At 33.7% G+C, this 55,357-nt stretch carries 56 protein-coding genes and 1 tRNA gene; 28 read left to right on the top strand and 29 right to left on the bottom strand.

All coding sequences use genetic code 11. The features are described from left to right. The first annotated feature begins 310 nt into the window (after positions 1 to 310). The 16 genes from FOF46_RS06820 to FOF46_RS06745 all read left to right on the top strand — a co-directional run bounded on the left by FOF46_RS06820 (position 311) and on the right by FOF46_RS06745 (position 10,892). A complete protein-coding gene (locus tag FOF46_RS06820; RefSeq protein WP_143915930.1) occupies positions 311 to 1,123 on the top strand; it encodes a hypothetical protein in 813 nt (270 codons plus the stop codon). A 130-nt stretch (positions 1,124 to 1,253) separates the two neighbouring features. Beyond that, on the top strand, positions 1,254 to 1,703 hold the full coding sequence (locus FOF46_RS06815) for a hypothetical protein (RefSeq protein ID WP_143915929.1): 450 nt from the start codon (positions 1,254 to 1,256) through the stop codon (positions 1,701 to 1,703). A 2-nt stretch (positions 1,704 to 1,705) separates the two neighbouring features. Beyond that, complete coding sequence (locus FOF46_RS06810) at positions 1,706 to 1,996, top strand: hypothetical protein (RefSeq protein WP_143915928.1); 291 nt, start codon at positions 1,706 to 1,708, stop codon at positions 1,994 to 1,996. An 11-nt stretch (positions 1,997 to 2,007) separates the two neighbouring features. Continuing rightward, a complete protein-coding gene (locus FOF46_RS06805) occupies positions 2,008 to 5,145 on the top strand; it encodes an LPD1 domain-containing protein (RefSeq protein ID WP_167571760.1) in 3,138 nt (1,045 codons plus the stop codon). Positions 5,146 to 5,182: 37 nt separating this feature from the next. After that, complete coding sequence (locus FOF46_RS06800; protein ID WP_143915926.1) at positions 5,183 to 5,836, top strand: hypothetical protein; 654 nt, start codon at positions 5,183 to 5,185, stop codon at positions 5,834 to 5,836. A gap of 73 nt (positions 5,837 to 5,909) precedes the next feature. Next, positions 5,910 to 6,302 carry a hypothetical protein gene (locus tag FOF46_RS06795; RefSeq protein WP_143915925.1) on the top strand — a complete coding sequence of 131 codons (393 nt, stop codon included), beginning with the start codon at positions 5,910 to 5,912 and terminating at the stop codon, positions 6,300 to 6,302. 14 nt (positions 6,303 to 6,316) lie between these two features. Beyond that, positions 6,317 to 6,676 carry a hypothetical protein gene (locus tag FOF46_RS06790; RefSeq protein ID WP_143915924.1) on the top strand — a complete coding sequence of 120 codons (360 nt, stop codon included), beginning with the start codon at positions 6,317 to 6,319 and terminating at the stop codon, positions 6,674 to 6,676. A 19-nt stretch (positions 6,677 to 6,695) separates the two neighbouring features. After that, a complete protein-coding gene (locus tag FOF46_RS06785) occupies positions 6,696 to 7,019 on the top strand; it encodes a hypothetical protein (protein WP_143915923.1) in 324 nt (107 codons plus the stop codon). Beyond that, the gene (locus tag FOF46_RS06780) at positions 7,009 to 7,329 is read left to right on the top strand and encodes a hypothetical protein (RefSeq protein WP_143915922.1); all 321 of its coding nucleotides are present in this window, start codon (positions 7,009 to 7,011) and stop codon (positions 7,327 to 7,329) included. Before FOF46_RS06785 ends, FOF46_RS06780 begins: the two co-directional genes overlap by 11 nt. Beyond that, positions 7,329 to 8,315 (top strand): hypothetical protein, encoded by a 987-nt coding sequence (locus tag FOF46_RS06775; protein ID WP_143915921.1) that lies wholly within the window; start codon positions 7,329 to 7,331, stop codon positions 8,313 to 8,315. The genes FOF46_RS06780 and FOF46_RS06775 overlap by 1 nt, the downstream gene beginning before the upstream one ends. After that, complete coding sequence (locus FOF46_RS06770) at positions 8,305 to 8,577, top strand: hypothetical protein (RefSeq protein WP_143915920.1); 273 nt, start codon at positions 8,305 to 8,307, stop codon at positions 8,575 to 8,577. Before FOF46_RS06775 ends, FOF46_RS06770 begins: the two co-directional genes overlap by 11 nt. Before the next feature lie 45 nt (positions 8,578 to 8,622). Then, entirely contained in the window at positions 8,623 to 9,033 is a 411-nt protein-coding gene (locus FOF46_RS06765) for a hypothetical protein (protein ID WP_143915919.1), read from the top strand. A gap of 33 nt (positions 9,034 to 9,066) precedes the next feature. Next, the gene (locus FOF46_RS06760; RefSeq protein ID WP_143915918.1) at positions 9,067 to 9,681 is read left to right on the top strand and encodes a M15 family metallopeptidase; all 615 of its coding nucleotides are present in this window, start codon (positions 9,067 to 9,069) and stop codon (positions 9,679 to 9,681) included. A gap of 366 nt (positions 9,682 to 10,047) precedes the next feature. Further along, on the top strand, positions 10,048 to 10,254 hold the full coding sequence (locus FOF46_RS06755) for a hypothetical protein (RefSeq protein ID WP_143915917.1): 207 nt from the start codon (positions 10,048 to 10,050) through the stop codon (positions 10,252 to 10,254). Between the two features lie 70 nt (positions 10,255 to 10,324). Next, on the top strand, positions 10,325 to 10,720 hold the full coding sequence (locus FOF46_RS06750; protein WP_143915916.1) for a hypothetical protein: 396 nt from the start codon (positions 10,325 to 10,327) through the stop codon (positions 10,718 to 10,720). Continuing rightward, positions 10,710 to 10,892, top strand: coding sequence for a hypothetical protein (locus FOF46_RS06745; RefSeq protein ID WP_143915915.1), 183 nt, complete (start codon positions 10,710 to 10,712; stop codon positions 10,890 to 10,892). The genes FOF46_RS06750 and FOF46_RS06745 overlap by 11 nt, the downstream gene beginning before the upstream one ends. Here the strand turns inward: FOF46_RS06745 and FOF46_RS06740 are convergent. Beyond that, on the bottom strand, positions 10,889 to 11,326 hold the full coding sequence (locus FOF46_RS06740; RefSeq protein ID WP_143915914.1) for a hypothetical protein: 438 nt from the start codon (positions 11,324 to 11,326) through the stop codon (positions 10,889 to 10,891). The two genes, FOF46_RS06745 and FOF46_RS06740, sit on opposite strands and share 4 nt — an antisense overlap. Before the next feature lie 169 nt (positions 11,327 to 11,495). Here FOF46_RS06740 and FOF46_RS06735 point away from each other — a divergent pair, with 169 nt between their 5' ends. The 8 genes from FOF46_RS06735 (at position 11,496) to FOF46_RS06705 (ending at position 20,328) form a co-directional block, all read left to right on the top strand. Beyond that, positions 11,496 to 11,726, top strand: a complete 231-nt coding sequence (locus FOF46_RS06735; RefSeq protein WP_143915913.1) for a hypothetical protein — start codon at positions 11,496 to 11,498, stop codon at positions 11,724 to 11,726. 201 nt (positions 11,727 to 11,927) lie between these two features. Further along, positions 11,928 to 12,158 (top strand): hypothetical protein, encoded by a 231-nt coding sequence (locus FOF46_RS06730; RefSeq protein WP_143915912.1) that lies wholly within the window; start codon positions 11,928 to 11,930, stop codon positions 12,156 to 12,158. Between the two features lie 117 nt (positions 12,159 to 12,275). Next, the gene (locus FOF46_RS31405) at positions 12,276 to 12,437 is read left to right on the top strand and encodes a hypothetical protein (protein ID WP_167571758.1); all 162 of its coding nucleotides are present in this window, start codon (positions 12,276 to 12,278) and stop codon (positions 12,435 to 12,437) included. Between the two features lie 578 nt (positions 12,438 to 13,015). Continuing rightward, entirely contained in the window at positions 13,016 to 14,455 is a 1,440-nt protein-coding gene (locus FOF46_RS06725) for a tetratricopeptide repeat protein (RefSeq protein WP_143915911.1), read from the top strand. 18 nt (positions 14,456 to 14,473) lie between these two features. Beyond that, positions 14,474 to 17,179, top strand: a complete 2,706-nt coding sequence (locus tag FOF46_RS06720) for an AHH domain-containing protein (protein WP_143915910.1) — start codon at positions 14,474 to 14,476, stop codon at positions 17,177 to 17,179. Between the two features lie 49 nt (positions 17,180 to 17,228). Then, entirely contained in the window at positions 17,229 to 17,972 is a 744-nt protein-coding gene (locus FOF46_RS06715; RefSeq protein ID WP_143915909.1) for an imm11 family protein, read from the top strand. 597 nt (positions 17,973 to 18,569) lie between these two features. Further along, positions 18,570 to 18,770: a hypothetical protein gene (locus FOF46_RS06710; protein ID WP_143915908.1), complete on the top strand. Its 201-nt coding sequence runs from the start codon at positions 18,570 to 18,572 to the stop codon at positions 18,768 to 18,770. Next, complete coding sequence (locus FOF46_RS06705) at positions 18,727 to 20,328, top strand: recombinase family protein (protein WP_143915933.1); 1,602 nt, start codon at positions 18,727 to 18,729, stop codon at positions 20,326 to 20,328. The genes FOF46_RS06710 and FOF46_RS06705 overlap by 44 nt, the downstream gene beginning before the upstream one ends. Here FOF46_RS06705 and FOF46_RS06700 read toward each other — a convergent pair. From FOF46_RS06700 to mraZ, 15 genes are all read right to left on the bottom strand, one after another. Then, positions 20,282 to 20,355 (bottom strand) — tRNA-Arg (locus tag FOF46_RS06700). The two genes, FOF46_RS06705 and FOF46_RS06700, sit on opposite strands and share 47 nt — an antisense overlap. A gap of 18 nt (positions 20,356 to 20,373) precedes the next feature. Next, entirely contained in the window at positions 20,374 to 20,823 is a 450-nt protein-coding gene (locus FOF46_RS06695) for a GatB/YqeY domain-containing protein (RefSeq protein ID WP_109438779.1), read from the bottom strand. A gap of 126 nt (positions 20,824 to 20,949) precedes the next feature. After that, entirely contained in the window at positions 20,950 to 22,932 is a 1,983-nt protein-coding gene (gene ftsZ, locus FOF46_RS06690; protein WP_109438780.1) for a cell division protein FtsZ, read from the bottom strand. A gap of 199 nt (positions 22,933 to 23,131) precedes the next feature. Further along, on the bottom strand, positions 23,132 to 24,487 hold the full coding sequence (gene ftsA / locus FOF46_RS06685; protein ID WP_109438781.1) for a cell division protein FtsA: 1,356 nt from the start codon (positions 24,485 to 24,487) through the stop codon (positions 23,132 to 23,134). A gap of 7 nt (positions 24,488 to 24,494) precedes the next feature. Next, the gene (locus FOF46_RS06680; RefSeq protein ID WP_143915907.1) at positions 24,495 to 25,214 is read right to left on the bottom strand and encodes a cell division protein FtsQ/DivIB; all 720 of its coding nucleotides are present in this window, start codon (positions 25,212 to 25,214) and stop codon (positions 24,495 to 24,497) included. Beyond that, complete coding sequence (gene murC / locus FOF46_RS06675) at positions 25,211 to 26,557, bottom strand: UDP-N-acetylmuramate--L-alanine ligase (RefSeq protein WP_109438783.1); 1,347 nt, start codon at positions 26,555 to 26,557, stop codon at positions 25,211 to 25,213. The genes FOF46_RS06680 and murC overlap by 4 nt, the downstream gene beginning before the upstream one ends. Before the next feature lie 8 nt (positions 26,558 to 26,565). Further along, a complete protein-coding gene (gene murG / locus FOF46_RS06670; RefSeq protein WP_143915906.1) occupies positions 26,566 to 27,678 on the bottom strand; it encodes an undecaprenyldiphospho-muramoylpentapeptide beta-N-acetylglucosaminyltransferase in 1,113 nt (370 codons plus the stop codon). Further along, positions 27,675 to 28,880 carry an FtsW/RodA/SpoVE family cell cycle protein gene (locus tag FOF46_RS06665; RefSeq protein WP_109438785.1) on the bottom strand — a complete coding sequence of 402 codons (1,206 nt, stop codon included), beginning with the start codon at positions 28,878 to 28,880 and terminating at the stop codon, positions 27,675 to 27,677. Before FOF46_RS06665 ends, murG begins: the two co-directional genes overlap by 4 nt. A 59-nt stretch (positions 28,881 to 28,939) precedes the next feature. Beyond that, positions 28,940 to 30,274 carry a UDP-N-acetylmuramoyl-L-alanine--D-glutamate ligase gene (gene murD, locus FOF46_RS06660; RefSeq protein ID WP_143915905.1) on the bottom strand — a complete coding sequence of 445 codons (1,335 nt, stop codon included), beginning with the start codon at positions 30,272 to 30,274 and terminating at the stop codon, positions 28,940 to 28,942. A 1-nt stretch (position 30,275) separates the two neighbouring features. Beyond that, positions 30,276 to 31,505: a phospho-N-acetylmuramoyl-pentapeptide-transferase gene (mraY, locus tag FOF46_RS06655; protein ID WP_109438787.1), complete on the bottom strand. Its 1,230-nt coding sequence runs from the start codon at positions 31,503 to 31,505 to the stop codon at positions 30,276 to 30,278. A 43-nt stretch (positions 31,506 to 31,548) separates the two neighbouring features. Continuing rightward, positions 31,549 to 33,012: a UDP-N-acetylmuramoyl-L-alanyl-D-glutamate--2,6-diaminopimelate ligase gene (locus FOF46_RS06650; RefSeq protein WP_143915904.1), complete on the bottom strand. Its 1,464-nt coding sequence runs from the start codon at positions 33,010 to 33,012 to the stop codon at positions 31,549 to 31,551. Next, positions 33,009 to 35,003 (bottom strand): penicillin-binding protein, encoded by a 1,995-nt coding sequence (locus FOF46_RS06645; RefSeq protein WP_167571757.1) that lies wholly within the window; start codon positions 35,001 to 35,003, stop codon positions 33,009 to 33,011. The genes FOF46_RS06650 and FOF46_RS06645 overlap by 4 nt, the downstream gene beginning before the upstream one ends. A 6-nt stretch (positions 35,004 to 35,009) precedes the next feature. After that, a complete protein-coding gene (locus FOF46_RS06640) occupies positions 35,010 to 35,321 on the bottom strand; it encodes an FtsL-like putative cell division protein (protein ID WP_109438790.1) in 312 nt (103 codons plus the stop codon). Next, positions 35,318 to 36,214, bottom strand: coding sequence for a 16S rRNA (cytosine(1402)-N(4))-methyltransferase RsmH (gene rsmH, locus FOF46_RS06635; protein ID WP_109438866.1), 897 nt, complete (start codon positions 36,212 to 36,214; stop codon positions 35,318 to 35,320). The genes FOF46_RS06640 and rsmH overlap by 4 nt, the downstream gene beginning before the upstream one ends. 90 nt (positions 36,215 to 36,304) lie before the next feature. Beyond that, positions 36,305 to 36,772: a division/cell wall cluster transcriptional repressor MraZ gene (gene mraZ, locus FOF46_RS06630; RefSeq protein WP_109438791.1), complete on the bottom strand. Its 468-nt coding sequence runs from the start codon at positions 36,770 to 36,772 to the stop codon at positions 36,305 to 36,307. 301 nt (positions 36,773 to 37,073) lie between these two features. Here mraZ and FOF46_RS06625 point away from each other — a divergent pair, with 301 nt between their 5' ends. Then, positions 37,074 to 37,844, top strand: a complete 771-nt coding sequence (locus FOF46_RS06625; RefSeq protein ID WP_109438792.1) for an alpha/beta fold hydrolase — start codon at positions 37,074 to 37,076, stop codon at positions 37,842 to 37,844. A gap of 13 nt (positions 37,845 to 37,857) precedes the next feature. Further along, a complete protein-coding gene (gene yihA / locus FOF46_RS06620; RefSeq protein WP_109438793.1) occupies positions 37,858 to 38,463 on the top strand; it encodes a ribosome biogenesis GTP-binding protein YihA/YsxC in 606 nt (201 codons plus the stop codon). Between the two features lie 11 nt (positions 38,464 to 38,474). Here the strand turns inward: yihA and FOF46_RS06615 are convergent, their stop codons facing one another. The 3 genes from FOF46_RS06615 to gldB form a co-directional block, all read right to left on the bottom strand. After that, positions 38,475 to 38,783, bottom strand: a complete 309-nt coding sequence (locus FOF46_RS06615) for a GTPase (RefSeq protein WP_143915903.1) — start codon at positions 38,781 to 38,783, stop codon at positions 38,475 to 38,477. Positions 38,784 to 38,881: 98 nt separating this feature from the next. After that, the gene (gldC, locus tag FOF46_RS06610; RefSeq protein WP_109438795.1) at positions 38,882 to 39,220 is read right to left on the bottom strand and encodes a gliding motility protein GldC; all 339 of its coding nucleotides are present in this window, start codon (positions 39,218 to 39,220) and stop codon (positions 38,882 to 38,884) included. Then, entirely contained in the window at positions 39,217 to 40,188 is a 972-nt protein-coding gene (gene gldB / locus FOF46_RS06605) for a gliding motility lipoprotein GldB (protein ID WP_143915902.1), read from the bottom strand. The genes gldC and gldB overlap by 4 nt, the downstream gene beginning before the upstream one ends. Positions 40,189 to 40,363: 175 nt before the next feature. Between gldB and nadE the strand changes: the two genes are divergently transcribed. Together nadE and FOF46_RS06595 are read left to right on the top strand one after the other, a co-directional pair. Beyond that, positions 40,364 to 41,152, top strand: a complete 789-nt coding sequence (gene nadE, locus FOF46_RS06600; RefSeq protein ID WP_109438797.1) for an NAD(+) synthase — start codon at positions 40,364 to 40,366, stop codon at positions 41,150 to 41,152. A gap of 144 nt (positions 41,153 to 41,296) precedes the next feature. After that, positions 41,297 to 41,929: a response regulator gene (locus tag FOF46_RS06595; protein ID WP_109438798.1), complete on the top strand. Its 633-nt coding sequence runs from the start codon at positions 41,297 to 41,299 to the stop codon at positions 41,927 to 41,929. On the opposite strand, the gene dnaG is transcribed toward FOF46_RS06595, so the two are convergent. From dnaG to queA, 10 genes are all read right to left on the bottom strand, one after another. Further along, positions 41,926 to 43,890: a DNA primase gene (gene dnaG / locus FOF46_RS06590; protein WP_109438799.1), complete on the bottom strand. Its 1,965-nt coding sequence runs from the start codon at positions 43,888 to 43,890 to the stop codon at positions 41,926 to 41,928. The two genes, FOF46_RS06595 and dnaG, sit on opposite strands and share 4 nt — an antisense overlap. Positions 43,891 to 44,022: 132 nt before the next feature. Continuing rightward, on the bottom strand, positions 44,023 to 46,932 hold the full coding sequence (locus FOF46_RS06585) for a T9SS type A sorting domain-containing protein (RefSeq protein WP_208746758.1): 2,910 nt from the start codon (positions 46,930 to 46,932) through the stop codon (positions 44,023 to 44,025). A gap of 616 nt (positions 46,933 to 47,548) precedes the next feature. Next, positions 47,549 to 48,616, bottom strand: coding sequence for a coiled-coil domain-containing protein (locus tag FOF46_RS06580; protein WP_143915900.1), 1,068 nt, complete (start codon positions 48,614 to 48,616; stop codon positions 47,549 to 47,551). An 82-nt stretch (positions 48,617 to 48,698) separates the two neighbouring features. Beyond that, on the bottom strand, positions 48,699 to 49,535 hold the full coding sequence (locus tag FOF46_RS06575; RefSeq protein ID WP_143915899.1) for a hypothetical protein: 837 nt from the start codon (positions 49,533 to 49,535) through the stop codon (positions 48,699 to 48,701). Next, positions 49,516 to 50,085 (bottom strand): RNA polymerase sigma factor, encoded by a 570-nt coding sequence (locus FOF46_RS06570; protein WP_109438803.1) that lies wholly within the window; start codon positions 50,083 to 50,085, stop codon positions 49,516 to 49,518. Before FOF46_RS06570 ends, FOF46_RS06575 begins: the two co-directional genes overlap by 20 nt. A 115-nt stretch (positions 50,086 to 50,200) precedes the next feature. Then, the gene (locus FOF46_RS06565; protein ID WP_109438804.1) at positions 50,201 to 51,178 is read right to left on the bottom strand and encodes a polyprenyl synthetase family protein; all 978 of its coding nucleotides are present in this window, start codon (positions 51,176 to 51,178) and stop codon (positions 50,201 to 50,203) included. A 120-nt stretch (positions 51,179 to 51,298) separates the two neighbouring features. Next, on the bottom strand, positions 51,299 to 51,832 hold the full coding sequence (locus FOF46_RS06560) for an alpha/beta hydrolase (RefSeq protein ID WP_143915898.1): 534 nt from the start codon (positions 51,830 to 51,832) through the stop codon (positions 51,299 to 51,301). A 54-nt stretch (positions 51,833 to 51,886) separates the two neighbouring features. Continuing rightward, positions 51,887 to 52,927 (bottom strand): dual-specificity RNA methyltransferase RlmN, encoded by a 1,041-nt coding sequence (gene rlmN / locus FOF46_RS06555; RefSeq protein ID WP_109438806.1) that lies wholly within the window; start codon positions 52,925 to 52,927, stop codon positions 51,887 to 51,889. Positions 52,928 to 53,052: 125 nt separating this feature from the next. Next, positions 53,053 to 53,976, bottom strand: coding sequence for a chalcone isomerase family protein (locus tag FOF46_RS06550; protein WP_160114365.1), 924 nt, complete (start codon positions 53,974 to 53,976; stop codon positions 53,053 to 53,055). 291 nt (positions 53,977 to 54,267) lie between these two features. After that, positions 54,268 to 55,317 carry a tRNA preQ1(34) S-adenosylmethionine ribosyltransferase-isomerase QueA gene (gene queA / locus FOF46_RS06545; protein WP_109438808.1) on the bottom strand — a complete coding sequence of 350 codons (1,050 nt, stop codon included), beginning with the start codon at positions 55,315 to 55,317 and terminating at the stop codon, positions 54,268 to 54,270. Between the last annotated feature and the right edge of the window lie 40 nt (positions 55,318 to 55,357).

Below are 55,357 nucleotides of genomic sequence, written 5' to 3'. Positions count from 1 at the left end.
CATACAAGTTATTTAATACACACACTTTTGGGGGTGGGTCAATTTAAACAAGAATAGGTGGGTCAGTTTAAATAGGATTTACTGGGTCAATATAATAGGAATAGGTGGGTCAGTTTGGCAAGAATTTCCATTTTACTTTTTAATTTCTTTTTAGATTTTCCTCGTGGAATTATTGACTGTAAGTAGTCTAGATACAGTCAATACTATCTTAGATAAATACTAAATTTTAACATTTTACAATCTAAAGCACACTAAATATCACTGGATTTTGTTAAAATTGAGGAGTTTCAATTATTAACCAACGAATAATATGAGTATTGTAAAAGAATTTCCGTCTGAAAAAATATTAAAATTTCTACCTTTAATAATAATTATCCCGAGTTTCATAGGAGGCTTTCCCCAAATAATCTTACTTGGTCTTTTGTCCCCATTTTATATTCGCTTTTTTTCAGTTTCCCAAGCTTTTTCAGATGGCTTATTATCCTTGATTTTTATTATAGCTCTTGCATTAGTTTTGATAATTGCGATGACAATCATTAATAAAATAGAGGATATAGGGATTCGTTTAAAAGAATCAACCAAAAAGAAATTCTTTAAAAAGACTATCAACTACTTTATGGAAGTAATTGCCATAAATGTAATCTCGATACCAATGACAGGCATTTTTATACTTTTTATTCCTGTTGAAGAAAGTAGGTTACTTTTATTTATAGGGATTACTCTTATATTTTTTTTCTCTTCTTTAGCTTTAGCATTTTTTGTCAAATGGAAAAATCCTTTTAGGAGAGAAAGAAAGGAAAAAGAAAAAAAGAAATTAAATAGCAATCAACAGAAGTATAACTTTTATGCCTTGGTAGCTTATTTATCATTAGTGTTACTGTTATGTTTTACTTTAGTTAATCTTCTAAATGGTAAAATGGAAAACACAAGAAATGCAAAAAATGCAATTTGTTTTATTAAAAAAAAGTATACCCTTACCGAGTGCCCCGTAATTAGGTATTTTAACGACAAATATATTTTTGCAGAAATAATTAATAAAGATGGAAAACGAGAAAAAGTTTATGAAGAATTTAAAATAGTTTTTGATAACCAAATCTGTGATTGCCCAAAAACAAAACCCTAGTTTTCAATTTCTTCCCTTTTTAATTCCTTTTAATTCCGACTTTACCCTGTAATGCTCGAAGCATATTTTTTCATGGTGGCATCTTAGCCTTATGAAAAAACTCGCTATTGTTTTCCTACTTTTATTTGTTGTGTTAGCCAGTACGCAAGGATGGCGTATCTATACCAAGATACGCCATGCCAAGCGTTTAAAAATAGGGGTGCAAAAATTCAAATTATTAAGCTTATCCCTTACCCCTGTAAGTAATATCGTCTTATCGTTAGGAAATTTTAGCAGTTCTACTTTTATCATCTCACAAATCAAAGTAGATGCCTACACTCGCGACGGACAACTACTAGCGGAACAAACTACTCCTTTAGCACAACCATTTACTTTAAACCCAAATCAAAATAGTGCCTTGCCACTATCCTTTGCCATTAATGCTACAACGGTTATTAGTGCTTTAAAAGCTATTGGTGGTTTATCTACCGTTGCTGCTAACTTTTTGACCTCCGGAACCTATGGACTACCTATTGTCTTAAAAGGCTTTGTAGAAGCCGAAAACATACAAATTCCCATTGAAGAATCTTTAACTATATAAAAATGAAAGAAATCTATCTCCTTATCATATCCGTACTCTTAAGTGGTGTTATTGCCGTTCTAGGCTATTTCTTAAAATCAGTACATGCCGAAGTTAAAACCTTACTCAAGGAACTTATCGAATACACCCAAGAACTGCGCAATCTCATTAGTGGTATTCAGGTGCAAATTGACAAAAGCATTGAAACTGATATCACAGAGATGAAAGCCGATGTAAAAGGGTTGTACCGAAAAACGGAATACAACACTAAAGAAATCCTAAAACTGCAACATCAACCTTCTAAAGATGCCTGATCATGGAACTTATGAATGACGACTTAGGTAAAATAGAAGATGCAGGGGCTATTGTGCGTGGGGGTGGTATCGATCGCCACTGGCAAAGCATTACTCCTGACAAGAAGTTTTTAGCCATGTTTGGTAAAAAAAGACAGGATGCTTGGCTATTTGACAGTAATACGGCACTGGTACATTTTAACCTTCGAAGTATAGAATTTGGCAATTGGATGACCCAACAAGACCGCTCCAATTTTCTATATGCAGCTTCGCTATCCTTGCACCATTTAGCTAAAGTATTGCAAATCCAAGATGCAGATATCGGGATGAATGGTCGTTTATCTCTGGCACTAGGTGCTAGAGGTCATGGCAATGCAAAGGCGCATTATGAACCTACTCCTTATGGGGTCATTAACCTGACCAAAACACAGGGTTTTGGTTCTCTAGCCCATGAATACGCCCATGCCTTGGATAATGTCATTAGTTTTCTGACCAATGGTCGGGAGGCTTATGTATCCGGAGGTCGCGAAACCCGAAAAGGATATAATCCCACCAAAGCCAAAAAAGGAAACTTCTTCGAACAACAATTCGAAGAGTTTTTTAACCTGTTGTATTTTGATAAAAAAGGGGAAGAAACCCAGTTTTCTAAAGATATATCCAATTTTAACGCAGGAGATTATTACGAGCGTAGAAATGAAGTGTTTGCCCGTTCCTTTGAGGTGTATATTTTCAATTTGCTAAAGGACGCCAAGATCAAAAATATCTTTTTAGTGGATTCAAGCTACCAAGCAGTTGTTTACCCTAATCCTACACTTTCTAAACTTATCAAACCCATAATTGACCGTATCGTAAAAAAAGGATTTAGTGAGATTAGAAAAAATAAGCAAGATACATTGCAGGGGATTACTACTCCTACAGGCTATAAGGGCTTTAGAAAAACACTCAAAGCACATGCTAATCTTGATGATACGCTATTAGCCATGAAACGTATTGCTTTGCGGGATTTTAAACAGGTTGAAGAATTAGCCCACGAACTACAGGACAATACTGTTGCAGAAACCAGTGAGAATATTTGGAACTACTTGCGTGAGCATACCCGTTACAAACTCGATAGTGAAGGCATAGAAGAGCTAAGAACCCCTGCCCGAAGTATGGTAGATGGACAAAAGGGGGTTGAGGATACCAATTTTGGTATTGATTGCGATGATTATACCATACTGGTCAGTGCCTTGTTATTGAATCTCGGTATTGACCATGAGTACCGTGTCACTGCCTATGAAGAAGTCGGTAAGTTTCAACATATCTATCCTGTTGCTTTTGATACCGACGGGACTCCTTATGTCATCGATATAGTCCCAGAAATCCCCCACTTTAATTACGAAGAACAACCCATAATAGACTTAAAAACAATTCCTATGGAACTACAAGAATTATCTGGTGTTCAGCCAGAACTACTAGAGGAAAATGAATTTCCGATTACAGATGAAGAAATCTTAAACGATTTTGCCGAAGAAATAGATGAGGCCAACCAGTTAGAAGGTATCGAAGACGATTACGAAGATGCTATACTGGACAATACCTTTTTGTCTGGTTTTGAAGAAGTGATGGATGAGGCTGATGCCGATATCATCCTCAATGGCACATCGGATACTATAGCCCTTTTAGAGCGTGGCATCTTAGCCGAGGTTAATAAAGCACGACAAGTTCTAGCTAATGAACAAAGAGAACCTACCGTCTTAAGCCAACTGGTAGATGTGGATATGGAGCTGCGTATTATTGATCATGTGATGCAGTCATGGGAAGATGAGGATTTACGAGATAGTGCGCTGATGGCAGCCATACAATCCAGTAGCCAATATACTAATTTCTTCAGGGCGATTAAAGCCAGTCTGGACGGGCTGAATGAAGAGCAACTAAACGGGTTGGACAATGAAGAGTTGGACGAACCGCTATATCTAGCCCGTATCCCAAATAATGAGGATTTACTGCTCGATGTTTTGGAAGATGAGGATGATGAGGATTTAGAAGGATTAGGGATGGTTGACGATGAATTGGAATACTATGATAATTTTGAGGACTTCGAGGATGAGGACATTCCTAATCTTAGTGGTTTTTTTAGAAAAGTATTCCGTAAGATCAGGAAAGGTGTTAAAAAAGTAGTCAAAGCTGTGGTACGGTTTAACCCTGCGACTTTGGTTATGCGTGGAGCAATTATTCTGGTATTAAAAATCAATCTTTTCAAATTTGCCGAAAAGTTAATCTACGGCTATTTAAGTGAAGCCCAAGCCAGACAACAAGGCTTAGATATCAACGAATGGCGCAGACGAGTGAAAAAACTGCGTAGAGCTGAACGTTTCTTTACTAAAATTGGCGGACGTGCCAGTAAATTTCGTAAAGCCATTGTAAGAGGTAAAGGAGGCAGACGAGCCAGATTACCATTAAGAGGATTAGGCGCGGTAGCTACCACAAGTACGGCTGCTGCAAGTGGATTTATTGTGTTTATGAAAAAACTACTGGCTAAGATCAATCCCATTAAATTGATCAAAAAGGTAGCCAATAAAATAAGGAACAAACGAAGACCTCCGGTCCCTAATCGTTCAATACCACGTACTGTGACTAATCGTCCAACTTTTATCCCAAGATCAAAACCCTATAGAACAAATACTTCTGTACCCATGCAACGCTTTACCCCAAATGTCCCAAGTGTAACCACTACTGTAAACCCCAATATTCCGAAACAACGGTTTTTAGACAAAGTAAAACAAGTGTTCAGCCGACATAAAAAGAAATGGGTCATTGGTATTATCATTTTTGTATTTACCCTAGTGGGGTACAAATACTATCAAAAAAGCCAGAAGAAAAAGAAACGTTCCCTTGCAGGAATAAAAGCAGCGCGAACCAGAGCCAGAAATCAAAAGAGAATAGCTGCTACTCCTAAAAGAAGAAGAACCACCGCAAAACGCAGAACAGCGGTAAAACGAAGTACGCCAAGACTCAAAAGGAGAACACCACGCGCTTTGCCTGCAAGAGCTGTAAGTGGGGTAAGAAAACGTAAAACCTCTAACGGTTCACGCTTAAAAGCCATGCACCGTAAGGCAAAACAACTACAAAAAACACATCCAAAAACCAAGTATAGTACCCTTTTAAAAAGGGCAGCAAAACAGCTATAATAAAACCAAATATTAATTTTTTAAACCATAGATACACATGGACGATTTAACAAACGATGAGATCATACTCGCAGGATTGGGCGAAGTAGACGGAAGACGTGGAAGAAGTAGCAGAATGAGCCGAGTACGCAATGCTGTAAAATCAGAGATCGGAGCATCTCGATTCAGAAGACACTTTTTAGACCGAGTACATAAATTACCTCGAAGCCTGCAACAGGATTTGATTCGCGGAAAAGCCCAGATTTCTGATGCCCCTTATTATGCCACCGCAGAACTGAAAGGAACACGCTCAGAGCTTATCAAACTCTCTACTTCAGAAAAATTAGGAGAAACCAATATCGATAACGGAAAACTAAACAAAGACCGTTACCTGACCTTATCGGGGATTCGATTACTCTTTGATAAGGACAGTATGGAAGGATGTTTTACTGATCCGTTTCCTGCGGACTTATTAAACGGAGAATGGGAACTGGAACTTAACGGACAAAAGGTGTTTGAAAAACAACCCATTCGTAAGTTTTTTGATGGGTTCTATGGATATAATACCATAAAACCTTTTGGACTGTATATTCTGAATAACCCCAAAATCATACATCCACAAACCCCGATTGAATTTAATGTCAACCTTCCCAGTGAAGTGCAGGGATACTTAAAAGTATTCTTAGAAGGTACAAGCGTATATAGTTTTTAATTCCCCTTAACCTTAAAGCTACTGCACATGATCTTCCCAAAGTCGGTTGCAGTAGCTTTTTAAAATATAAAAAATGGAAAACCTAGATTACAATACCCTAACAAAAGAAGAACTCATCACCCTTTTAGGAAAAAGAGATACTGAGATCACCAATTTAAAAGATATAAATACTACCCAAGCTACCGATATTGCAAAGCAAGTAGCCACTATAGGAAAACTACAAAAGGAACTTTTTCAATGTCAAAACGAAGTAAGAATTGATACTGCTGTAAAGCTTATTGATGCAATACTGGATTTACCGGAAGAAGAAGTACAGGAATTACCCGTATTGATACGTACTACTGGTGATGGTATAGAGGCATATACCGCATTTGTATATGGTTCATTATCCTGTCTTGGAGCTGATAGTGGTTCTGACAGTGAGCATCCAGATAGTGAAGTACCGCTAGAAAACCAGAATATGTAAACAAATCCAATATGATGAAAACAAAAATCCAATTGATAGAAACCACCATTACCAAAGCAAAAGATATTGTACATATATCAGAGGATTTTGATATTGGATACAGGTATCTGGAAGGGGTAGCAGTACTGAGTAGTATTGGTAAAGGACATCTATTTAGATCATTCACCATAGCAGGAGCTGAACTGTTCCCTAAAAATTTTGAAGTTGAGTTTTTACAGTCCAGTACTCATGTGTCTCCTAATGAACGGTTTTTTAGTGTCAGGGAAATTGCAGATGGTAAAAAAGTGGAGATAGACTATATCGATGGTGGAAATGCCATTCAATATCCTTATAGCTTTAAACTATATATGTACCTGACCGATGGTAATTCGTAAACTACATATCATCCAAATTGTGAGGGCTGAACTTGAATCCAATGAACGTACAACCTTTCGGTATGTTCTGGATAGAGATACTAAGGATATGGCAGGGATATTATGCACCAATAGCACACAACTATCCATGAGTTTTTTGAACGGAAGTGACCTTGAAATTAATAGTTTGGAAACCCTGCTTACAGACACTCTAGAATTACCCCCTAATAAACGTATCCTTTCGTGGCAGCAGGACTTGACCAGTAGCCGTGTATTGGTTGGGAATATCAGGAACATGCATTCAAAAAAACAAAGGGTAAGCCTATACCTGTTAACCTATAAAACAACATCAGATGAAAAGTAATGATATGCTATTATGCCAAATGATACAAGCTCACAATCCGAAGTTAATTACAATGATTACAGATCAAAATATCGTCAATCCTAAAAAGATTAAGGTGCATCCTAACGAAGTGGTGTATCTACATTTTTTTTATTCTCATATGCCGGACTTTAAAGTTGAAATTCAAACAGCTACCGAAACCTTGCTATTAGATGATAAAAACACAATACACCAGAGTAGCAATACCATCTTAAAAGCGGTATCTGATATTCATTTTAAAACTGATAATACCCAAGACTTTTTTGTACAACTGTTAAGAACACAATATTAATGATGAAAAAGGTGAAGAACTACATAGCTCCAGACCTCGCTAAAAAGAAGATAGCTCGTTACAAGTACTGGAACATCAAAGATGAAAGCGGTATAAGTATTACTTCTTCTGAAGATAGTACCGATGGGCGAAGCTTTGGGGAAGTGCTGGATAACATTATAGCCGATAACGTAGATGCAGAAGTACAGGTTAAGTTTGGAACTAACGAACAATCTTCCAGACAAAATGCACCTATTTTTATTCGTGTGAATGAGACTATCGAATGGGTAGAGCCAGAAGAAGAGGAAACCATAAAGATTAATGGTGTACCTCACAAAATGGATAAGAACGGTAACGTCAATATTAATCTAAGTACACCGAATGTAGAAACACCCATTATAGAATCCCCTAATGATATGATGCGTCAGGAAATGGAAATACAATTAGAAGGCTTACGTAAAGAGAGTGAACTCAAAGAACAACGCTACCAAGCAGATTTGCATAATAAGTTGGCAGAACAAACTTTAAAGTTTAAAGAAATGATGCTTTCTGACCGTGAAGCTAGAATAGCAGAACGCGAACATGATTTAGCTGCTAAAGAAGCAATACTGGATGAAAAAGAAGCAGAAATGAGTGACGGACTTAAAGGGTATGTGAAATTGATTCCCTCGACACTGGGAGGTGTGGTCACAGAATGGTTAAAAGGTAATCCTTTTGGTAATAAAGCCACCGGATTAGGAACGACGGAGAATAAGTCAAAACGAAAATCTAAGCCTCGAAATCCCGTACAATTTTCTATTGAGAAGGACACAACCCCAGAACCAGAAGCATTAGAAGATATCGATATTTCTGATAGCAAGCTATTTAATAACAAAAAACTCTTTGAGTTTGAGAAAGTTGATGAAGTACTACCAGAGCCAGAAATCGAAGAAAAACAACCACAAGAAGCTAACAATACAACCCTCGATGAGGGAGAAATAAATGATAAATCCCTCAATGAGGACTAAATATAAAGATCGTATGAAAAATTTTAATATATCCCTTACTGTACCTGCATTAGATGAAGAACAATTGAAAGAGAAACTGCAAGCCTTTCAGGACTTACAAGACCATTTAGAACATGATGATTTTATTGCATCTACTACCATTATCGTAGAGCACCCAGATATCGTTGACTTTATCAAAGAAGTGATCCCCGAAGAAGGAGAAGAGCTGACCATGACTGATTATATCAAAATCGCTAAAAAAGCTTTTGAACGTTTCGCATAGGGTCGCAAGGCGACAGCTTTAAAATAGTAACCTAAAAAATATACCATGAACCCAATAGTTATAGCACAGGCTGCGCAATCTGCAAAATCATTTTTTTCGAATAGAAAAGTACAAATAGCCCTTCTTATTATTGTGCTGTACTTCATCTTCAAAAAAAAAATTAAGCGACTGCTCCATAACATGAGACAACGAAGGTTTGATAGAAATGAAGCACAGGATGTAAACCAGATTGCACAACAATATCGATCTGCTGCAAATCCTTCCGGAATTTCTTGGATGATTAATATCGATGGAACAGACGAAGAAGAAATAGAACGGTTAGGATATCAAACCAAAAGACAATTACAACCCATTGCAGATGCATACCGATTAAAGTTTGAAGAATCATTAAGCGATAGATTGCGAAAAGAATTGAGTCCAAGAGAGTTTCAGAATTGGCGCAATATTGTGGATTAAGAGGGGCATTAGCTCCCTTTTAACTTTTATACTATGACCATTACATATACCCCAAATAAAACTGCTAAAATCATACTGTCAATTGTGCTTGTTATCCTTATTGTGATTGCCTACAAAAAACGTAAATCCTTAAGCTCATTAGTTATGCAAAGTATCAACTTTCTCAAAGAAAAAACATGGGATATCATAACAGATCGTAGAATAGATACACTTCACCCGCTTATAAGAGCTAAAGTCAAAGAATTCATTATTCGAGCGCAAAAGGATTTAGGTATTAAATTACGGGTGACATCTGCTCTTAGAACATGGGAAGAACAAACCAGATTATATAACAAAGGTAGATCTGCTCCTGGTAAAAGAGTAACAAACGCCAAAGCAGGGGAAAGTTACCATAACTATGGATTAGCATTTGATGTAGTAGAAATCAAAAATGGCAGGGCTATCTGGAATAACCCGAATTGGCAAAAGATAGGAGCTTTAGGCAAATCTTTGGGTTTTGAATGGGGTGGTGATTGGACTAGGTTAGTCGATAAACCACATTTTCAAATGCGGTTTGGAAAACATCACCGTGAATTGTCAATAATGTATACATCTGGACAACGACAAGGAAGATTTGTAAACCTACCTAAATATAAGGAGGTAAATTGAAATGTTTATTGGTTTCAGCATTGAAAATCAAGAAAGTAAAATCTTTTTGTTAAAAACTACGGTAAAACCACATGGATAATATGTGTTTTTTGCAATATAAATACCTAAAAAACAATGTTTTAACTGTTGGTTTTTTAAACAAAAAAAATCAAAACAGTCTAATCTGACGTTTTGCTTCTTAATTATTTGTTAAAAAAGTGGAAAAAAGCACTGATTTTGAATGAAAAATCGGCAAAACTACACCTAAAATAGCAGAAATACCATAGCACTCTTGTAGAAAGATTTCTATATTTTTGACTGTAAATCAGCGCTTTGTACAAAAAAGTTGAGCCAAATAATAATTGTAACCCTTTAAAATTTAACATTATGAGAAATGTATCATTTTTTTCTAAAGCTATTTTTCTATTTTTATTCACTATGATTTTAACAAATTGTAGTTCTACAGATCTTAACGAGGAAGTCGGAATTAAAACTGTAGAATCTACAAAAGAGAATATTGAGATTGTAAATGAAGAAGAAGTACCAACACAAAAAATTGACAAAGGAGATATTAAACCACCGACACAAGGTTAATTATGGTTTAATAATCTTTCTGATTATATATCCTATACTTTTTTATTTATATCGTTTAGTACCCAATGATTTGAAAGAAATTCATTTCATTGGGTTTACTTATACTTCACAATACTACGAATCCATTTATATTTTAACATGGACATTAGTAGGCAAACTTCTTCCCTTAATAGCCTTTTCATATATTTTCATTAAAGCCAAAACGATTTGGTCGTATGCATTGTTCTCCCCTATAATTATGTATATATTCCAAATAATCGCAGTTATAAATGAGGATATAGGCTCTGTAGACAAAATTGAATTTTTTTACTGCCTTCCGGTTTTTATTATGTATTGCTTTTTACTTTACAGATATAAACGTTTTCTGATTGATCTGAAAGCAAAGCAAGATTATGAAAGAGAATTAGTTAAAACTGGTTTGGAAGGTTTACTAAATCAAGAACTGGACAGAGGGGATGAAGAATAAGAAGGATATAGAAATAAAACGCCAGTATTTACGTGACCTTAAGAAACAAGTAGAAAAAGGTGATTTAACTAGTGAAGAACTATACAATTATGTACTAAATGAGTTAAAAACATTTGAACCAGAAGAAGATTTTGAAAGTGTCATTAAACGTTTCTTTTTTCGTAAAGATTAGTTTGAAGCAGGTTTTGTTTTCTCATTTAGTTGCTGACGTAAAAACTGTATTTCCTTCTCCATTTCCAATAATTTCTGTGTTTCTTTCAATTCGTCTTTGTAATCTCTTAAAGAATCATCAATAATATCTTTTAAATACTTTTTCTGGGAAAGATTAAACCCTCCTGAGGTATTTTCTTCTTTTAAACCAGACATGATGATCTCCTGCTCTTCAACAGACAAAATCATGCTTCCTTTCTCTTTAATAACCCAAATCGGATTTAATTCTTCATACCGTGAAAAGAACTTTTCTAATGTGTCCGTTGTAATCCCTTTACCTGCTTTAAAAGGTTTTGACAAAGTACCATTAGATACTCCAATCTCTATTTCAATTTGTCGTATTGATTTCTGTAAGGTCTCAACAAATATTTTTAACTGCTTTACAATAGTTCCCATATTATGATTTAGAAAAAAATCTAAATAAATCTTTATTATTTAGAAAGTTTTCTATATTTTTGTTCTTAAGATGTTCAAATATATCGAAAAATACCATAAAAATAACTGTTATTATGCATTGAGTATCTTAAAAATAGAAAGTTTTCTAAATTAACTTAAAACCATTACAATGAATACCATCAATAATGTAAAATCCTTCTTTTTGTTTGAGAGAAAAGTTTGTGACCTACTTCGTATAGAACAATGTCATTTTGCTACTTATGTTAATCAAAACAGAGGGTATGCCCTTTTATTAAGGAATTGGATAAAAGAATCCCATCAAAAAGGAGATACGGCAAATGAAGTTGCGCAAACTATAAAAAGATCAAAGCTACTAGTTGATAATATAAACTTCCTTTAGTCACTGCTCTTTTACCAAAATCATATTTACCCCACCCAAGACCTTATTTACAAAAACATACCTCGTCATATTGTCAGCATGTAGATTAAGGAATATAAAAAAGGAATGTACTCAAATAAAGTAGTTTACTCCTAACAAGTTTTATAATATATATAAGTTTTTAACTTATTTCTATTCCTGTATTCTTATTAAAATAATAATATGAGAAGATTAACAGTACGGCAAAGGGTCGAAATCTGGTTACAAACCTATGGACATTTATTCAATAAAAACGCTATAGAACGAGAAATACACATATCTCGTGGAACATTACAAAAATATTTTAAATATGATAAAAGAATAAGAGATCAAGACATTAAAGAACTTCATAGATTGATTAAAGAGTTCCATAAATTCATTAAAAAAAATGAAGGAATTCAAAATAGCAAATAACCTTATTGTTATAAATATAAAAGGAAAACAGGAGTAATTATGTATGTACATAAATTTGAGTTTATGCACATAGCCCCTTTTAATTTACTTCTGTCTCCTTTTTAATATTGTTCTTTTATGCTCCCAGATCAAATAAATAGTATACCTCCAGAAATACTTTTCGATATGCTTCGTGAATTAGATATAGACATTGGAGAATTTATGTATCAACTTTTAAACGATAACCCAAAAGCAATAATGATCTATGCTAGAATATACATAGAATACAATACTAGTTAAGTTTTCCCCATAACCTTAACTCAAACTCTAAATCAAACAAACCTACTTATGCTTTTTTACCAACAATGTAATCTTACCTAATCCCGAAGAACGAAACTAATATGCATTTACTATGATAATAAACAAGGAAATTTCTGGTAGTACTATAAAATAATTAAAAAAACCATGTAACAAATTGAACTTTTGAGACATTAAGGTATATATCAATTTCTCAAAACCTAATCTTATGATAAAAAGCTCTATAAAGTCACTCCTGATTTTAACTATTAATTAACACAGTCGTTTTACAGAATCCCGAAAAACGATACTCGCATGCTTTATTATTGCAAAGAATAACAACACAAAATATTAACAAATAAAAATCCAACTTATGAAAGCAATACCATATTACACTAACTAGAAGAACTACATAATAAATCATAATATAGAACCAAAAAAATGATGAGATTATAGCGCTGTAATTAAATTGTTTTGATTTTCTAGACCACAAAGGAGTTTCTCCTTTAACAGACCTTATGATGACTTTAGGTCTGATGTTACCCCAATAAAATAAATAATAACTAATAAAATTATTACAAATGAACAAATCACTTGTATGGGGCTTGCTATGCCTTGCCTTAACCTTTGTACAACCTATGTTTGCACAACACAATTGTGACGAAAACATTAAAATCGCAAAGATTTATTTAGACCACTTAGACAAAGTAACAGAAAAATTAAGAACAAACATTCAGCAAAGTGTTGCACATTGTGCTTCTACAGGTAACCCAGAGGCTCAATACATTGATGCTATTGTGTCCTTACAAGGCAATCCTTCTGAACATCAAAAACAAATTGCATTTACTAAAACCAAACAGCTTGCAGAGAACAATGACCTACAAGCGCAGAGAAATCTAGCTATTATGTATAAAGTTGGTTGTGGTACAGAGGTAAACCTAGCAAAATCACTAGAATGGTTTGAAAAAGCTTGCGATGAGGGCGACTCTTTTACTAAATACGCTATAGGATATTTTCAGATGAAAGGAATTGGTCGTTATCCTGCAGCACAAGACTATTCTGGAGCACAAGATTTTTTTATGTCTGGGACAGAACCTATGGCAGAACACTGGTTTTCCGTAATGCAATATTTTGGATATGGTATAACCGCTAACCAATCTCAGGCGTTAAGCAGATTAGATGCTAACCCGACCACAGAAAGTAAAACTTTAGCTAATTTTTTACGTACAGAATACACTTCTCCTCCTCCTATCTCAACAGACGAAAATTTTGTAGTGCATAATATAGGTAATCATATTTATAATAATCCTTATGGAACATTTTATACTCCTCGAACGGATATAAAACCAAAATATACAGGTAAAATTATTGAATTTGATTGGAAAGATGAGCAGGTGACTAGAGTACTTGAAGAATTCGAATTAGAAGTTTTAGACAAAGGTACAGACAATCCTACTTATAAAATGACTATAGGCAATACAACTAAAACAGGAGCATTAAAATTTAGTTCCAGTGGTATAGGGTTTGAAAAACCTTCTTTTCCTATAAGTGAATTATATAAAAGTAATCCTAATAGAGATAGTGTACACTATAAAATTGATGGGATAAATCTAATACGATATGTAGAAACAAAAAACTCTCCTAATTATATTAAAGAAGTAGGGAAGTTATATGGTTCGATTGAAGAATATAATAATGAACCTTTCCCACCGCTTTATGTTATTTTAGAACCAGTTGTAGACCCTACAGCAGAACCACAGGTGCTTAATTACAGGCTCGCTCCTAATCCAACAACAGGAACATTTAAAGCCTATTATACGCTTACCAAACCAGAAAACAGTATAATAATGGAAGTTTGGGATCATAGAGGATGGATTTTTGATGAAACTGGCACTTTACAACAAGGCGCAGGAGATCATGAATATACCTTGAATATTCCCGAAAGAGCCGATCCCGGAGTTATGCAAGTATACTTATGGGTAAATGGAGAACAGTTTGTTCAACAAATAGTTAAGCAATAACCATCCTAATTAAATATTATGAAATCTATATATAAAATGCTGATTTTAGGTATGGTATACCTATTATCACAAACAACTTTTGCTCAATTTCAAACAGAACCAGACCCTACACAAGTAAATAACCCTAAAAGAACAGGGAAAAATATTTTTGATTGTTCCTGTACTTTCGCAGAAGACATGCAACGCTTCTTAGATCATTTAGCAAGAGTAGAAGCCGCAGAAAAAGCTACATTTTTAGCAGAGCAACAAGACATTCAGAAAGAAGAAATAGAAAGGCGTTTGAGCAAAACAACCCCTTATCCTGATTTTCGATCAGCACAAAGAGATCTTTTTGAAAATCACGTTTTTAAAGAGGTTAGTGATTTTCATTTGAATGAAGCTAAAAAGCGATATAATAAAATTGCAAATGAGACAAAAAGTAAAGTAGAGCAAAAAAGAATCGAAATAAATACTCTAAAGCATCGAAGAAATACCCCAGATGCATTAGCTCAACTTACTTTTGGAGATTTAAAAAGTAATGGTTTGCTTATTAGAGATATGAATAGCGCAACAGCTCTTCATAATCAAAACGTAATAGCTGGACAGTTAAATAACACCTATAAACCTGCAGCAATTGAGGCTACTAGGATCAGTGACGGGCTAATTAGGGTTGGAAATAACGGGAATTTAATAGATAGAATTGTTGATTTGGCACTTGCTAGGTTTGACTCTTTTAATGTTGAAGATAAGGTAACAGTAATGACTAAGTATCTTATTGCAACAAGTCCGAGAGTTGATGATTATGGATTTTTAAATCTTACAGAGCCAAAAATGTATAATGCAGAGGAACACAACCCTCAACAAATAGCTATTGACCATGCAAACAGTATAGGGAATCCAGATCCATTAACCCCTCCTACAGAACATGGATTAGATGCTGTTTTACAACATGCCATTGCTAGTATAAGCGAACATACATATCGTTACAATAGAAAGAAGGAAAAACTTAACCAAGAGTTAAAAGAGTATTTCAATTTTCACAATTTTAGCGAGCGAGCATTAAATATGTTGAGGAGGGTCATACCTCCTTTTCTTAACAATGAAAACATGAGTGCTTCGCCCTCCGAACTTTCTTCTGCTACAACCCCTCCAACGTATCAAGATGAAAATACAAAGGAACTAGCGTTGTCTTGGAGAGCAGATGGATATGAAATACACGAAACGCCTAACGCATTTAGCGGACTTGGGAATGTAATGGCAGAGTTATATAACAACCAAGACGATAATTTTGTTTTAGAAGGGAATACCATAAGACAAATGTTTCAGGCAAATGGTATGAGTGTTCCTAACGCTTATCCATATACTGATGAGAATTTAGGACGTGTTTTTGATTTTAATAAAACGCCACAAGCAGGTAAGCCGGGAGATAATTTTTATTATCGATATGAAATCATATTTAAGCCTACTATAGGAAGAATACTTTGGAGTTCAAATGTAAGAATGAGTACCATATTTACAAATCCACTATACATGAATCATGCAGTAGCAGCTTCTAATGGTGCTACTTCTGACCTTAGTTTTGAAATAATACTCCTAGAATTAACAGATAAATTAGGCTTAACTCGTGGTCAGGTAGATTACCTAAGAACAAGAAGAGAGTTTACTAAAAAAATTCAAGAGTTTCTTTGGTATTCGAGAAGTGACGAAGTAAAACCTATTGTTGTAGACTTGATTAACACCTCAATGGGAGGATTTTTAGAAGAGGTACAGGAAAGTACATTGCTTGGTCTTATAAGAGAAAACCTATCTACAGAGGATAGTTTTGATGCCACGCAAATGACCTTAGCTTTGATAAGAGCAAATAGGTTTTCAGGCCCATATGATAGGTCGTATTACGAATCTATAAACCCTTTTACCGATTTAGACTTTTTAAATGTTATTCCACAAGCTAACTTATGGTTTACTCAAGAAGTAGTAAAACAAAAGTATCAACTTTTTATGGAAAGAGGTGCTGGAGACTTTAATAAGGGGGTAGAATGGTGTAATGGCAATTCTACTCAATGTAACACAACTACTTTATGGCGATCTTCCAAAGAGATGATACATATCACTTTAGATGGTCTTGGACTTATACCCGGTGGAGGAATACTTGCTGACCTTTTCAATGGGGCTTTATATTCAATTGACGGAGAAGGGTTAAATGCTTCACTTTCTTTTATTAGCGCAATTCCTCTTATTGGATATTTCTCTACTGGGACAAAATATGGGGTGAAATTCCACAATGCATTAGGGGAATACACAACATTAAAATGGGTCTTTGATGCTGACGGAAATTTAATTAATTTTGGTCGATCTAGTCAATTAAGAAAAGTCATGAATGGTATATTACAAATTGGACATCATGCTCACCATATTATACCATTCTCAAAACGTTTTGCGGAACTCGTAGAAAAAGCAGCAAAAGCAAAAAAAGCGTTTCATATTAATAGTCTTGAAAATGGCATATCAATAGCCGCTGCAAGAAATACAGCACATCCTGCATATAATACAGCAGTTGAAAAAGTAATGAAATTTATTACTGATGAATTGCCTGATCTTAAGTTTGATGAAGCATACGATTTAATAATTGACCTGAAAAAACGAATTGAAGTAATTATTGATGCTAATCCAAATGCTAAAATGCAAGACCTCGCGGATGAGATACTGAAATTGATTGATGTATACAGAGATATTTTAACACCATAACAACAAACAGCCCCCTATGCAGGGGGCTGTTGATAAAAATGTAAAGCAAATGAAATATTATAGCCTTGAAATCGGAATAGCTAAAAAAGTAATTGGGAAACACCCTCAATGTAATGATACTCCTAGATTTAATGATCCTAGTGGTGGTATATCTTTAAACAAACTTCGTTTAAAAAAAGCAGGTAATTTAAAAGTTATAACCGATAATGCTATCATCAACAAAAAAGCTAAACTAACAGATTTAATAAATCCTAGCAGTAATTTTCGAAATCTTTTATTAATAAGTACTAAATTAAAAAAGGTCTTAGAAAAATTTGGAGCAGAAGATTTTGAGTTTTTTAAATCTCCTGTGATTTTTGAAGGTAAAGAAATTGATGATTATTGGTTGATGAACCCTGTAAATGATGATTTGAGTATAATAGATTTTGAAAAAAGCACATTTGCTTTACGTAGAAATGAAAATGACAAAAGGGAAATATTAAAGTTTAAAACAAAAGAAGAGTACTTAGCTTTAAAAAATCAAACTCCAGATCAAATAAAAAAAGATGAAAATGGAATATTATATAGACTTGGTTTAGCTAAAAATGAAATTATTTTAAAAACTAAATTTACAAAGCATATATTTTATTCTACATCTCACCCTAATTGGGAAGGAAGCTCCTACTATGTTTCGGAAAAAGTAAAACAAGCAATTGAAGAAATAGGTTGTACAAACGTTGAATTTAGACCTATGGACTTGCCTAAAGGAGATTGGAAAGCATACAGACATACTATCTATGGGGAAGCTTACTAATGACTCAAAAGAGGTTTATTATAATATACCACATAAAGTATTATAGTATCAAAAAGAAAGCAGATCTATTCAAAGTATATCGAAGCAGATGCTGTTATGTCATTTATGGAGAATATAAACCATAATCACAAAATGAAAACATGAACAAATTATTTTTTATTAAAATATGAAAAAGTATATACATTAACATAAATAGATTTGAAATAATAAAATATATTAAATCTTATCCTTAAAAATTTGTATTTTGATAAAGTTAAAAGTAAAACCACAGCGTATGTTGTGGTTTTAATGTATACAATTTTCTCTTAATTAATTTTCCTTTACTTAATCCCAGACTGTCAATTTATAAATCATCATTCGCATTATATAAATAATTAATTTTTCTATTATTATACAAGTGAAAATATTGTCTTGGTGTAGATAATTATGTATTTAAAAAGAAGAAAAGTATATTTTACAGACATTCAAAAATCACATTTTTTGTCTTGGTTGAGACTAAAAAAATGTTTGTTAGACAATATTTTCAATTCCTTTAGTAACGGGAAACTAGCCTTATATATTCGTAATAAGAAAACGAATACAAGCAAACTGTTATTAATGGGATCATCAAAGGACAATACAGAATTAAGAGTACTAACCATTGAAGAATTAAAAGCCTTTGATGGACTTAGTGATTTGTCTGATAAACAAGCAAAAGAAATGATTGCCATTTTGAAAGATTTTTCATTAATGGCACATAAAATCATAAGTAAGAATGAATACGTTAGAACAATTCCAAGACTTCGCAAAGAAGAATAAGCAAAAGATCATAAGTAATAACAAAGCTGTTATCTACACAAGGGTTTCTGATGTAAAACAAAAGGATAATACTAGCCTAGAAAGTCAAAAAGAAATTTGTACAGAATTCGCATTAAGAAATGGTTTTGAAATATGTGCCTACTTTGGAGGAACTCATGAAAGTGCAAAAACAGATGAAAGGAAAGCATATAAAGAAATGCTAACCTATGTAAAACGAAAAAAAATTACCAATATTATTGTTCATAGTCTTGACCGTTATTCCAGGACTGGCGGTTTAGCAATTGCAACTGTTGAGGAACTAAAAAAGAAAGGTATAAAAGTAATTTCTATTTCTCAAAATGTGGATAGCGATACTCCTACGGGTACATTTATGCAAAGCTTCCATTTACTGTACAGTAGATATGATAATGATATAAGGCGAGATAAAACCATAACAGGAATGCGCCACCGTCTTATGCAGGGGTATTATATGGGGCTTGCTCCATTAGGGTATAAAAACGCTCGTAATGATAAGAATGTACCTATCATTATACCAGATGAAAATGCAAAACTAGTGCGTAAAGCATTCTTATGGAAGGTAGATGAGAACATATCGAATGCCGATATTGTTGAACGTTTGCAAATGCAGGGTTTAAAAATATATAGACAACGTTTGACAGATATATTTAGAAATCCTATCTATTGTGGATTAATTTCGCATGGCTTACTAGAAGGAAAAGTGGTACAAGGAAATCATGAACCTATAATCTCTAAAAACATTTTTCTAAAAGTAAATGGGATACAAGCCAAAAACAATCAGAACTATAAACATAATCGAGAAAATGAAAATCTACCTTTAAAGGGGTTTACTAAGTGCAAATCATGTGGAAGTCCTTTAACAGGGTTTATAGTAAAGAAAAAAGGGATATACTATTACAAATGTAAAACAACAGGTTGTTCCTGTACAAAAAACACAAAATCTCTACATGAACAATTCGAAAAAATACTTAGCCATTTTGAGATTGATAAAAAATGGATAGCTCCTTTAAAAAAACAATTACAATTTACTTTTGAGTATTATTTTAAGTCTAAAAAAGACGATACAACAGCTTTAAAGAATACTTTGAAAGGATTATTAGAAAAGATCGAGAAAATCGAGGAGCGTTATGTTATTGGAGAAATCGACACTCAATTATACCAGAAATTCATAAAGAAATTCAATATAGAAAAAGAACAAATAGAAGAAGAAATAAAAACGAACAGTTTAAAAAGTTCAAACCTTGATTTTTATATTGATAATTGTATAAAATTGTTTTCTAATCTAAACAGGTTGTGGAAGTTGGGTAATTACAATGAGAAACAAAGGTTACAAAAATTACTATTCCCAAAGGGGATTTTGTATAGTAAAGAAAAAGACGAAGTTCAAACTTTACAATTAAATCCTGTGATGGAATTAGTAAATTGTTTATCAATGAATTACAATAAAAATAAAAGCGGACAAAACTTAGCTTTAGCTAGTTTGTCCGCTGTAGTGACCCAGGAGGGATTCAAACCCCCAACCCTCAGAGCCGAAATCTGATGCGCTATTCAGTTGCGCCACTGGGCCTGTTTAATTTTTAATTTCTTATGATAATTTACTTTTTACTATGGTAGATATTGTTTTTCCGTCTGCTTTTCCTGTAAGTTCTGCATTAGCCATCCCCATTACTTTACCCATATCCTTCATACCTTCTGCGCCAGTCTTCGCAATAATATCAACGACTACTTTTTCAATCTCTTCTTCTCCTAATTGCTCAGGTAAGAATTGCTCTATTACCGCTGCCTGTGCCAATTCTGGTTCTGCCAAATCAGTTCTACCTTGTTCTGTAAAGATTCCTGCACTATCTTTACGTTGTTTCACTTGCTTTTGCAATAATTTCAATTCTTGTTCTTCAGAAAGCTCTTCTTGTACTCCACTTTCTGTCTTAGCTAACAAAATAGCAGATTTTATAGCACGTAATGATGTTAATGCATTGGTATCTTTAGCTTTCATAGCTTCTTTCATTGCGGTCATTACTTTTTGCTCTAAACTCATCTTATTTGATTTTGATCTTTTGGATTGCGAAGATAAAAAATAAACCGATAATCAAAGAGTAGATTATCGGTTATCTATAACTTTTTATGGATTCTAGCTTGCACCAGATATCAATTAAAACATCTTTTAATCTACATTATCATGTAGAAAAGAATTGTTTTTGCGCAATTGTATATCGTCATTACTATCAGTACCCAATGAGGTTCTGGATAATCCAGCATCATCAGGCTTAGCATCTACATCAATTCCAGCTCTTTTATAAGCGGGTTCCTTCTCAATATCATCTATATTAGAGCTATTTCTGAATTTATAATTAAACTCTTTCATTTTTGCTCTACGTTCTGCGGCTCTAGCTTTTAAGGTTTCAGAAATAGGTTGATCAACAGGGTCTACATTTTCCTGTATTTCTGTTTCTGGAGAAGGAGCTACAGTTTTCTTTTCTAAAACGATTTCCTCTTCCTCTATTACCCCTGCAGGTTTTGCTTCTGATAGTCGTTTTTCCTCTTCCATATATTCTTCTAGACTATATCTACGGCCTCCACCAGATATTGCCTCTCCCGTCGGAACAACCTCTATTGGATCTTTAACTTCTAAATCTAGAATATCATCACTCAAATCAAAAATTATTGGTTGTTCTTCCTCTTCATTTTTCTTTTCTTCATGAACCTCTATCGGAGCAATTGGTTCTTGCTCGCGTTCTTCTTTGTTTCCTCCAACAGGCATATCAAATGCTAAAGCAAACTGATCTTCTTTATCTTCTGCTGCACTTATTTCCTCTTCATCATTAACTTCTATTTGCTTAATAATATCCTGTGCATTAATGATCACAAAATCATTTTCTGAAGAGAACGCATCAACAACCTCATACGACACATCTATATTTTTCAACAAATCTGAAGTCGGTATTAATGGATTATCTTCATCTACTTCTTCATCTTCTATCAATTCGTGCTTAATGATCAAAGGTTCTTTTTTTTCTTCTTCTTTCTTTGGCACAGGAGATCTCAAAGGAGTAACAGCGCTACTTGTTGATTTTGGGGACAAGTTTTGTGTTGCTGCTCTTTGTTCGTCTTCTAACGTATGGATTATTTTCTTAGTTTCAGTATTCACAATTTCATCCTGCTGCTCTACATCAAATCCAGTAGCAATAATAGTTACCGAAATTGCTTCTTCTAAAGATTCATCTTCTCCAACTCCCATAATAATATTGGCTCCATGACCAGCTTCCTGTTGGATATGATCATTGATCTCTCCAATTTCATCAATTGTAATTTCTTCTTTACCGGATACGATTAACAGTAACACATTTTTAGCCCCGGTAATTTTATTATCGTTAAGTAATGGTGAATCTAATGCTTTTACAATAGCATCATGAGCGCGTTTATTACCAGAGGCACTAGCAGACCCCATAATTGCTGTACCACTATTACTTAGAACCGTTTTAGCATCACGTAAATCTATATTTTGTGTATAGTGATGTGTAATTACTTCGGCTATACCTCGAGATGCAGTAGCAAGAACTTCATCGGCTTTGGAGAAACCAGCTTTAAATCCTAAGTTACCATATACTTCTCGCAATTTATTGTTATTAATCACGATTAAAGAATCCACATGTGCACGAAGTCGCTCTACTCCCAACTGAGCTTGTTCATTACGCATACGTCCTTCAAATTGAAAAGGAATCGTTACAATACCTACTGTTAGAATATCTAACTCCTTAGCCATTTTGGCAATAATAGGAGCAGCACCTGTACCAGTTCCACCACCCATACCTGCGGTGATAAAAATCATCTTGGTATTCGTGTCCAACATTGTTTTTATCTCTTCATAACTCTCAACAGCAGATTGTTCTCCTACCTCTGGATTGGCACCAGCACCTAATCCTTCTGTAAGCGAAACTCCTAACTGTATCTTATTAGGGATCGAGCTATTTTCTAACGCCTGTGCATCTGTATTACAAATCACAAAGTCAACTCCTTTTATCCCTTGTAAGAACATATGATTGATGGCATTACTACCACCTCCTCCTACTCCAATCACTTTAATTACATTTGATTGATTTTTGGGCAAATCAAACGAAATATTTTCAAACTCCTCATTTTTACTCATAATTGCTAATTTTCTGGTTCTCCTACTTATTCTTTATATATTTTTATTCTTTATTCTATGAGGAACTTCATTTACCCCTGTTCCTCTGCGCTGGCACCTCACTAAAATTTTCCTCAGAACAATTTCTTTACGTGCCCTTGCCCCTCAATGCTGGCACCTCACTAAAATTGTCCTCAGGACAATTTCTTTACGCTCGGTCCTATTCTGCATTATCAAGGAATTCCTTGAATTTTTCTGTCCACTTCTCTAAAATATTCTTTCTTGGTTTTAAATCAACCCTATGATTTTCTTCCTCAACTACTGTTTTTTCATTTACTGCTGCTTCAGGTTGCGATGCAGTTTCTGCACTTGCCAAGGTTTCTTTTTTAACTGTTTTTTTGTGTTTTTTAATATGAATCAGCCCATCCATTACTAACCCTACGGCAGTTGCATACATAGGGCTTGTAGTTTCAGAATCACTATTCCCGGCTAAATGTTCATTAGGATATCCAATTCGTGTATCCATACCTGTAATATACTCTACAAGCTGTTTTAAATGCTTAAGTTGCGACCCTCCTCCTGTCAATACAATTCCTGCAATTAATTTTTTCTTAGGAGATTCATGTCCATAGTTCTTGATTTCTAAAAAAACCTGTTCTATAATTTCCACTACTCTGGCATGAATAATTTTGGACAAGTTCTTTAACGTTATCTCTTTTGGCTCTCTACCTCTTAACCCAGGAATTGATACAATCTCATTATCTTTATTTTCTCCTGGCCATGCAGATCCAAATTTTATTTTTAATAACTCTGCTTGTTTTTCGATGATAGAACATCCTTCTTTGATATCCTCTGTAATTACATTTCCTCCAAAAGGAATTACTGCTGTATGACGAATAATTCCATCTTTAAAAATGGCTAAATCTGTTGTTCCTCCTCCAATATCAATAAGAGCAACACCAGCTTCTTTCTCTTCCTGACTTAATACAGCATTTGCTGAAGCTAAAGGCTCTAAAGTAACATCAGACAATTCTAACCCTGAACTTTTAACACATCTACCTATATTGCGAATAGAAGTCACTTGCCCTACTACCACATGAAAATTGGCTTCGAGTCTTCCCCCATACATCCCCACTGGTTCTTTTATCTCTGCTTGACCATCTACTTTATACTCCTGAGGTAATACATGTAAGATTTCCTCTCCTGGCAGCATTACTAACTTGTGCACTTGATTACACAATTTTTCTATATCATCTTCATCAATTACAGCATCTGCATTAGGTCTGGTGATATAATCACTATGTTGTAAACTACGAATATGCTGACCAGCAATTCCAACAGTTACATCATTAATTTTTAATCCCGAAACACTTTCTGCTTCCTGAATTGCTTGTTGAATAGATTGAATTGTTTGTGTTATATTATTTACAACACCTCGGTGCACTCCTAAACTTTTGGATTTACCAACTCCCAATACCTCCATCTTCCCGTATTCATTATACCGTCCTACCATGGCAACAATCTTAGTTGTTCCTATATCTAGTCCTACCGCTATTTCATTCACTTCTCGTTCCATATTGGTATCATTTTATTGTACACACCACTTGATTACTAAACTGTAAACTGACTTTTTTATATGACTCAAGGCTTTTATCTCGCAATGCTTTTTGATAAAACGCCTTAAAATTTTTAATCTTATTATTTAAATTCTCTATTTTCCCAACGATCAACTTAAACCTGTACACACGTAACTCTAACTCATAATTTCCATCAGCACCAAGATAAACACCTACAACATGCTTTTTTAAAAACTCATCTTCCTGAATTTTTCTTAGTAAAGGAAAAATCTGAGCGACTTCTCTCTCTGATACATTATGTATAATCGGCACATGAGCCGAATAACTATCAGATAAAGGCATCGTATTTCCCGTAACATCAACATAAAAAGGAGTAACCGCGTTAACCCTAGCAATTGGGGTGCGTTGCTTGATTCTTGCCCTAAGTTCTCCATTTACAGTAAGATACACATCAGAATGCTCAATCATTTCATGTGCATCAAGTTCTTGCTCTACAGTATTCAAAACTAAAATTTCTTTACCCACGCTCGTAACTCTTTCCTGATTTTGTATTAACAATTTATTAACCGTCAATTCATTTATGTATGGATCCTGTTCTTCTATAAATTCTATAAGCACTTCTTTAATCTTTCTGCGCTCATTTCGCTTACTTGCAAATGCAAAAAGAACGGTAATCAAAATCAACAGACCTCCAAATTTTAAATATGTCAAAATTTTATTCCTCATACCAACAAAGCTTCTTTTATGCCATTCACTTCTTCTCCTATATCTCCTGCTCCTATTGTTAACACAACTTCGGCATTACTTCCTGTTATTTCTTTTATTAGATGTTCTTTTTTTATTATTTTTTTATTCTCAATATTTATCATATCCAATAACCAATCAGAGGTTACTCCTGCTATAGGCAATTCTCTGGCTGGATATATATCTAAAAGCAACAATTGATCAAACTGACTTAGGCTTGTTGCAAAATCTGCTGCAAAATCTCTTGTTCTACTATATAAATGTGGTTGAAAAACCGCTAATACCTTTTTATCAGGATGCATTTCTCGTACCGCCTGATGCAAGGCATTAATTTCTGTTGGATGATGTGCATAATCATCTACATACACCAAATTATCTGTTTTAATTTGATAACTAAACCTTCTTTGAACCCCCTTAAAGGAAAATAAAGCCTTTGCCAAAGGCCCGGTCGGGGAGCCGTAAAGCGTTGCTATAGCAAAGGCCGTAATAGCATTTAACAAGTTGTGTCTACCTGGCAGGTTTAAATGCAAATCCCTAATGAGTTCGTGAGGAGTTTTTAAATCAAAAATATATGTTCCATTATCTATTTTTATATCCTGAGCACAATAATCTGAGTCATCTTCGATTCCGAAAGTAATTCCCGAAAGTGGCAATCCATTGCACACTAAAAGATGATCCTTTGCTTTGGATGAAAATTCTATAAATGATTCTTCTAATGCATTTTCTTCCTCATAAATATCCAAATGATCTGCATCCATCGAAGTGATTGCTGCAATATCAGGGTATAATTGCAAAAATGATCTATCAAATTCATCTGCCTCTACCACCACAACTTCATTTCCTTCTAATACCAGATTAGAATTGTAGTTTTCGCTTATACCTCCTAAAAATGCAGTCACCTTAGCTCCACTTTCTTTAAGCAAATGAGCAAGAATTGCAGTAGTGGTTGTCTTACCGTGAGTACCAGCTACCGCAAGTGTATACACATCTTTGGTAATTATCCCCAGAACCTCTGCTCTCTTCTGAATCAGAAATCCATTATCCTGCACATAAACAAATTCTTTATGATCCTTGGGAATAGCCGGAGTATACACAATCAATGTATTTTCTTTATTTAAAAATACTTTAGGAATAAGATCAATATTATCTTCGAAATGAATATCAACACCTAGTTTCTGTAAATCAACAGTAATCTGAGTAGGCGTTTTATCATATCCTCCTACATTTTTACCAAGGAATTTAAAATATCGAGCAAGTGCACTCATACCAATACCGCCAATACCGATAAAATATATATTTTGTATGTTGTCTAAACTAGTATTCATTTACACTTTTAATTCCTAGTAATTTTATCTTCAATTAATTTTTCAATCTCATCCACTATACTAGACGTTGCTTTAGGCAACGCTAACTCTTTTATAGCTTTAGAAAGCTTTATCTGCTTATCTTTTGATGTTAACAATTCTGAAATTTCAGACTCAAAATTTACATCCAACTCACTCTCTTTTAGCATTATTGCACCATTTTGATCTACAATAGCTTGTGCATTTTTAGTCTGATGATCCTCGGCTACATTAGGAGATGGGATAAACACTGTTGGTTTTGCTACAATACATAATTCTGAAACCGAGCTCGCTCCCGCTCTTGATATAATAATATCAGCTGCAGCATATGCCAAATCCATAGTATCTAAAAACTGATGTACTTGCACATCCTTATGATCATTATATGTTTTATATTCTGAATAATATAACTTCCCACATTGCCAAAGCACCTGTACTTCTTTCTCACCAAAAAAATCAAGTTCTTTCTCGATTAACTGATTAATTCTTCTTGCACCCAAACTGCCTCCCAAGACTAAAATGGTTTTCTTATCATTGCTTAGATCATACTTTTTGATTGCTTCTTCTCTTTTACCCTCTATCTGCAACAAATCCTGACGTACTGGATTACCAGTTTTTATTATTTTCTCTTTCGGAAAAAAACGTTCCATATCATCATAAGCAACGCAAATTTTATTCGCTCCTTTTGACAACCATTTATTCGTTATTCCAGGAAAAGAATTTTGTTCCTGAAGCACAGTAGGAATTTTTCTCGAATTCGACATTTTCAACAATGGTCCGCTTGCAAATCCTCCTGTACCAATAACGATATCAGGGTTAAATTTTTTAATTATTCTTTTAGATTTCCAAAGACTACTTATCAATTTAATAGGAAACAAAAGATTACTTAATGTTAACCTTCTTTGAATACCACTAATCCATAGCCCTACAATTTCATAACCTGCCTGAGGTATTTTTTGCATTTCCATGCGGTCTTTAGCTCCTACAAACAAAACAGAAGTATCAGGATATCTATTGCGTATTTCATTTGCAATAGCAATTGCAGGATAGATATGCCCTCCTGTTCCTCCTCCAGATAATATAACCTTCAATCCTTTACTCATAAAACTTCACTCAATACTTCTAATGGATTTTCTTCCTTTTCTTTTATTTGCTCTTCTTTTATAATTGCTTCTCTTTTACTACTTACACTTAGTACAATACCAATAGCTAGGCACGTCATCCAAATTGATGTCCCTCCACTACTAATAAGTGGAAGCGTTTGCCCAGTAACCGGAAATAATTCTACAGCGACTCCCATATTTATTAGTGCCTGAAAGACAATGGGAAGTCCAACTCCGATAACCAATAATTTCCCAAAAACATCTACACTTTTATGAGCTACAATGACCAACCTAAGTAATAACAATATATATAACAGCATTAAAAAAACACCTCCTACAAATCCCCATTCCTCAACTATTATGGCATAAATAAAATCTGATGATGACTGTGGTAAAAAGTTTCTCTGTACACTTTTACCAGGCCCTGTTCCTATCACTCCTCCTCTGGCGATAGCTATTTTTGCACGCTCGATTTGATAATCCTCCTGTGTATCTTTATCATCAGTAAAATTTTCTATTCTACTTACCCAAGTATCAACTCTATTTGGAAAAACACCTGGAAATGCCTTTGCAAAAAGAATAAAAAAAGTAAGTATCAAAAGCCCCGATCCTAAAATGACCGAAATGTATTTTAATGGATATCCTCCCAAAAACACCAACATAATAACCATAGAAAATATAATCGCTGCAGTAGAAAAGTTTGCTGGTAAAATCAACATAAGCACCAGAAAAACTGGCATCCAAAGTGGCAATAATGTTTCCTTAAAAGAAACGTATTCATTTTTAATTTTTGAAAGATATCTAGCTACATAAGACATCAAAACTACTGCTGCCAGAGTAGAAGGCTGAAAACCAACTCCTACAAAAGGTAAACGAATCCATCTACTTGCATTTGTCCCCCCTCCTGAAGTATTCTGTGCTAATGTAACCAACAACAACACGATTACCATTGGTATCATGATTATAGAAAGTCCTTTAAAATAATGATATGGTATTTTATGTACTCCATATATAATCAAAAACCCTAAAACGAGATGAACAAAGTGTTTTACCAAAAAACTAAAGGTATCTCCATCTCCACCATACAAGTATGCCAAATTACTACTAGCGCTATACACAGGTAGAAACGAAAACAATGCCAGCAAAGCAGCGATTGCCCATATCATTTTATCTCCTTTTATATTTGCTAATACTTTAGTCATTATTATGTATTATTTCATTCTTCAATTTTAAATCTATACTTCATCGTATTTTTACCGGACTATAATTCTCTAACAGCTTCTTTAAACTGTCGACCTCTTTCTTCATAATTTTTAAACAGGTCAAAACTTGCACACGCAGGAGATAATAGAACATTTTCATTTCTCTCAGCTATTTTATATGCCATTTTTACCGCTTCTTTCATTGATTGTGTTTCTACGATATCATCAACACAATTGCCAAACGCATTTATGATTTTAGAATTATCCACTCCTAAACAAATAATTGCTTTCACTTTCTCATTAACCAAAGAAAACAACTCTGTATAATCATTACCTTTATCTACTCCTCCTACAATCCATACTGTTGCAGATTTCATAGCATCTAATGCATAGAAAGTTGCATTTACATTGGTTGCTTTTGAATCATTAATATATTGTACATTATTAATTTTCAATACATTTTCCAACCTATGTTCTACTCCATGAAAGTTCTCTAAACACTCTCGAATGGTAGTCTTTCTAATTTTCAACAATTGTGATACCGTAGCGGCGGCCATGGCATTTTTCACATTGTGATTTCCTTTTAATGCTAAGTTTTCTGTTGGCATGATGATTTTGTTGTTGTCTATTGTTATTGTTATATTATTTTTTTCTAAATAAGCTCCGTTTTCCACTCTTTTTGTCAAAGAAAATGGTAGTAATTTTGAGCGAATGGGATACTTCTCTAAATACTCTACAATTACCTTATCATCTGCATCATAAATAAAGTAATCATCTTCTTTTTGATTCATTGCAATTCTAAATTTTGAAGCGATATAATTTTCAAATTTATAGTCATATCGATCCAAATGATCTGGAGTGATATTGGTAAGAATCGCAATATGAGGCGCAAACTCTTTAATACCATCCAGCTGAAAGCTACTTAATTCTAACACATAAAAAGGAGCATCTTTCTCTGTCACTTGTTTTGCGAAACTATCTCCAATATTGCCTGCCATATTTACATCCAACCCTCCCTGCTGGAGTATATAATGAGTAAGCATAGTTGTTGTTGTCTTTCCATTGCTTCCTGTAATACCCACAATCTGCGCAGCAGTAAATCCAAAAGCAAACTCTATTTCAGATACTACGTGAATTCCTTTTTCAAGTAGTTGCTGTACCAGTGCTACTTTATCAGGAATCCCCGGACTCTTCATAACCACATCTGCATTTATAATCCTAGATACTGTATGTTGTTGTTCCTCCCATTCGATTTCAAAATTTCTAAGAACTTCTTTATAATAATCTGTAATTGTTCCCTTATCAGAAACAAAAACATCGAATCCTTTCTTTTTACCCAAAATTGCGGTTCCAACTCCACTCTCTCCTGCACCTAATACCACTAACCTTTTCATACTATCTCACCTTAAGCGTAATCACAGCAATAATTGCCAGAAAAATCCCAACAATCCAAAACCTGGAAACAATCTTACTTTCATGTATTCCTTTCTTCTGATAGTGATGATGTAAAGGAGACATCAAAAATATTCTCCTTCCTTCTCCATGCTTTTTTTTAGTATACTTAAACCAGCTTACCTGCATCATTACTGATAAGGTTTCTATAAAAAAGATTCCGCATATGATAGGGATCAAAAATTCTTTACGTATTGCAATTGCAATAACTGCTATAATTCCTCCTATAGTCAAACTTCCTGTATCCCCCATAAAAACCTGCGCAGGATACGTATTGTACCATAAAAAGCCTACCAAAGCCCCTGCAAATGCTGCTATAAATATGGTCATCTCTCCAGAATTAGGTATATACATTACATTGAGATAATCTGAAAATATGATATTACCCGAAACCCATGCAAACAGTGCTAATGTCAATACCATTATTGCTGATGAACCTGCAGCCAATCCATCAATCCCATCAGTAAGGTTGGCTCCGTTTGAAACCGCAGTGACAATAAAAATCACAATAGGTATAAATATTAACCAAGCATATTTAACGAGATCTGGACTGATCCAGGTAATCAAACTGGAATATTCGAATTCATTATTTTTGAGGAATGGTATTGTTGTTTTTGTAGACTTAATAGCTGGATTAAAATCTGAGCTCTCTTCAGAACTAGCAACCTGCTCTACATCAGAATTAGCTTTTTCTTCTTTAATGGTAATATCACTATGAAAATACATAGTACACCCTACGATAAGTCCTAATCCTACTTGACCAATAACCTTAAATTTCCCAGCAAGCCCTTCCTTATCTTTTCTTTTAATTTTTAAATAATCATCTGTAAAACCAATCACTCCCATCCATAATGTGGTAACAATTAACAGTATGACATATATATTATCCAGTTTAGCAAATAACAATACAGGAACAAGAGTTGCCAAAATAATAATGATACCTCCCATAGTTGGAGTTCCTGCCTTTTCTGCCTGACCATCTAATCCCAACTCACGAATACTTTCTCCCATTTGTTTTCTTTGAAGAAAACCTATAATGCGCTTACCATAAATTGTAGAGATTAATAACGACAGTATAATCGCCATTGCAGCTCTAAAAGTTATAAACTGAAACAGCGTTGCCCCGGGGAACTGGTATTCGCTTTCCAAATATTCAAATAAATAGTATAGCATAAGTCATTACCTTTTTATATTCTCTCTACAAACACAAAAGGATTTATTTGTTTAGTTTTTTTAGTTCTTCTCTAACAATTTCAAAATCATTAAAATCATTTCGTTCTCCATTAATTTCCTGATATGTTTCATGCCCTTTTCCTGCAATAAGAATTATATCATCTTTTTCTGCCAATTGACAGGCGGTTTTAATCGCTTGTTTTCTATCTGTAATAGAAAGTGTTTTTTTATAATCTTGTGGTTCTACTCCTTTTTCTATATCTGCAATAATTTGCTCTGGATTTTCTGTTCTGGGATTATCACTAGTAAAAATCGCTTTGTTACTAAGTCTCGCAGCAATGTTACCCATCACAGGGCGTTTCATCTTATCTCTATCCCCTCCACATCCAACAACCGTAATCAGAGTTTCATTATTTGTTCGAATATCATTAATGGTTTCCAGTACATTTTTTAATGCATCCGGAGTATGTGCATAATCCACTATTGCTGTAATCTTCTGCTCTGAAATCAAATATTGAAATCTACCGCTCACACTTTGTAATTCACTTAATAATTGAAGTGTTTCTAACGTCTCGAGTCCTAGCAACTCTGCCGCTCCAAAAATTGCCAATAAGTTATACGCATTAAAACTACCTATAAGCTTTGCCCAAACCTCATTATCATTAAGCTTAAGCAACAATCCCTCTAGACTATTTTCTAAGATTTGACCTCTATAATCGGCATATGATTTTAAAGCATAGGTGTATTGTTTTGCATGGGTATTCTGAAGCATAAAAGCTCCATTTTTATCATCTTTATTTACTAAAGCAAAAGCTTTTGCAGATAAACCATCAAAGAATACTTTTTTCACATCGCGATATTCTTTGAATGTATTGTGATAATCCAAATGATCGTGAGACAAATTCGTAAAAATTCCTCCAGCAAACTCAAGTCCTTCAGTACGTTTTTGATGAATCCCATGAGAACTTACTTCCATAAAGCAATATTCAACACCTGCTTCATTCATCTCCTTTAGATAATAATTGATAGCCAAAGAATCAGGAGTAGTATGTGTTGCCTTATATTCTTCTACATCAACCATAACTTTTACCGTTGATAACAATCCTACTTTAAAACCGGCTTTCTTAAAAAGTTGATATAACAATGTTGCAATCGTTGTTTTTCCATTAGTTCCTGTTACTCCAACTAATTTTAGGTTTTCTGAAGGAGTGTCAAAATAATTAGAAGCCATTATTGCTAATGCAGACTGTGTATCTTCTACTTCTACATAAGTAACTCCATTAACCGTAACATCCGGTATTTTTTCACAAATCACCGCTAATGCTCCCTGATTAATAGCTTTTTCAATAAAGTCATGCCCATCTGAGACCAATCCTCTAATAGCCACAAACACATCATCCCGCCCTATTTTTCTAGAATCGAATTCGATTTTATTAACGCTAGTTTTTGTATCACCTACAACAGCATTAATCGCTACTTTATATAGAATATCTTTTAACTCTGTCACGATAGCTCTAATCTTATTTTTTGATTTATTTTCACTTTGGTTCCCGGCTCTATAGACTGCTTCTTTACAGTTCCTGATCCTTTTAGCTCCACTTTAAGCCCCATATTTTCTAAAAGTGAAATAACATCCATTGCGGGCATCCCTTTTACATTAGGCATTATGGTTTTATATTTTCGAGCATTCTCATAATATTTCTCATAACTATTCACAACTGAATTACTCTCAATCGCTGCATATGATACCTCGTCAATCACTGGTATATCATTATATATTTTTGTTGCTATAGTCTTAAAAACAGGAGCTGCCACTTCACTTCCGTAATATCCTTTTTTCTTATTCGGTTTATGAATTACAACAATGCAAGAATAAATAGGGTCATCTGCTGGAAAATATCCTGCAAAAGATGAGATATATTCTCGTTCTTTATCTCTACCATAATTACCCCAACATGTACCTGTTTTACCGGCTATTCCAAAATTATCTGTAAGAATATTGTCTGCCGTACCTCTCTTCACAACATTCTTCATCATTTCTTGTGCTATTTTTGCTGTTGTTTTAGAACATATCGTAGGGTTTAAAACCTCTTTATCAAATCTTTCTCTCGTCTTATCCCAGGTTTTTACTTCTTTGATAAACCTTGGCTTTACCATTTCACCATCATTTGCAATAGCATTATAAAAAGCTAAAGTTTGTAAAGGAGTAATTGCAACACCATATCCATGCGCCATCCAAGGCAAAGTAGTGCCATACCAATCATCATCTCCTGGATAAGGAATCTTTGGTTTTCCTTCTCCTTTAATTGCTAGTCCGAGTGTTTCTCCTAATCCCATATTAATCAATCGATCAACAAACTTTCTTGGGTTATCTTTATAATTTTCATTAATCATTTTTGCAAAAGCTGTATTTGAAGACAGCTCGAATGCTCTTGCAGCGGATATTTTTCCATATCCTCCCCACTTAGAATCTTTTACAACCCTATCATAAAACTTTACACGACCATTTTCTGTATCCACAACATAACTCGAATCAATAACCCTATCTTCTAAAGCTGCTACCATAGTCATTAATTTAAAGGTAGACCCTGGCTCATGAGACTCTCCTACTGCGTAATTTAGTTTCTCATAATATTTCCCTGCTTTGGTACGCCCAAGGTTAGATATTGCTTTTATCTCTCCGGTTTTTGTTTCCATTACTACAACAGTACCATGTTCTGCTTCGAATTTTTCAAGTTGTCCTAATAGTACATGATGTGATATATCCTGAATATTTACATCAATAGTTGAAACCACATCAAATCCATCCTGAGGCTCTACCTCATTATCATCGCCTATAGGTTTCCATTGATTTTTTGCTATCTTTTGTTTCTTTCTTTTTCCTTCTTTCCCTCTTAAAAAAGGGCCATACGCACCTTCTAAACCTACTCTAGTATAATATCCTTGCTCATCTCTTCTTTCATACCCAACCGTGCGTTCTGCAATTTTCCCAATAGGATGCTCTCTTATTGTACGCTGCTCAACAATTACCCCCCCTCTATTTGCACCGAACTCAAACAAAGGAAATTTTTTAACTCTCATATATTGAGAATACCCTAAATTTCTTCGAAGCAACAAGTATCTGTTTTTATTATCTCTAGCTACTCTAATAATTTTATCATAATATGAAACAGGTTTTCCAAATTCTTTGGATAATGCTTCACAAAGTGGTTTAATATATTTTCTAAAATCTTTTTCGTTTACAGTAAGTGCATCAAATCTTATATCATATTTAGGAACTGATGTAGCTAGCAAATTACCCTTACTATCATAAAGATTACCTCTATTGGCTGGTATATCAAAAGTTTTAAAAACTCTTTCTTGAGCTTTTTTACGATACATATCTCCTTCTACAAACTGTATATTTACCAGTTTTGCCAATACCGCAATGGCAAAAACAAACATACATGCTGCTATGAAGTACAACCTATTTAATATGTTTTTCTCTTTTATTGCCAAAACAACTTAATTTTTTACTATTATTTTTCTTGGAGGCCTTGCCGGGCGTTTTAATCCTTTTTGTGTCATCTTTTTGATTATAGATGATTCCATTTTCAATCTCATTAATTCAGTCTTTCCATCCACAAATTGTGTTCTTAATTCTCTTACTTCATTATTCAATCTGGCAATTTCGTGTACTTTGCTCTCTGCATTATGAGAACTGGCAATCATTACTATCGCCAAAAAAGAAAGAAACAATAACATTCTCCAATTTTTCATTGCATCATCTGCAATCAAAAATTTTCCTTTTAATATGTCATAGATTGTCTGTTTCAAATTCTTTCTGCTATTCTAAGTTTAGCACTTCGTGCTCTATTATTCACTTTAACCTCTTCACTATCAGGAACAATTAATCCTCCTATTTTTTTAAATGGTACTGACACATTACCATATAAATCTTTTTCTGGTTCACCTTCAAACATCCCATTGCGAATAAATCGTTTTACCAATCTATCTTCTAAAGAATGATATGAGATTAAACTAATTCTCCCTCCTTCATCCAACAATTCTGTAGTTTGTTCTAAAAACTCCTTTAACACTTCAATTTCTTGATTTACCTCAATACGAATTGCTTGATAAATCTGGGCTAAAATCTTATGCTCTTTATGTTTTGGTAAAAATGGCTTCAACACCTCTTTTAACTCCACGCTCGTTTTAATAGGACTTTCTTTTCTTGCTCCAACTATTGCTCTTGCCAGTTTAGGCGCATTGCGTAACTCACCATATTGCAAAAACATTACTTTTAAATCTGACTCATCATATTCGTTAATTATATGATAAGCCGACACTTCTCCATTTTGATTCATCCTCATATCTAAATCGGCTTCGAACCTTGTAGAAAAACCTCTGTCTGCAACATCAAACTGATGAGAAGAAACTCCAAAATCCCCAAGAATACCATCTACTTTTCGGATTCCATAAAACCTTAGAAATCTTTTAATAAACCTAAAATTTTCATTGATCAAAGTGAACCTATCATCATCAATTGCATTACTCAAAGCGTCTTGATCTTGATCAAATGCATATAGTTTTCCCTCTGGACCTAATTGTTTTAATATTTCATTAGAATGACCTCCTCCTCCAAACGTAACATCAACATAAACCCCATCTGGCTTGATCGCCAAACCACCAACGGTTTCCTTAAGTAAAACAGGATTATGATATTCCATCTGTTCCATTTCTATCTTTTTAAATAATCACACAAACACCCAATCTTCAATATTTTTTGAATCAGGTATTTTCAAACATTATCCTTTAAATTAATCAAGGTTTATTTCATCATCAAATCCCATCACTTCCTCAGCCAAATCTCCAAAATCATCAGCCACATCATCTATTGCTTTTTCATATTGATCTTTATCCCAGATTTCGATAATATTAACAGCCGATGACAATACTAGATCCTTAGTGATACCGGCAAAACTTATCAAATCCTTTGGAATCAAAAGACGACCTGCCGAATCAATTTCTACTATTTTCACTCCAGCTGTAAACCTTCGGATGAAATCATTATTCTTCTTTTTAAAGCGGTTTAATTTGTTTAGTTTTTGCATTAAAAGGTTCCATTCTGCCATTGGATACAACTCCAAACAAGACTGAAACACAGCTCTTTTCACTACAAATCCATCTTGCAACACAGGCGAAAGTTGCTTTTTAAAAGCAACAGGCATCATCAGACGTCCCTTAGCGTCTGCCTTACATTCGTATGTGCCGATTAGATTTACCACTTTATTTCCCTAAACGTTTAATTAGTCAAATATATTGAAAATTTTACCACATTTTACCACATTTTACCACATTGTTGATAAGTTGTACTTAAAATAGCACACAGGAAGGCATTAAAAACTTTAAAATTTTGTCTATCAAGACACTAGAGCAAGCTTATGAATTCGTAGCTTTAATCAATCCGAGGAGGAAAAAACAACCGTCAAAAAAAATATAAAAATTCATTTTGCAGTATTAATAAAAAAAACATAAAACTAATTATGAAAATGCTATATTTGCTTTTAATTCTTGTAAGAAATATTAATGAAGCACGAATTAAAAAAAGACGGAAAATTTAGTTATCTAGATTTAGGGGAAGGTACACCGATCATCATTTTACACGGATTGATGGGTGGTTTGAGTAACTTTGAAGGTGTGAATTCTCACTTTCCTAAACATGGATATAAAGTACTAACTCCTGAACTTCCAATTTACACATTACCTTTACTAAAAACTAAGGTTATAACATATGCAAAGTACCTCAAAGATTTTATAGATCATTTGGGTTATGGTGACAAAGAGGTGATTCTTCTTGGGAATTCTCTGGGTGGTCATATTGCACTTCTATGCACTAAAATGTTTCCTGAGAAAATAAAAGGACTTGTTATCACAGGAAGCTCTGGACTTTATGAAAGCGCAATGGGTGAAAGCTACCCTAAACGTGGTGACTACGAATACATTAAAGCCAAAGCTGAAAGTGTATTTTATGACCCAAAAATAGCAACAAAAGAAATTGTAGACGAGGTTTACTCTACTGTAAATGATCGAAACAAATTAATACGAACTCTTGCAATTGCCAAAAGTGCTATTCGTCATAATATGGCAAAAGATTTACCTAATATGAACACACCAACATGTGTTATATGGGGGAAGAATGACAATGTCACCCCCCCAGAAGTTGCAGACGATTTCAACAGGTTATTACCTGATTCTGACTTATACTGGATAGACAAGTGTGGTCATGCAGCTATGATGGAACATCCAGAAGAGTTTAACCGTTTATTTCACAATTGGTTACTAGAACGTAACTTCTAATTTTATTAATGCGATGAAGATTAGCAGCGCTGAATTTGTAATGAGTAATAGCGATGTTGCCAAATGCCCTAAAGACAGACTTGCAGAGTATGCTTTTATCGGGAGATCTAATGTTGGCAAGTCTTCATTAATTAATATGCTTACCAACCGAAAAAGCCTTGCTAAAACATCTGGACGACCCGGAAAAACTCAATTGATTAATCATTTTATCATTAATAAGAGTTGGTTCTTGGTCGATTTACCTGGATACGGGTACGCGAGAGTATCTAAATCTTCAAAAAAAGTATTTCAAAAATTTATTACAGCGTATTTTTCAAAACGCACTCAACTCGTAAGTGCATTTGTTTTAGTGGATTGTAGGCATGAGCCTCAAAAAATAGATCTTGAATTTATGCAATGGCTAGGCGAGCATCAAATACCATTCTCTATTATTTTTACGAAGGCAGATAAGCTTACTAAAACCAAACTACCTATTCAAATAGATGAATATATAAAAGAAATGCTAAAATATTGGGAAGAGATGCCTAATTATTTTATAACATCATCCTCTTCTGGATTAGGCAAAGACGAAATACTTAGCTATATCTCCGAAATTAATACACAGCTAAAAAATTCTTAGCCTCTCTCATATTATTGTAAAAGATCAATTAAATCTTCCACCGAAGACAGAGATGATATCACTTTTGAATCAAACAGAATTTCTATTACCGAACCTTCTTTTTTAAAAACTGCAGGAAACGTTAAATTTTCAATATTTAAATCCAAGTATGTATCTAAGAATTGATCCTTATACATAAACACAAACTCTGAGTTACTATTTTCTCTATAATTTTTCCACCTTTTTTTCTCTGTAAAATTACCATGAGTCAAATTACAAAGATCACAAGAATATGTATCAGGACTCACAATCTTATGGAGCACATCTACATATTTATTCAAAAAATCGGATTTTGCATTATACACAAAAATCAAGATTCCTTTCAAAGCTTCAATTTTGGAAATAAGTTAGAAGGATTCACAAAACCAACCCATAAGGTTTATTGTTGTTTTAATTCTAATTTTTCTGCAAAATAATCACAAAAATCTTTCATGGTAGCAGTCATTTTTTCATCTTGTGTAGCACGATGAAAGGTATCACTCATTGCAACTAATGTTTGATGAAAAAAGATTTTCATTTCATCTACTGGCATATCTTTAGTCCACAAATCAATACGAAGACTTTCTTTACTTTTACTATCCCAAACAGATAGCAATAAAGCTTTGGTCTCTTCATTTTCTACCCCACCATCTTTGGCCGTCCATTTTAATTGTTCAGGAATACGATTTTCATCTAATTCTATATCTATTTTAATCTCTGATTTATGTCCCTTTGTCATTGTCTTTTGGGTTTATATTTTGATTTGTTAAAAATCGTCTCTGCATCTTCTAACAATAATTGCCGCAAAGATACATCGTTATTTTTCATATATGAAGCCACAATCTTCCAACCTATAAATTGCCCCACTCTATCAGGCGCTTCATTATCTATTTCTTCTAAATAAAACTTTGAAAAAGGAGCTGGATATAAAAATCTAGGCATTAATTCGCCATCTGTACTATATAACAGCTGCTTATCTATAAAATACCTCCATATCTCTTCTTCGTTTGCTACTACCCAGGCATATTGTTCTTCACTATACCCCATTTTTCTTGCATCACTATTATTAGGCAAAAACAAATCCTTTAAATACAACTCTTTACCAAAAGACACCAGATTTCCCATAAATGTTCTATCTCGTATTGGTCCAACTCTATTTTTAGCATACATAGAAGCTGCATCAGACACTATTTGATTCCTTTCAAAATTTTGTTTCAGATATTTCTGTATCCCTTCATAAAAATGATGATCTGTTCCTAAATACGTATCCAAAGCTATAATTAACAAACCTTTTGAAAGCACTACTTTATTTCTATAATCTACATCAGATGTAATCGTTATAACCCTTGGCTCTTTAATTTCGGGGAAATAATATTTAACATGTTGAAAAAGTGATTTTAATTGTTCTTCCTCCTCAGAAAGGTCATTAAAAATTTTCTTTATTTCATCATTTATTTCTAATTGAATGGTATCTTTTGATTTATTAATCCATACACTATCTGCATATTTTTCTGAAAACAGAAAAGGATAGTTTTCTTTTAAATCAGGTAGGTTTTCTCTTGTTAATTCTGCAAATGATTGATCAAAACGTTCTATTTTAATATTTACAGGAATTTTAACTATCTCTTTTTCAACTTTGCTTTCATGTGAGCAAGAAAATAATATACAAAAAACGATAGTGAATTTTAAAAATTTAATACTATTCATTCTCAAATTATAATATGTCCTTAAATAATTTCTATTACTTAAGAACACCATGTTTTTTTATTAATTTTATAATTGCAAAGGTAATATATCAAATTACCAATTACGAGATTAAAATTGATAGATATATTTGTTTTAGCTTAGCACATAATAAATGAATAATAATAAATCATAAAACATGCAAACAGAAAAAGTAATTGATCATATAGTAAACTGGCTAAAGGATTATGCGACCAAAGCAAACATAGGTGGTTTTGTTGTCGGAGTGAGTGGAGGAATTGATAGTGCGGTTACTTCTTCTTTGTGCGCAAGAACTGGTCTAAAAACAATTTGTGTAGAAATGCCAATTCACCAAGCTCAAAGCCAAGTAACTAGAGCTCAAGAACATATCACCCAATTAAAAGAAAGATTTTCTAATGTTTCTGATGTAAGAGTTGATCTTACTCCTGTTTTTGAAGAGTTTAAATCTGCTGTTCCCAAAACAGAACAAAGCGCACAACTTGATTTGTCTCTTGCAAACACTAGGGCCCGATTAAGAATGTCTACATTATATTATTTTGCTGGATTGCACAAATATCTGGTGGCTGGCACAGGAAATAAAGTTGAAGATTTTGGTGTTGGTTTCTATACTAAATATGGTGACGGCGGTGTAGATCTAAGTCCTATAGCTGATCTTTTAAAAAGTGAAGTTTATGATCTCGGTAAAGCTTTAGATGTACCAAACTCAATACAAATTGCTGCTCCTACAGATGGATTATTTGGTGACAGCAGAAGCGATGAAGATCAAATTGGAGCAAGTTATGATGAATTAGAATGGGCTATGAAAATGAAAGAAGATGGCAAAAATGTGAACGATTTTAAGGAACGAGAACAAGAGGTCTTTGCTATTTTTACACGACTAAATACCGTAAATCAACATAAAATGACACCGATTCCGGTCTGTAAAATACCCTTTAATCTAAAATAAGAGGCATTTTATCGATAAATCCATAAAAAAAAGTTTACGAGGACTAGTTCTTAGTAATTTTGCACAAAGATTACAAAGTTACCCCTAGCCTTAAGGAATGTTAAACTCTTAAATTTAAACTAACATTAACAATCGTAAACAAGAATGACAACCGTATTAATCGCAGATCATCATCCAATTACAAGGAAGGGGATCGTTTCTTTATTTCGCCACTCAGAAGATTATGAGATCATTGGAAAAGTAAGTAACGGTAACGAGATGTATGATGTTTTGAAATCTAACACTCCTGATGTCCTCATCATGGAGCTAGACCTACCTCAGATCAATGGAATTATGGCATTGAGAACAATCAAGAAAGAATTTTCTGGAATAAAAGTAATTATTTTTAGTTCTCATCCTGAAGAAATGTATGCATTAAGTGCCATTAAAGCTGGAGCTTCGGCATATTTAGCAAAAACAGTTCCGACAAAAACACTTAAAAAAGCAATAGAACGTGTTGCTCGAGGGGGTATTTATTTAAATGACAACCTAACCCAACAGTTAGCTAACGGAAATGCCAATGAAAACAACATGGTAGTGAAGTATAAAAAGCTTTCTTCTCGAGAGATCGAAGTTCTTAATTTACTTTCCTCGGGGAAACGTAATAAAGACATCGCTACTACACTATCTATTAATGAGAAAACAGTAAGCACATATAAAACCAGATTACTAAAAAAATTAAAAGTGGATAATCTTGCCGATCTAATTCATCAGTCCAGATTATTACATATTAGCTAAATCACTCGATTTAGTTTTCTATATAATAATTTTTTAAGAGTTTGATAATCTCGAATATCCTCTAAAACACTCATATTATTATTTTCAATATTCTGAGCTTTCACTTCTTGTGAAAGCTCATTTATTTTTTGATCTATCAAGAACCCTCTTAAGCCCAGTATAATATTATTCACATATTCTGATACAGAATCGGTTTTTTGTTTTACATGAATCTCCACATCCACCCACCTATGGAGTTCATAGCGATCTTCGGTCATCATTATTTCTGTAATTTCTGAGGCTATCTCTGGTGGAATTTTATTTATAAAACTTTCGATCTTAAACTCAGTATCCAAATTTAGTTCTTCAATCAAAATCGCATATATATCTTTGAACATTTGATCAGTGAATTCGATTTCATCATCTTGTAAATCCAAAAATATTTTTTCAAAAACCTTTGCGGTATGTATTTCAGGTTCTAAAACAAGCTCTCCTTCTTCGTTCTCCTTCATTATCAAATCTTCAAACTCCTCTTCCTGCACACCATATAACAACAGTGCTTTTATAATATGACGTTCTAATATATACTGCCTATTTACCTTAGGCTGTTTCTGCACTTCGGTTTTTACTACCTCTAATGATTTATGTTCTTGCTTTTGTTGTTTGCGCTGATCCTTTGCATCTACATTACGTATTTGTGCCAAGGTATCAAATAACACATCTTCAGAAATATCCATAATTCTAGAACACTCCTGTACATAAATCTCTCTTTTGATCACATCAGGAATTTTAGAAATACTGGTTACCATATCTCTAACTAATTCTGCTTTCTTTATCGGATCATTTTTTGACTCCTGTTGTAACAATGAAGCTTTAAAACTTATAAAATCTTGAATATTATCTTCCAGATACGAGCTAAGCTCCTCTAAAGTATTTTGTTTTGCGAAACTATCAGGGTCCTCTCCTTCGGGAAAACTACATACTTTTACATTCATCCCCTGTTCCAAGATCAAATCAATCCCTCGTATAGAAGCTCTCATTCCGGCTGCGTCACTATCAAATAGCACAGTGATGTTTTTTGTCAATCTACTAATTAGTCGTATTTGATCAGGTGTTAATGCGGTTCCTGAAGAAGAGACCACATTTTTCACTCCCGTTTGATTAAACTGAATAACATCTGTATATCCTTCTACAAGATAACAGTTATCTTCTTTGGCTATAGATTGCTTAGCATGATAAATTCCGTAAAGCACCTTACTTTTATGATAGATATCACTCTCGGGTGAATTAAGGTACTTAGCAGCCTTTTTATCATTTGTTAATATCCTACCTCCAAAACCCAGTACACGGCCAGACATGGATTGAATAGGAAACATCACTCTTCCTTTAAAGCGATCAAACTGCTTTTCTTCTTTTACTATAGTTAAACCTGTTTTCTCAAGGTAATTTAATTGATATCCTTTTTTAATAGCTTCAGAAGTAAAGGCATCCCAAGAATCTGGAGAGTACCCCAGATCAAACTTTTTTATGGTTTCATCGGTAAACCCTCTTTCTTTAAAATATGATAACCCTATTGCTTTACCTTGTTCTGTTTTAAGTAATGAATTTTGAAAGAATGTATTTGCAAACTCGCTAACCAGATACATACTTTCCCGTTCATCAGCTTGTTGCTTCTGTTCATCAGTCTGTTCTGTTTCTTCTATTTCTATATTGTATTTCTTCGCAAGGTATTTTATAGCTTCTGGATAAGTGAAGTGCTCATGTTCCATCAAAAAAGCAACTACATTACCTCCTTTACCACTAGAAAAGTCTTTCCAGATCTGTTTTACGGGAGAAACCATAAATGATGGAGTTCTCTCATCACTAAAAGGACTTAACCCTTTAAAATTACTCCCTGCCTTTTTTAATTGCACAAAATCCCCTATAACCTCCTCTAATCTAGCGGTTTCAAATACAGCATCTACGGTGGACTTATGAATCATAAATAATATAGCAATAAATTATACGCAACAAAAATAATATAATTCCCGAGACCCAAATCCTCTTATGTATTTAATAAAAAAAGGGCTACCTAAAAAGGCAGCCCCAGAAATTAAACAATCATTTATAAAAAACTATTTTCTATTCGCAATAACGAATTGTTTTGTTTCTATGATTTCTTTTCCTGTAATTCTAGCAAAATATGTTCCTGCCGGAAGATTACTTACATCAACTTTTTGCTTAGTTCCCTGATCGTTAACACTAAGAACTAATTGACCAAACATAGAGAAGATCTCAAGGTTCTGAATTGCCGTTTTACCTACTGATATATTTAAGATTCCGTTATTAACAGGATTTGGTGATAAAACAAAATTCTGGTCATTTTTCTGAACATCTGTCAATTCATATGTATCTAATCTAGCTGATCCCTGAACACAGAAATCTGTTACATCAGAACTTCCAAACTCACCTCCTGATACAATTGTACCTGCACTACTTGACAAGGTATAAGATCCATTACCAAATCCACAGCAAATACCATCACCAAAAGAATCAGAAATTGTAAATGTGTAACTACCAGAAGCTAATCCTGTTATTGTTTCTGTAACAGTTGACCCATCAGGATTCGCAGTAGAGTAACTTTCTGAAGCTACAGTAGTTCCGCCTGCATCAACTAATGTCCAAGATGTTTCTTGAGGATAATTATCAAATGTAATACTTAAGCTTAAATCACCTGTAGCACAGTTTCCTCCAGGACCACCACCAGCAGTAAGAGATATTGCATCTATAGCTGCATCAGCTTGCCAAGTACCTCCAGTAAGACGATTAAATCGTAATTGTAACCCAGAACCTAAGTACGCTGCTAAATCTATTGTAGCAGTCTGCCAAGAGTTTCCTTGGTTACCACTTCTTGTCCAAATACTTGTCCAAGTTACTCCTTCATCATTACTTGCTTCAACATCCAATGATCCAAAATTAGAAGACCCAAACATATGGTATCTAAAAGAAAATACTGCTGCTGTAGCATCATTAAGATCAAAACAAGGCGAGTTTAGAATTGCTCGTTTATTTGGGAAACCTGTACCATTACCAGATGCTTCTACATAAATATAATTGGAACCATCGTCGGCACTTGAAGGCCCTGTATTATTAGATGGAGTACCCGCAGAATCTACTGTCCAATCAAGATCATCTCCAGAAGCCTGAGTCCAAGCTCCTAAACCACTTTCAAAACTTTCGTTATAAGGTGCTAATAATCCATTTAAACAACCTGGTCCTGTTGTACTTTCTAGCGTAGTAACACTTACTGTATTACTTGCACCTGATTCGTTACCCGAAGCATCTTTTGCAATTACAGAGAATGTATATGTCGTAAGAGGCGCTAATCCGGTTACTATAAATGTTGCATCAGGAGCTGTAGCAACAACTACTCCGTCTTGATAAATATCGTATCCTGTAACTCCCACATTATCTGTAGAGGCATCCCAGTTTAATGTAGTCTGTCTAGCAGTTGTACCAGAAGCTACCAAATTTGCTGGAGTTGATGGTGCTTCATTATCGATAACCGCTGGTTCGATTTTAAAAGCAACAACATGACTTCTTCTTACATTTGGAGATGGCCCTTTCATATACTCGCTAATATGCCAGAAGGTCATATCATCTGTTGGATCAATAGTCATTTGACCGTAATCTCCATATCTACCATCACCTCTATTATTTTGAGCATCACCATCTGCTGAAACTTGTTCTACGGCAGTCATTGTATTAAGAGGGTCACTTGCCAATCTTCCTGTATAACGTAGTGAAGTAAATACACTACTACTTACAACAGTATATGCTAATCCTATATTACCTTGAGCATCTTGGGCTATACTACCACAAAAAGCACTAAGACCATCTGGCTGAACATAGGTTCCTTCCTGATAGATTGTCCAAGGAGCACCATCACCAGTTTGTCTTAATTCATACCAACGAATACCTGCTAAACTATCTGTACCATCAAGATCTACTACAAAATTCATAACAACAGAATTATGAGTTCCAAAACGCCTGTATTGGGTCATGTACATCATTGTTGCTTGTAATGCATCTATGTCTGGACCTGTACCTGGCTCATCAAGATTCTGAAAAGATCCACCATCAAACACACTATCGAATGGAGTTGTAGGTATACTTTGCGGAGCAGAAATAGACGAATTGGCTGGAGTTGTCCAGTCTACAGTCGTTGTCCAAATCTTTAATTCATCCTGAGAAACACCTGACCAGCTATCATCTTGTAAATACACTATAGAACAACCTGTACCTACTGGTGGTAATGTTGTACCTGTTGCATTAAAACCACCCGGACTATAAAAACCATTAGTTTCTGCCCCTGGAAGAGGGAAACCAATTAATTGTGCTCCCGGATCTCCTACAAGCATTTGATCTCTTTCTACTACGAATACAACATCATTAACATCAGGAGCATTTTGATCCTTATTTGCAGTGATATAATACCCATCACTCCAGATTGAAAGCTTCTCATAATCTGGAAATGTACCTGTGTTAAATCGGTATGTAAACCATCCGTCATTAACAGGATCTGGTCCTTGACCAACAGCAATCAGAAATCCATTTGGGGTATTACTAAATTGCATAACAATAAATCTATCTGCAAAGTTATCATACACCACTATTGGATCTCCCAAAGTTTCTCCAGGAAACAATGTTGCTAATGAAGCTTCTGGCAATAAAACATTACCACTTCTATCCAGAATACCAAAACCAGAGTTAAAAGCATAAACATAGTGGTTTGGCCCTATAGCACCTGTAGCATCATTTAATACAGTACCTATGTGCGCATCAAAAGAAGCAACAGGAGCGCTAGTCGCCATTTTTGAAGCCGATTTTTGTGATGCTTCATTAAAGAAAGGATCATTTCCTTGTGGATATCCTTTTCCTGGGACATACGTATTACTACCCCTACGTTTTGCCGGAGCATCATGTGCTAAACCTTTAGCAGAAATAATGTTATCCATTTGAGAAAGCGCGGGGATTTTTTTCATGTAGACAGCTTTACCTACAGAACTAGCTTTCATAGAAGGGCCCGTTTGAGCCAGCAGCGCAAAGCTGCAAAACATGAACAATGTGAAATAAAAGAATTTTGTTTTCATTTGTGTGAAATTTGGTTAATAGTATATATAATTAGTATATAGTTTCAAGTTTTAAATAGCAGAAAAGCATAAGCTTTTTTGCTTAAATTAAGGAAGGAATTATCTCAATTATGACTGATTAAATATAGAGCATTTCAATAAGAAACAAAAAAAATAAATGTCATAAAATACTTACAATCAAAAGGTTACGCTTAAACCATAATTAATCTATGGATTTCTACTTCATTTTTTTATATAACAATTATTCTGTTTTAGTAAATTATTTAACAAAATATTATTTTACATTTTTAGTATATCATTTTTATGGGGTATCCATCATATTGGCAGGAAATCATATCTTATTAAAAGAATCTATAATTATAAAAACAACAAAAGAGCTGAGAATAAACACAGCTCTTTTGTTTTAAAAAGATATAGTAACACTAAAAAAATCAATTAAAAATTATCTTCTTAATTTTTTGTTAAATTGTGAAGATTATAAAAAAGATTTAACATTTCATCGATGATATTAAAGATCAAAACGCAACCCTAATGACACATTATTTTGATCCACAGTCGCATTTCTGAAAATTGGTTGCAAATCATACTTTAGATATAGCGACATATCTCCAAATCCTATATACGTGCTCAAACCATAAATTAAGTCACTAGTATTGTAATCTCTTTTAATTTTATCCTTAACTCGATCCCCATTCTCCCGATACTTTAATTTCTGACGAGTGCTTACATTCACTCCTGCATATCCACCTATACCAATCCTAAATCTATTGGAAGTGTAGTATCTGATCTTTTTTTCTGTCTCTACTACTTTTGATGGCCCAAATTCAAAATGTATAGGAATTACCAAGTTATCCATTCTAAATTTTGATTTCTTCAGTTCTACTCTAAACTCCTCTAATTCGGTCTGATCCCCATTTTCGACGAAATATCTGTTATCAGTAGGTTTCAAACCATTTGTGGTATACGAAATTCCGTATTTAAATCTTAAAAAATTACTGTTTTTAAACACTCTGGTTTTCCAGGCCCATCCTATTTCAAAAAACCTACTTCCTGCAATTTTATAATCAGAGTCATCCAAGGACTGTCCATCTACAATCGCATTGTTAAGTCCAAACGCAATTACAAGGTTCGACCTTGTTCGTATATCATATTTTATTTTTCTTTCCTTTCCAGTATTTATTTTTAACCCCAATATCACGTCTGCATTTTCTTCCTGGGTATTTAGGCCTATAAAGATTTTAGGATCTTCGGTATTTACATTCTTTAATCCGTTACGCTCTAACAATGCAATTTTATTATCGATAATAGCTAATCTATTTTCGATATTAAGTGCATGGTTTTCAGCCGCATCTTCTTTCAATTTCTGAGCCTCATCTCTAGTAATTTCATTATTAATTAGTCTTTCATTTATAACTTCTACTTCCTTTTTGAGAGCTTCTTTTTCGGTATTAATAATACGCTCTTTTTGCTCTGTTAATTCCTTAACAGCATCACTTTTATCTGTTTCCTGAGCACTTAACAATTGAGCAAATAATGTCATGGCCACAAATGTGGCAATAGTAACTATTGTCTTCATTTTTTTTTTGAATTTTACTATTACAACCTCCCTTCCTTTAAGAAGGAAGATCGCAAATCTGATTTGATTGATGAATACATTTTTAATTATCTCTTTCTACTACAGCAGTTTTAACTTTCTCGAAACCTGTTTTAAGCGCTTCAAAAACACGTTGTTTAAAAGTTTCATCCAACTCATTCTCTACATCTTGTAAAAGAGCTGATGCACTTACTTCATTAGAAGATTGAAATATTTTTTTTGTTGTAATTTCCCGTTGAGCCTTAAGTAACAATTGATCAATTTCTTCATCAGTTACTTGAGCGTTATTTTTTTGGAGTTCCTGTATTTGGGCTATAACATTCGCCACTTTATCTTCTATTATTAAAGAATCAATAGGTAAAACCTCTTCCCTTATTGTTGTAGTTCCTTTATCATTTTCTGCTAACTTAACTACATCATATTGTGGATTATCGTCAATCGCTTTAGACATCGATTTTATTGGTTCTACACTCTTTGAAGTATTCTTAATGGCAGAATGATCCACTACCACTATATCTTCTTTTTTGATATTTTCTTTAATAACTTCCTCATCAACATTCTCTATAATTGTTTTATCATTATTTTTAATAGATTTTTCTGATGTATTATTATCTAAAACAACTTGTACATTATCATTTTTTATAATCTCTTCACTATTATCAACAAATTGATTATCTCTTTGTTTTGATGTGGGATTCTGATTCATTACAATTGAGGTCATTACTAAAACTCCAACAAAAATTGCTGCAATCGTATACCACCAAACCCTTTTACTTCCTTTTTTTTGATGTTGAATATCATCTAATTGAGCTGCTAATTGTTCCCAAGAAGTATCTGAAGGTTTTATAGCGCGTTGCTCTAGCTTTTCCTTTATCTTTTCTTCAAATTTCAATGGCGCCATTACTAATCTTATTTTGTTCGTTTAACTTTTGCTGTAGCATTTTTCTAGCTTTAAAGAGCTGAGATTTTGATGTACTTTCTGAAATCTCTAACATTTTGGCTATCTCGCTATGTTTGTACCCTTCTACGGCATATAGTACAAACACCATTCTATATCCTTCTGGTAAACTATCGATTAGTTCCTGAATTTGATCTACTTCTAATTCTGAATTTATATTATTCCAAGATTCTTCAGTATACCCTGTTATTTCTTCTGTAAAAAAGATTTGTTTTTCTTTTCTGAGAAAGGAAATAGATTCATTTACCATTATTCTTCGTATCCAACCCTCAAAGCTTCCCTCGAATTTAAATTTTTCGAGATTCATAAAAACTTTTAGAAATCCACTTAACATTACCTCTTCTGCAAATTGTATATCTCTTATATATCTACGACATATACTTAGCATTTTGGGTGCATGTTGATTGTACAACTGATGTTGCGCATCACGATGCTGTTTTGCAGCTTTCTTAATGAGTTGTGTCTCGCTTTTATAAAATTGAATAACTTTCAAATTGAAAAATCAATTAATTAATTAGATCATCTATTTACATAGACGAGAATAAAAAGAAAAAGGTTGCCTGAAGTTTAAATTTTTTAATTTTATGTTATAAATCAGCAGTTTTATACTACTTTTTGCGATCAATTACATAAGTAACCATAAGCTCTAATGATGTCTTATAATTAGAATCTGGGTATTCTGATAAAATAGAAAGAGCTTTATTTTTAAACTCATGCATTATTGTAATGGCATACTCTAATCCGCCACTTGTTTTCACAAAATTTATTACTTCTTTGACTCTCTTTTTATCTTTATTATGATTTTTTACAGAATTAATGAGCCATTTCTTTTTTTCTGGAGTACAATGATTTAATGTATAAATCAGAGGAAGCGTCATTTTTTGTTCTTTAATATCAATTCCTGTAGGTTTTCCTATAACATCATCGCCATAATCAAATAAGTCATCCTTAATTTGAAAAGCCATTCCTATAAGTTCACCAAACATTTTCATTTTCTGAACATGATCAGAATCGGGGGCTACAGAACATGCTCCCAAACTACAGCAAGCTGCGATTAATGTTGCTGTTTTCTGACGGATAATTTCATAATAAACTTCTTCTGTAATATCAAGATTTCTGGCTTTTTCGATTTGCAACAATTCTCCTTCGCTCATTTCCCGCACTGCTACCGAAATAATCTTTAAAAGATCAAAATCTCCATAATCAATAGATAACAACAGGCCTTTAGATAATAAATAATCACCTACCAAAACTGCTATCTTATTTTTCCAAAGAGCATTAATAGAAAAGAAACCTCGTCTTTGATTAGAATCATCGACCACATCATCATGAACCAAAGTAGCTGTATGAATTAATTCTATTACCGAAGCTCCTCTATAGGTTCGTTCATTAATCTCACCTCCAGAAACCATTTTTGAAACCAGGAAAACAAACATTGGTCGCATTTGTTTTCCTTTTCGGTTTACAATATAGTGAGTTATTCTATTGAGTAAAGCAACTTTGGAAGACATTGATTCTGAAAACTTTTGTTCAAAAAGCTCCATTTCATCAATGATTGGTAATTTTATTTGTTCTACAACTTTCAATACGTCGTACTTGATTCTGTTTCCTTATGTAATGCGAAGATACTGTAAATAGTTTTTCTTTGAAACAGATAGTGTTATATATAGAAATATTAACTTTTTATATCATCAATTCTTTTATGATCATTGAATATTTACCCTTCTTTTTATTTCATTAGAGATCTTTATTGCATAATTTTTATCAGTATACATCTGATGTTTTTTTCCTCTACTAATTTCGTGGTCTACTCTTAGTTGCTCAAACCAGTTTGCTTCTGGTTTAAAATCATCATACTCGCCAAAAAAAAGCTTTATACATCCTTCTGGTTTTGTAGTTTCATATCTTAGTCTTGTTGAAGAAATTGCATAAAATTTATTAACATCCAAACCTTTCAACGCTGCTTTCCATGCAATTGTTCCTCCTATACTAAAAGCAAGAATAGTAACCTTTCCTTTTTCCAACTCTAATAATCTATCTGTTGCTGTACTAATTCCTCTTTCAAGAAATTGAGAGTGAAGACTACTTTCTTCATATATGTTCTTACTCACTTTTCCTAATTTGCAAGAATCATAATACTTTATATCAAATTCAGTTTCTAAAATCTTTACATAATTCACAACCCAATCTGATTTTTCAATTCCCCATATATCAGACAAAACTATTAACCTTGGTTTCATAAAAAAATTAGTTTTCTAATATTGTTCTCTATAAATAATGAACAACATATTTTCTTATGATTTATTTGCAAGTTGACCACAAGCAGCATCAATATCCTTACCTCTACTGCGACGCACATTAACAACAATCCTACGAGCTTCAAGGGCATTAATGTAATTATCAATGGCTTTGGTTGATGCCTGTTGAAACCCGTCATCATCGATTGGGTTATATTCTATCAAATTTACTTTACAAGGAACATAAGAGCAAAATTTTACTAAAGCATCTATGTCTTCTCGTCTGTCATTAATACCATCCCAGACTACATATTCATAGGTTATTCTACTATTTGTTTTTTTATACCAATACTCAAGAGCTTCTCTAAGATCTGAAAGAGGAAAGGTTTCATTAAATGGCATTATCGAGGTTCTAACATCATCAATAGCAGAGTGTAAGGAGACTGCTAACTTAAACTTCACTTCATCATCTGCCATTTTCTTAATCATTTTTGGCACTCCAGAAGTGGATAACGTAATTCTTTTTGGTGACATTCCTAGTCCTTCACTAGAAGTAATTTTATCAATAGCCTTAATTACATTATTGTAGTTCATCAATGGCTCTCCCATTCCCATAAAAACAATATTTGACAAGGGTCGATTATGATATAATCTACTTTCTTTATCAATAGCCATTACTTGATCATAAATCTCATCTGCATTAAGATTCCTCATTCTTTTTAACCTGGCTGTAGCACAAAATTTACAATCCAAACTACATCCCACTTGAGATGACACACAGGCTGTTGTTCTGGTTGGGGTAGGTATCAATACTGATTCTACAATTAATCCATCATGTAATCTCACTGCATTTTTTATAGTACCATCGGTACTACGTTGCATTTGGTCAACTCTAATATGATTAATTACAAAGTTTTCTTCAAGCATTTGCCTTGTTGCTTTTGAAATATTAGTCATATCATCAAAGCTATGTGCTCCCTTGCTCCACAACCACTCATAGACTTGATTACCTCTAAAGGATTGATCTCCATTTTCTTGAAAGAATACTCTCAACTGATCCTTTGTTAATGCTCTTATGTCTTTTTTCTTCACATCCATACGTTTTGCAAAAGTAAAAAGATAAAATGGTACTCTTGGCAACAACTTCACTCTTTATTAAAGTTATCAAAAAAAAACCCTTGACATTGCTATCAAGGGTTTTGTGTTTTCAATATTGTGTGATTCTATTCTTTTACTTTTTTCCACTGATGAACACCTCCACCACCTTTATACTTTACATTAAGAATATTTGAGTCATCCTCATCGATCCACATTTGACATTCTGCAACGTTACCATTTTTAATATCAGTAAATTTTCCATTCACATATTTATCACCTTTCAATTTTAAACCTTTTATGATGACCAATCCTTCGACATTTTGATTCTTGTCATCACCTTGGCATTCATAACAGATTGCATCTCTTTCTGAAATTCGTAACATTCTTTGAATAGATCCGTATACTTTATTTTCTATAATGTACAGCTGAACTATATTTATAGCAACTCCACTCTTCTTATCATATGTTTTCCATCTTCCCAAGATAGGATTGGGTTCATATGAAGCTAATAAATCTTCTTTTAGCTCCATATCAACAGGATTCTCTCCTAACCAAATTTTAAATAGAGCCTTTTTAAACTCCTTACTATTTATTGTCCCTAAGAGTTCTTTATTTTTGAATAGAGACAGACTACCTCCCTTAACGTAAAGAATTCTAAAGATGTCAAACTTGTTAATCTTATTAGGAAGAAGATTAAGGAAATCTCTTATTTGATTTTCTAACAAATAACTATTTCCATCTGTAGCTCTTTCTAAACCATTTCTCACAATATTTTTAAAATCACTATCTTCAATTGATGATGTAATTTTAATTGTCATCGCCATGGTTTTGTCTTTTTCGGCTACCATTACACCATCCTCTACACCATCTACTTCAAAATCCAGGTATAAAGCGATCGCATACATTTTTTCTCTTACTCCTGCTCCATTAAGCATGAGTTCTGATTTATCAAAAACATCGATATCATTAAAATGAACATCTCCAACTTTGGTTTGGGCAAAAGAAAAAACAGCACAAAAGAAGGCTATGTAATAAATTACTTTTTTCATTATATTATATAGGTTAAATTCTTGTATCATAAATTTGGAACATACAAAAAAACAATGCAAATCTATAAAAAGTACATTTATAAGCCTCATAAAACATACTTTTCGATAGAATTGATATAATTATTTTTCTATACACAGTAAAAATTACGGTAAAGCCGTAATTTTTAAAGGCATCGAAAATAACACTTTTTTTGCGAAAAAAACAATTTAACATGCTAATTTCTAGAAACATATGAAAAAACCCTACCAAATTCGGGGTTTAGCAGGGTTTTATTCAAAACTTTTAAATTCTTAGATAATCAACATCGCATCACCATACGAATAGAATTTATATTTCTCTTTAACAGCTTCTTCATAAGCTTCTTTGATAAAATCATGCCCTGCAAATGCCGAAACCATCATTAATAATGTTGATTTTGGTGTATGAAAATTAGTTATCATACAATTTGCAATACTAAAATCATAAGGAGGAAAGATAAATTTATTGGTCCATCCTCTAAATTCATTTAATGTTCTATCTGAAGACACAGAACTTTCTAAAGCTCTCATTACGGTAGTTCCCACAGCACAAATTCTTCTTTTGTTAGTAATACCGTTATTAATTGTCTCAGCTGCCTTTGCGGTTACATATGCCTCTTCACTATCCATTTTATGCTTAGATAGATCTTCTACTTCTACAGGGTTAAACGTTCCCAATCCAACATGTAATGTTATTTCTGAAAAATCTACTCCTTTGATTTCTAAACGCTTCATTAAGTGCTTAGAAAAGTGAAGCCCTGCAGTTGGTGCCGCTACAGCTCCTTCATTTTTGGCATATATCGTTTGATATCGTTCTTCATCTTCTGGCTCAGCCTCTCTTTTGATATATTTTGGAAGTGGAGTCTCACCTAAATCATTAAGTTTCTGTCTAAATTCATCATATGAACCATCATATAAAAAACGTAAAGTACGTCCTCTAGATGTAGTATTATCTATTACTTCTGCGACTAAACTTTCATCATCTCCAAAGTATAGTTTATTTCCTATACGTATTTTTCTAGCTGGGTCAACCAAAACATCCCAAAGACGAGTTTCAGAATTTAACTCCCGTAGTAAGAACACTTCAATTCTAGCACCTGTCTTCTCTTTATTTCCATACAATCTGGCAGGAAAAACTTTAGTATTATTGACAACCATAACATCATTAGGTTCAAAATAATCTATAAGATCTTTAAACTGCTTATGCTCTATTGTCTGTTCCTTTCTATTAAGAACCATCAAACGAGATTCATCTCTGTTTTCTGCAGGGTACTCGGCTAATAACTCTTGTGGAAGGTCAAAATTGAAATGTGATAGCTTCATTCGTGTTTATTTTTTGAAGGTGCAAATATACAATCTTGCG

Source organism: Aquimarina algiphila, from assembly GCF_007489275.1.
GTDB lineage: Bacteria > Bacteroidota > Bacteroidia > Flavobacteriales > Flavobacteriaceae > Aquimarina > Aquimarina algiphila.
Note: the sequence above shows the minus strand (reverse complement) of the source record. Positions and strands in the feature narration are given on the sequence as shown.

What these genes read in the sequence shown, in the direction of transcription:
- FOF46_RS06820 (WP_143915930.1), top strand. Translation starts at nt 311, where the DNA reads ATGAGTATTGTAAAAGAATTTCCGTCTGAAAAAATATTAAAATTTCTA.
- FOF46_RS06810 (WP_143915928.1), top strand. Translation starts at nt 1,706, where the DNA reads ATGAAAGAAATCTATCTCCTTATCATATCCGTACTCTTAAGTGGTGTT.
- FOF46_RS06805 (WP_167571760.1), top strand. Translation starts at nt 2,008, where the DNA reads ATGAATGACGACTTAGGTAAAATAGAAGATGCAGGGGCTATTGTGCGT.
- FOF46_RS06800 (WP_143915926.1), top strand. Translation starts at nt 5,183, where the DNA reads ATGGACGATTTAACAAACGATGAGATCATACTCGCAGGATTGGGCGAA.
- FOF46_RS06795 (WP_143915925.1), top strand. Translation starts at nt 5,910, where the DNA reads ATGGAAAACCTAGATTACAATACCCTAACAAAAGAAGAACTCATCACC.
- FOF46_RS06790 (WP_143915924.1), top strand. Translation starts at nt 6,317, where the DNA reads ATGAAAACAAAAATCCAATTGATAGAAACCACCATTACCAAAGCAAAA.
- FOF46_RS06780 (WP_143915922.1), top strand. Translation starts at nt 7,009, where the DNA reads ATGAAAAGTAATGATATGCTATTATGCCAAATGATACAAGCTCACAAT.
- FOF46_RS06775 (WP_143915921.1), top strand. Translation starts at nt 7,329, where the DNA reads ATGATGAAAAAGGTGAAGAACTACATAGCTCCAGACCTCGCTAAAAAG.
- FOF46_RS06770 (WP_143915920.1), top strand. Translation starts at nt 8,305, where the DNA reads ATGAGGACTAAATATAAAGATCGTATGAAAAATTTTAATATATCCCTT.
- FOF46_RS06765 (WP_143915919.1), top strand. Translation starts at nt 8,623, where the DNA reads ATGAACCCAATAGTTATAGCACAGGCTGCGCAATCTGCAAAATCATTT.
- FOF46_RS06760 (WP_143915918.1), top strand. Translation starts at nt 9,067, where the DNA reads ATGACCATTACATATACCCCAAATAAAACTGCTAAAATCATACTGTCA.
- FOF46_RS06755 (WP_143915917.1), top strand. Translation starts at nt 10,048, where the DNA reads ATGAGAAATGTATCATTTTTTTCTAAAGCTATTTTTCTATTTTTATTC.
- FOF46_RS06745 (WP_143915915.1), top strand. Translation starts at nt 10,710, where the DNA reads ATGAAGAATAAGAAGGATATAGAAATAAAACGCCAGTATTTACGTGAC.
- FOF46_RS06740 (WP_143915914.1), bottom strand. Translation starts at nt 11,326, where the DNA reads ATGGGAACTATTGTAAAGCAGTTAAAAATATTTGTTGAGACCTTACAG.
- FOF46_RS06735 (WP_143915913.1), top strand. Translation starts at nt 11,496, where the DNA reads ATGAATACCATCAATAATGTAAAATCCTTCTTTTTGTTTGAGAGAAAA.
- FOF46_RS06730 (WP_143915912.1), top strand. Translation starts at nt 11,928, where the DNA reads ATGAGAAGATTAACAGTACGGCAAAGGGTCGAAATCTGGTTACAAACC.
- FOF46_RS31405 (WP_167571758.1), top strand. Translation starts at nt 12,276, where the DNA reads ATGCTCCCAGATCAAATAAATAGTATACCTCCAGAAATACTTTTCGAT.
- FOF46_RS06725 (WP_143915911.1), top strand. Translation starts at nt 13,016, where the DNA reads ATGAACAAATCACTTGTATGGGGCTTGCTATGCCTTGCCTTAACCTTT.
- FOF46_RS06720 (WP_143915910.1), top strand. Translation starts at nt 14,474, where the DNA reads ATGAAATCTATATATAAAATGCTGATTTTAGGTATGGTATACCTATTA.
- FOF46_RS06715 (WP_143915909.1), top strand. Translation starts at nt 17,229, where the DNA reads ATGAAATATTATAGCCTTGAAATCGGAATAGCTAAAAAAGTAATTGGG.
- FOF46_RS06710 (WP_143915908.1), top strand. Translation starts at nt 18,570, where the DNA reads ATGGGATCATCAAAGGACAATACAGAATTAAGAGTACTAACCATTGAA.
- FOF46_RS06705 (WP_143915933.1), top strand. Translation starts at nt 18,727, where the DNA reads ATGAATACGTTAGAACAATTCCAAGACTTCGCAAAGAAGAATAAGCAA.
- FOF46_RS06695 (WP_109438779.1), bottom strand. Translation starts at nt 20,823, where the DNA reads ATGAGTTTAGAGCAAAAAGTAATGACCGCAATGAAAGAAGCTATGAAA.
- ftsZ (WP_109438780.1), bottom strand. Translation starts at nt 22,932, where the DNA reads ATGAGTAAAAATGAGGAGTTTGAAAATATTTCGTTTGATTTGCCCAAA.
- ftsA (WP_109438781.1), bottom strand. Translation starts at nt 24,487, where the DNA reads ATGGAACGAGAAGTGAATGAAATAGCGGTAGGACTAGATATAGGAACA.
- FOF46_RS06680 (WP_143915907.1), bottom strand. Translation starts at nt 25,214, where the DNA reads ATGAGGAATAAAATTTTGACATATTTAAAATTTGGAGGTCTGTTGATT.
- murC (WP_109438783.1), bottom strand. Translation starts at nt 26,557, where the DNA reads ATGAATACTAGTTTAGACAACATACAAAATATATATTTTATCGGTATT.
- murG (WP_143915906.1), bottom strand. Translation starts at nt 27,678, where the DNA reads ATGAGTAAAGGATTGAAGGTTATATTATCTGGAGGAGGAACAGGAGGG.
- FOF46_RS06665 (WP_109438785.1), bottom strand. Translation starts at nt 28,880, where the DNA reads ATGACTAAAGTATTAGCAAATATAAAAGGAGATAAAATGATATGGGCA.
- murD (WP_143915905.1), bottom strand. Translation starts at nt 30,274, where the DNA reads ATGAAAAGGTTAGTGGTATTAGGTGCAGGAGAGAGTGGAGTTGGAACC.
- mraY (WP_109438787.1), bottom strand. Translation starts at nt 31,505, where the DNA reads ATGCTATACTATTTATTTGAATATTTGGAAAGCGAATACCAGTTCCCC.
- rsmH (WP_109438866.1), bottom strand. Translation starts at nt 36,214, where the DNA reads ATGGAATATCATAATCCTGTTTTACTTAAGGAAACCGTTGGTGGTTTG.
- FOF46_RS06625 (WP_109438792.1), top strand. Translation starts at nt 37,074, where the DNA reads ATGAAGCACGAATTAAAAAAAGACGGAAAATTTAGTTATCTAGATTTA.
- yihA (WP_109438793.1), top strand. Translation starts at nt 37,858, where the DNA reads ATGAAGATTAGCAGCGCTGAATTTGTAATGAGTAATAGCGATGTTGCC.
- gldC (WP_109438795.1), bottom strand. Translation starts at nt 39,220, where the DNA reads ATGACAAAGGGACATAAATCAGAGATTAAAATAGATATAGAATTAGAT.
- gldB (WP_143915902.1), bottom strand. Translation starts at nt 40,188, where the DNA reads ATGAATAGTATTAAATTTTTAAAATTCACTATCGTTTTTTGTATATTA.
- nadE (WP_109438797.1), top strand. Translation starts at nt 40,364, where the DNA reads ATGCAAACAGAAAAAGTAATTGATCATATAGTAAACTGGCTAAAGGAT.
- FOF46_RS06595 (WP_109438798.1), top strand. Translation starts at nt 41,297, where the DNA reads ATGACAACCGTATTAATCGCAGATCATCATCCAATTACAAGGAAGGGG.
- dnaG (WP_109438799.1), bottom strand. Translation starts at nt 43,890, where the DNA reads ATGATTCATAAGTCCACCGTAGATGCTGTATTTGAAACCGCTAGATTA.
- FOF46_RS06585 (WP_208746758.1), bottom strand. Translation starts at nt 46,932, where the DNA reads ATGAAAAAAATCCCCGCGCTTTCTCAAATGGATAACATTATTTCTGCT.
- FOF46_RS06580 (WP_143915900.1), bottom strand. Translation starts at nt 48,616, where the DNA reads ATGAAGACAATAGTTACTATTGCCACATTTGTGGCCATGACATTATTT.
- FOF46_RS06575 (WP_143915899.1), bottom strand. Translation starts at nt 49,535, where the DNA reads ATGGCGCCATTGAAATTTGAAGAAAAGATAAAGGAAAAGCTAGAGCAA.
- FOF46_RS06560 (WP_143915898.1), bottom strand. Translation starts at nt 51,832, where the DNA reads ATGAAACCAAGGTTAATAGTTTTGTCTGATATATGGGGAATTGAAAAA.
- rlmN (WP_109438806.1), bottom strand. Translation starts at nt 52,927, where the DNA reads ATGGATGTGAAGAAAAAAGACATAAGAGCATTAACAAAGGATCAGTTG.
- FOF46_RS06550 (WP_160114365.1), bottom strand. Translation starts at nt 53,976, where the DNA reads ATGAAAAAAGTAATTTATTACATAGCCTTCTTTTGTGCTGTTTTTTCT.
- queA (WP_109438808.1), bottom strand. Translation starts at nt 55,317, where the DNA reads ATGAAGCTATCACATTTCAATTTTGACCTTCCACAAGAGTTATTAGCC.